Here is a 57,671-nt window from a genome sequence, read left to right on the forward strand (position 1 = left end):
ATCTAATTAATATAAAATTTTTTATGTATTTTAAAAGTTATGTTATATAATAGTAATTATACTAATTTTTGATGTTTGGTATATCAACTAAATAAAAAACTAAATTAAAAAATAAAAAAGTTAAAAAATAAAAATTTATCTAAATATTCAACACACATAATAATTATAAATATAAATAAAAAATAAAACGCTTGCAATAAATAAAATTGCTACAATATAAAACTCTACTATTTAAAATATTGACTTAAAATATAAATTTATAAATCTTATAAATTTAAGCAATTTCTTCTTCTACATCAGTACCACGTATTTTGTCAGCAGTAAGAACTTTAAAGGTACTGAATATTTTTGAGCCTACAAATCCTGCAATTACATTAAATAAAGCACATAGTCCAGCTGTTATAAGAACTTGATTAACTGGATTATAGGCAAACATTATAGCAAATCCAGCCACAGGTGTAGCTGTACCTGGTGTCATGTTTACAAGACCCATCAAAGCTACAATGATACCAGAAAAAGCTCCTCCAAAGAAATTAGTAGAATATATTGGTATTGGATTAGCTGAAATTATGTCTGATTGAGTCAGGGGTTCAATAGCAACAGATATAATATCTTTTTTAGAACCTAACTTTAATCTTGCGAATAGTGTTGAGTTCATAAAAGCTGAACCAAAAGCTCCTAATGCTCCTATTGCCATAGGAAGACCAGTAAGACCGATTATAGATGTAAGAGCCATTGAACTAAGTGGGGATGTTCCAACCACTGTTATCAGACCTCCTAATATAATTCCCATTATTATAGGGCTAATATTAGTAGCCTCTATTAGAACTTGTCCAATTTGTAATAGTGTACTATTAACTAATGGGTCTACATTTGATGCTATAAAACGAGATAGTGGAGCACATAAAAGTATTACAACTACTAAATCTACTCCAGGTGGTACTTTTTTCTCTATAAACTTAATTAAGAAAGAAACAAAGTATCCAGCAACGAATCCAGATAATATAGAGAAATCTAAACATGATAGTCCTATTAAAACTGCATAAACTGGGGATACTCCTAAAGCTAAAGGTACAAGTATAGCAGCAGCAACTCCACCAAGGCTACCATTAGCAGCACCAACACTTCTAAAAAATTCCATACCTAGAACATCACCAAGTAAAGAAAGGTTGAATGCCTCTACTAAAAAAGTAGCGCATGCAGCATTTGCTAAGGCTCCCATAGCTTTCATACCATATGGAGCTTTGTAACTAAAAATTGTGAAACAACATAGAACCAATAAAAGTAAACCTGTTCCTAATAAAATTTCTGACATAAGAAAATCCTCCTTGTATTTTTTTTAGGACATAAACCCTTGCTGTGATAACGTTATCCTAATGCATAAATGCATAAATGCCTAAATGAATTAATATCAACAAAACAAAAGTCATTTTAAATTTTAATTGGTTTTATATTGCATCTAAAAATAAAAATAACTATAAAAGAATATAAAGTAAGTTTGAGATGTAAAATGTAAATTAAACTTATACTTTATAATATAATTATATATAAATAATACAGTCTTGTATAGGAAGATTGATAAAAAATAAATTTAATATGAAAAAAACAATTATTAATACATAAAATATTAGCCTATAAAAAAGGAATAAACATTTTTTAGAAGAAGTACTTATAATGATAGAAATTTTATAGGGGGAGAGTTTTTGAAAAAGATTAAATATACCAGATTGATGATACTTGGTATTCTTATATATTTAGTATTTAATGTTTTAGTAATGATTATTAGCAAAAATATAGATACATTGGTATTAAAAGTAGAAAAATTTGATGCAAAGATTCATGTAGAAGGAAATATAGAAAAAGATGCTAATGACCAAAGCAATTATCTATCAGCATACATAAGTAAAGAAGATTCTAAGAACTTTGAAAAAAATCAAAATGTAGCAATTGAATATCGTGGGCAAAAAATAGATGCAAAAGTTTACAAAATATATAAAAATAATAATAAAATAATGCTAAAATTAAAAATAAGTAACCAAATTGTTTCAAATCAGGATACAAGTGTCGAAGAATTTGATATAATATATAATCAGATGGAGTGTTTAAAAATACCTAAAACTTCTATAAAAACAAAAGACAATAAACGTGGTGTATATGTAATTGATGAACAATCACAAAGTGTAAAATTTGTCATATTAGAAGGAATAACTTATGAAAATGAATCTTCTGTATTTGTGGATTATTATAAAAATGACATAAATGGGGTGACAAGTGTTAATCTATATGACAAAATAATTTTAAGACCTAATTGTATAAACACAAATATAAGGATAAAGTAGGTGATAGTAATGGGTTCTATTAAAGATAATTTATCTGAGATAAGAAGTAAAATTGAAAAGGCTGCAAAAAAGGTAAATCGAGATAGCGAAGAAATAACCCTTTTAGCAGTCACAAAAACTGTGGATGTGGATTTAGTTAATGAGGCAATGAATGAAGGAATTACTTCTGTTGGTGAAAATAAACCACAAGAATTGGCTAGAAAGTATGATATTATAGGTGACAAATTAAACTGGCACTTGATAGGAACTTTGCAAACGAATAAAGTTAAGTACATAATAGATAAAGTTTGTATGATACATTCTTTAGATAGAATTGCATTATGTGAAGAGATTCAAAAACGTGCAGAGCAAATAAATAGAGAGATAGATTGCTTAATACAAGTGAATATATCTAAAGAAGAATCTAAGCATGGACTTGATAAAGATGAAGTTATAGATTTTGTCAAAGAAGTGTCAGAAAAATATAAAAATATAAAGATAAAAGGTCTAATGACAATGGCACCTTTTATAGAAGATGAAAATGAAATAAGAGGTGTATTCAAAGGTCTTAAAGATTTATCAACACAAATAAAAGAGCTAAATATACCTAATGTAGAAATGGATGCTTTGTCAATGGGAATGAGTCATGATTATGAGATTGCTATAGAGGAAGGGGCTACCATTGTTAGGGTTGGAACATCAATCTTTGGAGAAAGAAACTACAATAAAAAATAATTACTCAAATCTGAATAAATTCTAAGGAGGAAGTTAATAATGTCAAATGGAATAATATCTAAATTTAAGAACTGGATAGTTGATGAAGAAGAAGATTACATTGAAGAAGAATATGAAGGTGGTATGGACGATATAGTTCAAGAAGAAGAAATAAATAGTGGATTTAGTACTGCAAAAGCAAATAAAATTGTAAATTTACATACAACAAGTCAAATGAAAGTTGTAATAGTTGAACCTAAAGTTTATGATGAAGCTGCAACTATAGCAGACCATCTAAAACAAAGAAGGGCAGTTATAGTGAATTTGGAAGGGTTGACTAATTCTGAAGTTCGTAAATCTATATTTAACTTTATGAATGGAGCAGTTTATGTTTTAGATGGAAGTATACAAAAGGTTTCTAAATCAATATTTATACTAGCTCCTAACAATGTGGATATAGATGCAAATATGAAAAAAGAATTAGAAAGTAAAGCATTCTTCCCTTGGCAAAATAAATAGTAAAAAGGCGGTTAATATATGGGAACAATAAGAATTGCACTTTATTATCTTTTGGATATAATAGCATGGATGATAGTTATAAAAAGCTTGATGACTTGGTTTCCAAATGGAAGACAAAGCAAAATTTTCGAGATTTTAGAAAATCTTACAGAGCCAATAGAAGGACCAATAAGGTCAATAATGTACAGATACACAAACGGACCTATAGATTTTTCTCCTTTAATTGCAATAGTATTATTGATGTTCCTAAGACAATTAGTATTGGTTATATTCTAAGGTGATAGAATGGATAAATTAAAATTAACAAATCACATAAAGGATATAGACTTGAAAAATAAAATGTTTAAAGTAATAGACAAGGCTAATAGTTGTATAAAAAACTATGATGTTAAGTTTACTGAGTTTCTTAATCCATATGAAGTGAAAAATGCTGTAGCGATATTAAATTCTACAAATGAAATAAAATACAGTGTGGATGGAGGTTATGAACAAGCTGAAAGAAGCACTGTATTTATTTATCCATTTTACATGGAATATGAGGATATAGAAGATACTCTTAGATTTTTACAGATAGAAGGGAATTTCAAATTTAAGAATATATCTCATAAAGATTATTTAGGTGCAATTATGAGTCTAGGTATAAAAAGAGAAAAAATTGGAGATATAATTATACATGATAGCTTTTGTCAAGTAATTGTAAGTAGTGATATTTGCGATTTTATAATCGTGAATTTGGAGAAAGTTTCGAGAAATAATGTAATTGTAAAGGAAATTTCCAGAGAAAATATTGTTAATAGTTCTTCAAAATATAAGGAAGTATCATTTACAGTATCTTCAGATAGGTTAGATTGTGTCATAAGTGGTCTTTACAATATATCTAGACAAGATAGTGCAAAATACATAAATGGAGAAAAAGTCCATGTCAATTATGAAAAGATAACTTCAACCTCTAAAATAGTTAAAAATGATGATTTGATTTCTGTTAGAGGTAAAGGAAGAGCTAATGTAACACAAATAGGAGATATTACTAAAAAAGGTAAAATAAAAGTTCAAGCAAGATTAATTGTATAAGGACTAATTTAAATTATAGCTGGGAGGAAATGTAATGCTAACTCCAATTGAGATAGAAAATAAAGAGTTTAAAAAAGGTTTAAGAGGGTATAGAGATGAAGAGGTTGATGAATTTTTAGACATCATTAAAGAAGATTATGAATCTCTATGTAGAGAAAATACAGCTCTTAAAGAAAAATTAGGATTATATCAAGACCAAGTAAACAAGTATGAAAATATTGAAGAGACATTAAAAGCTACTCTAATAACTGCTCAAAGTGCAGCAGAAGACACTTGTAGCGCGGCTAATAAAAAAGCTAAAATAATTGTTGAAGAGGCAGACTTAAAAGCTAGACAAATTATAGAGCAAGCCAATAATCGTGTTATAGAGATAAGAAAAGAGTATGATGCTTTAGTTAAAGAATTTAAGATATTTAGAAATAAATTTAAATCACTATTAGAAGATGAGATAAGAAGTGTTGATGAAATTTTTTATGATGTAGATGAAAAATGTGTAAATGCATTTGAAGGAACAACAGTGTATAATTATAGTAATGATGAAGCTGCTACAACTCTAGAATAAAGCTATGATTTATTGGATTTTTAGGTGAAATTATTGTAGAAGTTTGAGAAATCTATAACAAAAATTTAAAATAGGATAAAAATGTAAGAAAAATAGAAATTATTATATTTTTCAAAAATATATTGACTATTCAAATTATTTGTTATAGAATTTCATATAAACACAGATAAATTTTTAAAAGCGTTGATAGAGACAATTATCTTTAGATAATTTTACAGAGAATTGGGTATGCTGAGAACCAATGAATTTATAAAGGTAAAAATCACTCTTGAGCTGCAGGCTGAACGATTAAATTCTATTAAGCTGTGCCGGTTAGTACCGTTATACTATTAGAGTGTTATATGTGGATAGAATTAAATTCACATATAGAATTAGGGTGGTAACGCGATTTATAACTCGTCCCTTTGTTTAAAGGGGGCGAGTTTTTTAGTATTTAAATTTATGTGAAAGAATAAAAAATTTTGGAATTATAATATTTATAGGAAAGGGTGATTTATATGGCGAAATTTAAGCCATTAGTAGACAGTTCAGTAAAACAAGCAGAAGCACAAGTTTTTGATTATTGGAAAGATATAAATATACTTGAAAAAACTTTAGAAAAAGGGGAAAATGACCCAAGTTTTGTATTCTATGAGGGACCTCCTACAGCCAATGGAAATCCTGGAGTACACCATGTTTTATCTAGAACACTTAAAGATTCAGTTTGTAGATATAAAACAATGTCTGGTTATCAAGTAAAGAGAAAAGCTGGTTGGGATACACATGGATTACCAGTTGAAATACAAGTAGAGAAAGAATTAGGTCTTACTAGTAAACAACAAATAGAAGAGTATGGAATAGCTGAGTTCAACCAAAAATGTAGAGAATCAGTTTTCTCATTTGAAAAACAATGGAGAATAATGACTGAGAGAATGGCTTATGAAGTTGATTTAGATAATCCATATATAACTTTAGACAATAACTATATAGAGTCTGTATGGTGGATACTTAATAAATTTAACAAAGAAGGATATATCTATGAAGGGCATAAAATACTTCCTTATTGCCCAAGATGTGGAACTGGTCTTGCTAGTCATGAGGTTGCACAAGGATATAAAGAAGTAAAAACTAATACAGTTATAGCTAAATTTAAGAAAAAAGATGCTGATGAATATTTCCTAGCATGGACAACAACTCCATGGACTTTACCATCAAACGTTTCATTAACAGTAAATGCTGATGTTGATTACTTAAAAGTTAAGAAAGGTGACGAGGTATATTATGTATCTAAACCTTTAGCTAATAAAGTACTAGGTGAAGATTATGAAGTTTTAGAAGAAATGAAGGGTAAAGACCTAGAAGGATTAGAATATGAACAATTAATGCCTTTTGTAGAAGTTGACAAAAAAGCATTTTTCATTACAGTAGGAGATTATGTAACTACTGAAGATGGTACTGGAATAGTTCATACAGCACCAGCATTTGGTGAAGATGACTATAATACAGGTAAGAGATATGATTTACCAGTTGTACAACCAGTAGATGAAACTGGTAAATTTACAGCTACTCCTTGGGAAGGTAAATTTGTAATGGAAGATGGGCTAGATGTTGAAATAATAAAATGGCTGGCTTCTGAAAATAAATTATATAGTAAAGAAAAAGTAGTTCATAACTATCCACATTGTTGGAGATGTCAAACTCCACTAGTATACTATGCAAAACCAAGCTGGTATATAGAGATGACTAAACTTAAAGATAAATTAATAGAAAATAACAATGGTGTAAAATGGTTCCCAAGCTTTGTAGGTGAAAAGAGATTTGGAAACTGGTTAGAAAATCTAAATGACTGGGCAATATCAAGAACTAGATATTGGGGAACTCCACTTCCTATATGGAGATGTGAATGTGGTCATACAGATTCAGTAGGTTCAAGAGCTGAATTAGCTCAAAAAGCTATAGAAGATGTAAATCCAGAGACAGTTGAACTTCATAGACCATATGTAGATGATATACATTTAAAATGTGAAAAATGTGGAAAACCAATGACAAGAGTAACAGAAGTTATAGACTGTTGGTTTGATAGTGGGGCTATGCCATTTGCTCAACACCACTATCCATTTGAAAATAAAGAGAACTTTGACCAATTATTCCCAGCTGATTATATATCAGAAGGTATAGACCAGACTAGAGGTTGGTTCTACTCATTACTTGCAGTATCAACATTTGTATTAGGTAAAGCACCATATAAGAGTGTGTTAGTTCCAGACCTTGTACTTGATAAAGAAGGAAAGAAAATGAGTAAATCAAGAGGAAATACAGTAAACCCAATGGAGTTATTTGACCAATATGGAGCAGATGCATTAAGATGGTATCTACTATATGTTTCTCCACCATGGACTCCAACTAAGTTTGATATGGATGGATTAAAAGAAATACAAAGTAAATTTATAGGAACTATGAAGAATGTATATAACTTCTTCACTTTATATGCAAATACAGATGATATAAATCCAACTGAATTCTTTGTAGAATATAAAGATAGACCAGAACTTGATAGATGGATACTATCTAAGTTTAATAACTTAATGAAAGATGTAGAAGAAAATTTAGCTATATTTGAATTAAATAAGACTTTAAGAATGATACAAGATTTCATAAACGATGATTTATCTAACTGGTATATCAGACGTTCAAGAAGAAGATTCTGGGCAACTGAGTTAACAGAAGATAAAAAGGCAGTATATAATACAACTTATGAATTATTACATGGTCTTTGCAGAGCTATAGCTCCATTTGCACCATATATGTCAGAAGAAATGTACAGAAATCTAACAGGAGAAGTATCTGTTCACTTAGCTGAATATCCTAAGCCTAATGAAGAATTAATGGATTCTAAATTAGAAGAAAAAATGGATTTAGCTAAAAATCTAGTTACTTTAGGTAGAGCTTCAAGAGAGGTTGAAAGAATAAAAGTTCGTCAACCATTACAAAAAGTATTAGTAGATGGTAAGTTTGAAGATACAATAAGTGATGTAGTTGATTTAATAAAAGAAGAACTTAATGTTAAAGAGGTAGTATTTGCTAAGGACTTAGATGAGTACATGAACTTTAGTCTAAAACCAAACTTTAAGGCAGCAGGACCATTACTAGGTGCTAAGATGAATTTATTTGTAGGAGCATTAAATAAATTAAATGCACATGAAGCTGTTAATAAACTTGAAAATGGTGAAAGTTTAACAGTTGATTTAGATGGTGAAGCTTTTGAGTTTAATAAGGATTTAGTGCTAATAGGTATAACTGCTAAAGAAGGATTTAATGTATCTGTTGAAAACAATCTTTTCGTTATACTAGATACTAAGTTAACTGAAGAATTGGTTGATGAAGGTTATGCTAGAGAATTTATATCTAAAGTACAGCAATTAAGAAAATCTAATAACTTTGAAGTATTAGATAATATAGTGATAGATTACTGTGGTGATGATGAAATTGCTAAGGCTGTTGACCATTTCGATGAATATATCAAGTCTGAGACTTTAGCTTTAGAAATAAACAGAGTGGATGATAAATCTTTAGAAGAACAAAACTTAAATGACCATATGACAGGTATAAAAGTTACAAAAAAATAAAAATAATAGTTAGTTAATTAAAATCCCTATAGAAATTAGTTTATAAATTTCTATAGGGATTTTTTAATACAGTATAATTATCTATTCAATAAAATGTTGAAATATTCCAAAATTTACAGTAAATAAATCTATATAAATCATATAAATTATTTATAGTATGTGATAGAATATTAGTGAATAAACGTTTAAGTGAGGATGAATAATATTTTAGAGTAAACTACTTCTAATAAATTTATTTATAAATTTATTGTGTATAATGCAGGGTGGTTTATTTATTATGCAAAGGGGTGCGTTTTGATGTATGGTGAAAGTAAAAAGCTAAGTATTGATAATAACATATTTTTACAATATGGTCTTATTATATTGGGTATGATTCTATCAACCATAGGAATAAATTTATATCTAGCACCAGCCAAGTTATTAAGTGGAGGAGTAGCTGGGATTTGTGTTATATTATATAAGTTATTTGGTATAAATCAAGGAATATCCAGTTTTTTGATGAATATACCAATATTTATTATAGCTAAAAAGTATTTTGACAATAAATTTTTGTTAATAAGCTTTGTTAATATGCTGTTATTTTCTGTTGCTCTTGGATTAACACAGGATATTGCTAAATATTTTCCAATAGATGACACTATGCTACAGTGTATTTATGGTGGTGCCTTAACTGGAATAGGTATGGGGTTGACTTTTAAAGCAAGAGCTACTGCTGGAGGTCTTGACATAATAGCAGCTATAATGAAAAGAAAGTACGATATACCTATGAAAAATACATTTTTATTTATAAATTTCTTTGTAGTATGTGCAGGTGCATTTTTATTTGGAGCTAAGTTGGTAATGTATACTTTAATTGCTATGTATATAATTTCTTTTACAATGGACATAGCAAAGGATTGTTTTGATAGAAAAAAATCTATACTTCTAATATCTAATAAATATGATGAAATATCCAAAGTAATAATGAATAAGATGGGAAGAGGAGTAACTTTTCTAGAGGCAGAAGGAGCATATACACAAAATAAGAAAAAAATGATTTATTGTATAATATCTGCAAATGAGATAGGTAAATTTAAAGATTTGATTTATGATATGGATAGTGAAGCCTTTATTTCTGTTAATAATGTGGAAGAAGTAAAAGGAGGAGGTTTTAAAGATAAGTTTCTTTAAAATGGCAATGTTAAAAAATACCATATGTATTGTGATTGCACCTAGTTAGATGTATACTATAATTAATGGGGTACATGAAGTACTCAATAATATACTAGGAGGTATAAGAATATGTTAAGAGAGAGATTTGTAGTAAGAAATCACCATAATCCACACACAAGTGGATGTTGTGGAACTGGGGGAGAAGGCTGTTGTGGAGGAGATAATCATGAGCATTCACATCAACATTCTCATAGTCATGGGCATGGACATGAACACATAAATGGTGTAGGTCACGACCATAATCATGAGGATGGTTTCTCAGGGACTCATGAGCATAGTCATGAGCATGCACATACACATGGGCATGAACACTCAGATGGACATACGCATGAACATAAATAGAGATATTTAAAATTTATAAAAGATTTTTATTTTGTGATTCCATGAAGGTTTAAATAAAAATTAAATGTTTTAAATAAAATTATTAATAATAAATAAGAAAGTGAACTGTTAAATTCAAAGAATTTAATAGTTCACTTTTGTTACATATTAAGCATTAAATTTAAATCCAATGGTTAACTAAAAAAGAAGCTATATTTTCATAAGGTATTTTTTCTGTCCTTAATAAGCTTTGGACAACTAAACCATCTACTATAGACATAAGTAAGAAGGAAAATGATTCAGCATCTTGTTCATTTTCACTTCTACTGTATTTTTCTAAGGACTCAACAATTTCAGATTTAAGAGTAGTTCTCCATTCAATATATTTTAATCTCATTCTTTCTTTCAAATCATCATTTGAAGTAATTGCTTCACAAATAAGATACATATGTACTCTACCACGACTTTCTATAGTAGATATTTTCTCTAAGATTAAATTAACCATTTCTATTTGAGAATTTTTTGATTTGACGTTTTTTACACAGTTTAATATAGCACTGGTTATAACTTCTAAATGAGTGTCTGCAATATCATATATAATATCATTTTTAGATGCGTAGTGATAATACAAAGTACCTTTACTTATATTTACATCTTTTGCAATATCAGCAAGACTAGTATTTTGAACTCCATTTTTGGCTATTAAATTAGTTGCAGATGATAAAATAGCCTGTTTCATATTGTTTGTTTTCATAAAACCTACCTTTCTATGTATATTTATAACAAATTAATAACATTATAAGCTTATGGATATTTATTGTCAATAAAGCAAGAATCTATATCTATTGACTTTTTTTCATTCAAAATATAAAATAGTAATTAAATCGGTCGTACGACCGACTGAATAAATAAAAACAATATCTTATAGTGAGGTTAATATGGATAAAATAAAATTGATAGTGGATAGTGCATGTGACTTACCTAATGATATAATAGAAAAATACAACATTGAAGTTGTTGGTTTAAATGTATCTTTTGGAGAAGAAAGTTATATATCTGGAAAGGAAATAGATAATGAAACTTTCTATAGAAAAATGAGTGAAAGCAAAGTACTACCAAAGACATCATGTCCTTCACCTGATAAATTTTTAGAAGCATATCATTGTCAGGAAGAAAGTATATTGGTGATTAATATAAGTTCAAGACTGTCTGGTACTTATAATAGTGCACTTTTGGCAAAAGATATGTTTGAAAAGGAAGGGAACAATAAAAAAATTGAGGTTATAGACTCACTTAGTGGGTCAATTGGAATAGGACAACTTGTGTTAAAAGCAGCAATATTAATCAAAGAAGGAAAAGAAATCGAAGAAATTGTTTCAATAATAGATAAATACAAAGATAATCCACCATTTTTGGGGACTTTAGAGACATTAGAAAATGCTATCAAGGGTGGAAGAATAAACCCTATAGCAGGAAAAATTATAAATACATTGAATTTTAAGGCTATAATACAAGTTGCAGATGGTATTGTAACTCCAATAGATAAGGCAAGAGGTGAAGGGAATAGCTTGAAAAAGTTGATTAATTTGGTAGAATCCAAGATTAAAGACAGAGAAGAAAAGGTCTTATTTATAGGACATGCAAACTGTCCTGAGAAGGCTCAAAAAGTAAGGGAAGTTATGGAGAAAGATGTAAAATATAAAGATGTTGTAATCTGTGAAGTTGGCTCAGTTATGGGTACATATACTTCAAAAGGTGCAATTTTAATTACTGCTATATAAATCATGATGTGAAAAATTGAAGCCATATAAAAATGCTTAAAGCATTTTTATATGGCTTGTTTTAATTTTAGTAAGTTAATTTTATAATTAACCAACTACACATATTTCTTTATCATATTTATTTAATATCTCACAACCATCTTCAGTAACAAGTACTAAATCTTCTATTCTAACTCCAAATTCACCTGGTAAATATATACCTGGTTCTATAGAGAATATCATTCCTGGTTGTACAGTATCTGTATTTATAGAAGATACATCTCCCTTATCATGAACTTCAAGTCCTATAGAGTGACCTGTTCTATGAGTGAAGTATTGTCCATATCCTTTTTCAGTTATGTAATCACGAGCAGCAGCATCTATATCACAGAATCTAACTCCTGGTTTTACAATAGCTTCAGCTCTCTTATTAGCTTCAAGAACTATTTCAAATATCTCTCTACCTTTTTCTGGTATTTCTTTATAGAATACAGTTCTTGTCATATCAGCACAATAATTGTCTTTTATACAACCTATGTCTAATATTATTGCATCTCCTGGTTTTACAAGTGCGTTTCCAGGTTCACCATGTGGGTTAGCTCCATTAGGTCCAAATCCTATAATAGGGTCAAATGAAAATCCATCAGCACCTAAATCTTCATATATTTTAGATAATTTACCAACAAGTTGTTTCTCTGTAAGTTCACCAGAAACAGTAGCTTTAAGTTGCTCCATACCCTTGTCATTTAATCTTGAAGCTATTCTCATTAATTCTTTTTCTTCTTCATCTTTACACATTCTTAAAGTATCTATTATATAAGATGAATTTACAAATTTGCTTCCTCCACCTAATTCCATTAAGCTTAATAAGAATCTAGCTGGCCAGTTTTTATCAACACCCATAGTAGCATTTTTGTCTATATGTTCAGTTATTATTTCTACTGGATTTTGAGTATCATTAAACCAAATCATTTCAACACCTAAATCTTCTGTAACAGGGAATAATTCATTTATAAATAATTTATTATTTCCATTTAAATTTAGGTATAATGCTAATAATCTTTCGCCTGGGTGGATTAGTGCTCCTGTTAGATAAAATATCGAAGTAGGGTCACTTACCAACATTTGAGAAATATCATCTTTTTTCATTTGTTCAAGTACAGCATTCAATCTTTGAGTCTTCATAATAATTTCCTCCTAATCAAAATTTAATACAAATCAATTTTAGCATTATTAAACAAAAAAGAGTATACTTTTCTTTTAGAAATATAAAAAATTTTTGTTATATATTTTTTATATTAAATTTAATCATCACTTTTACATTAAATATAGAGGTAAATTATTTTTTATTGTGAAAAATTTATAAAAATAATAAATAAAAGATATAAATTTGTGATTTTAAGTTTTTTATATCATCATGAAAAATAACAAATAAAATTTTATATTAAAATAATATTGAAACAATTTTAAAAATTTAGTATGATTAGAATTAAAGTGGCAGAGCTTTTGAGATTTACCACTTTTAATAAAATTTGATTTCAAAGTATTTAGATTTTTTTAATAAAAGACCTTAATAATTTAAAAACTCTGAATGCTATTGATTTAATGACAGTGAATCTGTTTTATCAATTTTGAAATCAACTTTTAACTAATTAATAGAGAGGAGAATTTAAATTAGGATGGAAAAGAAAAAAATAGGCCTGTGGAGTTTGGTATTTATGAATGTATCAGCTTTATATGGTATCAGATGGATAGCTAAATCTACAGCATCAAGCTTTGGTTTAGGATTAGGTGCAATACCTATGTGGTTATTATTCTCATTTATATATTTTGTACCAGGAGCTTTAATTTGTGCTGAATTAGCTTCTACATATCAAAAAGGCGATGGAGGTTTATATGATTGGGTTAAGGAAGCCTTTGGAGAAAAATATGGATTTTTAGTTTCTTGGCTAAATTGGACAGCTAAAATATTTTGGTATTCTTCATTCTTAACTTTTTTAGCAGTAAATGTTTCTTATACAATAGGAAATCCAGCACTTGCAGATAATAAGATGTTTGTACTTATATTATCTTTAGTAATATTCTGGGCATTATCTCTTATAGCAACTAAAGGAATAAGTTTTACAAAGATATTTACTAATACAGGTGCATTAGGTTCAACAATACCAAGTGCTATACTTATAATATTTTCATTTGTAGCAGTATTTGTATTGAAAAAACATGATATAGCTTCAACATATACAATAGCTTCAATGACTCCAAAGCTTAACATGGATGCATTTGTCGCTATATCAGCTATAATGTTTGGTTTAGCAGGAGCAGAAACTGCAGCTAACTTTATAACAGAGATAGATAAGCCTGAAAAGAACTTCCCTAAAGCTATATTAATATCAGCTGGGATAGTAGCTTCATTATATGTATTAGGTTCAATTGCAATAACAATGATAATACCACCAGACCAAATTACTGCTTCTAAAGGTGTATTGGATGCACTTGCAGCTGTTTGTCAATCTTTAGGAATAGGCTCTTGGTTGGTTCAATTAATAGCTTTTGGTATAGCTTTCTCAATACTAGGAGCAATAGTTCTTTACATAGCATCACCAATAAAAATGTTATTTGGTAGTGTCAAAAAAGGAGTATTCCCAGATAGCTTAGTAGAAGTAAATGAACATAAAATACCTTCTAAAGCTGTTATACTTCAAGCAATAATAGTTACTATAATATTATTAGTGACTACATTAATGCCTTCTGTTGATGCTATATATAATGTTCTTGTAACTATGACAGCATTAACTGCTTTATTCCCATATGTGTTATTATATGCTTCTTATATTAAATTAAGAAAAGAGAGACCAGATGAAATTAGACCTTATACTATGGCAAAATCAACAAGTACTTGTATAGGTTTAGCGAAAATGGTTCTAGTAGTAACTGTAGTTGGTATACTATTATCTGCAGCACCAGTTATGCCTACATTCGCTGAAAATATCATATATGAGATAGAGATGATTGGTGGAGGTCTTCTAGTTATACTATCTGGTATATGGTTGTGGAATAGATATGAAAAGAAAACAGCTAAATAAAAATGTATTTTAATAATTTCTTTTGGATATTATAATATATAGTTGACAATTTATAGTGTAAGGAATATTATAAAATAAAGAAATTAATAAATTTAATCCTGTGATAAGAAATAGTAAATAAATATACTTTTGTACAGAGAGTTAAGGGTGCTGAGAACTTAATAAAAAGTGTTTATTGAATGGGTCTTTAAGGAGTAAGGTGAAATGTAGTTTAAGGCTACAGAGTATCTGATATCGTGTGTGCACGTTACAGCATATATTGAGATATATATATTCAACTTTGAGTATATATAAATTTAGGTGGTACCACGGAAAATATATCCGTCCTATTGATTTAGGACGGATTTTTTAATATAGAAAATTTAGGAGGAAAAATGAACGTAATAGGAATTATAGGTGCAATGGATGAAGAAGTAAGTATTTTAGTTAATTTAATGGATATTAAAGAAACTGTAAAAAAAGCTAGTTTAGAGTTTCATCAAGGAACATTAGAAGGAAAAAATGTAGTATTAGTAAAATGTGGTATAGGTAAAGTTAATTCTGCTCTTTGTGCACAGATACTAATAAGTGAATTTAAAGTTGATGCTATTGTTAATACAGGTGTAGCAGGTGCTTTGAACGAAAATCTTGATGTTAATGACATAGTGATATCGACTGATGCTATACAATATGATATAGATACTACAGCATTTGGAGACCCTAAGGGAGTTATACCAAGAATGAAGACTTCTGTATTTAAAGCAGATGAAAGACTTATAGATGCTGCTTACAAATCTTCTGTAGAGGAAGTAAAGACTCACAAAGTACTGAAAGGAAGAGTTGTTACAGGAGATAAATTTATAAATTCTAAAGAATTAAAAGATGAATTAGTAAATGATTTTGGTGGGTATTGTGGAGAAATGGAAGGTGGAGCTATAGCTCATGTATGTTATCTAAATAATACTCCATTCGTAATAATAAGAGCAATGTCTGATAAGGCAGATGGAAGTGCTGATGTTACGTATGATGTATTTGTACACGATGCTGCCAACAATTCTAAGGATATAGTTTTAAATATGTTAAAATCAATATAAATATAAGGAGGTACAAGTAAAATGAGTGAAAAAAAAGTTATATTTAGTGGTGCACAACCATCAGGAAAAATGACTTTAGGAAATTATATAGGAGCTATAAAAAACTGGACTGAACTTCAAGATAATTATGATTGCTATTATAGTATAGTTGATTTACATGCAATAACAGTACCTCAAGACCCTAAAGTTTTGAGAGCTAATGCTATAGAATTGCTTGCTCAATATATAGCTTGTGGATTAGACCCAGAAAAAAATACTATATTTATTCAATCTCATGTTAAAGAGCATGTTGAACTTATGTGGGTATTAAGTACAATGACTTATATGGGAGAATTAAGCAGAATGACTCAGTTTAAGGATAAATCACAAAAAAGTGAAGCAAATCTAAATGCAGGTTTGTTTACTTATCCAGTCCTTATGGCTGCTGACATATTATTATATCAAACTGATTTGGTTCCAGTTGGAGATGACCAAAAACAACATTTAGAGTTATCTCGTGATTTAGCAAATAGATTTAATAATAGATTCTCACCTACATTTGTGGTTCCAGAAGGATACTATCCAAAAGGTGGAGCAAGAGTAATGAGTTTACAAGAGCCAACTAAGAAAATGAGTAAATCTGATTCAAATGAAAATGCCTTTATATTATTAGCAGATGATTCAGATACTATAAAGAGAAAGATAAAGAGAAGTGTTACTGATTCTTTAGGTGTTGTAAAATATACTGATGAGCAACCTGGTATTAAAAATCTACTTGATATATACTCTAATTTAAGCAAAAAGAGTGTGGAAGAGATTGTAAACATGTATGAAGGTAAAGGTTATGGAGTATTTAAAGAAGATGTGGCTGAAGTAGTAGCAGAAAGTTTAAGACCTATAAGAGAAAGATATGTGGACCTTCTTAATAATAAAGATTATTTAGAAAAAATATATAGTATGGGAGCAGAAAAAGCTGAAAAACAAGCTAGAAAGACTCTTAGAAAAGTTTATAAAAAAGTTGGTTTTATAGAAAGAAGATATTAATGGTTAACTATAGATAAACATTTATCTTTTTAGTTAAATAAATTATAATAATAAATTAAAAATAATATTTATTTATGAAAAGGTTGTAAGTAGATTTGTATAAAAATACATTTACATACAACCTTTTCTTATCAAATAAGTTTAATAATTATTAGAAGATTTACTTAGATTCTTTTAATTTTCTCCATAAAGTACTTCTGCATATCCCAAGCTTATCAGCCACTATTTGTTTATTCCATTTACATTCATTTAAATAAGATAAAATAATTTCTCTTTCCATTACTTCAAGGGTATCTCTGTGTATCTTAATAATCTCCTTACTTTCTTTTTTGTCTTCTACAACATTATTTTCCATAACATCAGTTGTATTTTCTAAACAATTATAAATCAAATTATTATTATTATTTTCTTTGCCATAAAGAAGTACAAATCTATGAATAGTATTCTCTAATTCTCTAACATTACCTGGCCAATTATAATTTGTTAATATATCCAACTCATGTTTTTCTAAATATGGAATGTTTACTTTGTATTTTTTTGAATAGTAATTTAAAAAATGAATGGATAAAATCTCAATATCTCCCTTTCTATCAGAGAGAGTAGGTAAGTTCAAATTTAATATATTTAAACGATAATACAAGTCAGTTCTGAATTTATTATTGCGAGTTAATTTATTCATATCTTGATTTGTAGCTGCTATTATTCTAACATCAACTGAAATTATAGAATCTGAACCTATTCTATTAAATTCTTTTTCTTGTATTACCCTTAACAATTTACTCTGGAGAGAAATTGGTAGAGAATTAATTTCATCTAAAAAAATTGTTCCTGTATGAGCTAGTTCAAATAAGCCTTTTTTTCCATTTTTTTTTGCACCTGAGAATGCTCCTTCTTCATAACCAAAAAATTCACTTTCAAGAAGATTTTCAGGAATTGCTCCACAATTTATAGGTACAAAAGGTCCATTTTTTCTGTTACTTTCATTATGTATACTTTGTGCTAATAATTCTTTTCCAGTACCACTATTTCCAGATATTAGAATGCTTGCATCTGTTGAAGCATAGATGCGTGCAGAATTAATAACATTTTTAATAGCATTACTTTTTCCTATTATATCATCAAAATTATACTTTGCTACAAATCCTTTAGCATTCAATTTTGACCTAATTTTCTGTTCTTGCTCTTGAATTTTTTCAACGTTATGGAAACGTAATATCTTTTCTGCAAAACCACTTTCATTAAGATTGGATTTTTCTATCAGAAAATTTGACTTATCAATTTTGATTATTTCTTTGTCCTTACCTTCTTTATTTAAAAAATCAGCTATTGTGTTGTTTATGTCAACAATTTTTTTATTAAACACCTGAACATTTTTAATACCTAAGATATCTTCTAATGTTGAGTTAATCAGTACCACTTTATCACCATTAATTGCCATGACACCTTCTGATATATAGTTTACAATTAATTTTAGACTTTCTAATTGTTTTCTTTCTTTTTTTCTTACTTTAATTATAGAGAGAGCTTGTTTTATAGCTTCAATTACAGAAGTTTTACTTGATTTAACAAATACTACAGGCATTTTATTTGATGTACCACTTTCTAATGCGGCTATTCCTCCGCCCACCATTGCATCCATACCATCGGATTTTCCACAAATTACTTGGTTATGAATGTCATCTATAGTTTCAAAAGCATATATTTTAAGTTTATGTAGATTAAGGATATTTTTAATTATGTCAACTTTGTCTGTTATCAATTCTATTGTTTTTGAATGCATTATAATACCTATATTATCACCATATATCTTTGCAGAATTAACCGCATTTATAATATCAAAGTAATCAGGCTCCATTCTAATTATAACTGTATTTTTAAATATTTTACTTATGTGACTTGCCACACCACCTCTACTAATTATTACTTCAGGATATGAATACTCTGTAAAAAGATTGTTTAATTTACTTATTAAATAATCATTTATATTGTATCCCTCAATTACAGTTGGATATAAATTCATTTCATTAAGTATCTCAGATAATTGGGATTCAAATCCCTCATAAGGAGATAAAATCACCAAATCTTTTTCTAAATTGTTTGTTTCTGAATTAGTTATTTTCAATTTAATCACCTTCAAATCGTAATAATATGTCTAAATCAAGTCTTTAAAGTGTATCTATTAACAATCATTATATATATGTTTGTTTAATTATTCAACAAAATGTTTTATAAGATTATATAAATAAACATTATTGATTTATAACTATAATAAATATTAAACATAGAATACCCATTTGAATCTATTTCAAAGAGCTGGAATAGCATTGATGAGCAAGAAAACGATTTTTTAAAAAATTATTTGGCATACTTGTTGCTTATTATACTGTTGAAAGACTTAATTACATTTAGATAGGAGAAATATAATATGATTGATTTAAGAAGTGATACACTTACACAACCATCAGAAGAAATGTTAAAAATGATTCTTTTAGCACAAACTGGAGATGCGGGTAGAGAAGATGAGTATGGTAGAGGAGAAGATAAAACAGTTAATGAATTAGAAGATTTTGCAGCACAATTAACTGGAAAAGAATCTGCTGCATTTTTTCCTTCAGGAACATTGGCAAATACTACAGCAATCCTTACATATTGTAAGCCTGGAGATAAGGTACTTGTAGATGAAAAACAACATATTTTACTTAGCGAAAAAGTGGTTTTTGATTCACGTTTTGGACAGTTGTTGCCAATTAAATTTAAATTAGCAGAAGATGGTATTCCTGATAAAAGTGATATCATTAGACTAATTAAAACAAATAATATCAAATTGATAAGTATTGAAAATACACACAATTTTGCAGGTGGTAAATGTATACCTTTGGAAGATTTAAAAGAATTAAGAAAAGTATCTATAAAACATAATATTCCTATTCATATGGATGGAGCTAGACTATTTAATGCATCTATTGCAACAGGAGTTGATGTAAAAGATATTTGTAAGAATGTGGATTCAGTTATGTTTTGTATTTCTAAAGGTTTAGGTGGACCTATAGGTTCAATTTTATCTGGGAGTAAAGATTTCATAGGTGAAGCTAGAAAACTTAGAAAGCTATTAGGTGGTAATATGAGACAAGCTGGCATAATAGCTGCTACTGGAATCTATGCTCTAAAGCATAATGTAGAAAGATTAGCTATTGACCATAAAAATGCAAAATATTTAGCCGATAATTTAAAAGATATTAAGGATATAAATATAGACCATAATGTTCAAAGTAATATTGTCATTATAAATATAGGCAAATCTAGAGTAGCTCAAGAGGAGTTTTGTAATAAATTATTACAGAATGGTTTGAAGGTCACAGTATTGCCATCTGGAGAGATTAGATTAGTATTTTATAAAGGAATTACTACTGAAAATGTAAAGCAAGCTGTGAAAATCATAAAACAAGTTTTAAATGAAATATAAAAAGTTATAAAAAAGATTAGTGTTTATAAAAGTTATTAAAAAACGTATAAAGGGGTGGCAAGTTTTATGGAAAAGGTAGATAATAATAAAAAATATATTATTTTAGGTATACTATTTATTGCTTGGTTTGTAGGGTATTGTGATAAGATGGCAATTAATGTTGCTGCAATACCAATAAGTAAAGAGTATGGTCTAAATCCAACACAAGTGGGTTTTTTAATTAGTTCATTTTCTTTTGGTATGGCCATTATGTCCCTTTTTGGAGGATACTTTGCTGATAAATATGAATCTAAAAAATTGATTATAGTAATAGTATCTATATGGGCTATATTTTCTACACTTACAGGTATGTCATGGTCATTTGTTTCTCTTATGGTGATAAGGTTTATGTATGGATGTGCAGAAGGAATATTTCCACCAGCAAGTTCAGTTACAATAGCAGAGAATTTTAAAAAAGAGCAATTTGGAAGAGCAAAGTCTTTTCTTATATCAGCAGGTCAGTTAGGGACTGCTTTTGCGGGTTTAATTATAGCGTATTTGGCATTTTCTTATGGATGGAGAAAAGCATTTTTCATTTTTGCCATAGCTGACTTAATAATTGCTTTGTCTTTGTATTTATTAAATAAAAATGAAAAAAATACAGGTAAGAGTACACAAAAAACAAAATCAAAAAAAGTTCCTCTTAAAGAAGCTTTTAAAAATCCTATTGTGTGGAAGACACCAATTATTCAATTTGGCGTAGGATTTTTAATGTGGGGATTAAACTCTTGGTTGCCACAATACTGGGTGAATGTCAAACATTTAGATATTAAAACTATGGCTACTTATTCAATGATACCAGCACTTGCATCATTTGTTTTTGTAAATATATCAGGATGGATTATTGACAAATATTTTGTTGGACGTGAGAAAATAGCTATTATTGCTTCTCTAATCATAATGTGCATTTCTGTTTTCTTAATGTATAATACTGGAAGTATTGTTTTAGGATTTATATATCAAACGATTGCTAATTTGGGAGTATGTTGTCTGAGCCCAGCATTTTATACATTAGTGTTAAAATATGTTCGAAAGGATTTAGTTGGTACAGCAACTGGATTTATAGCTTTTGGGTCATCTGTTGCTGGAATTATTGCACCATTAATAATGGGTCTTTCAATTACTCTTCTTAAAGGGTCTTATATAGCAGTTTTCGGAATGATTATAGTTATACTTATATTATGTATATTTCTTGCAGCTACAATTAATACACGTGAACAAGCTGAAAAAAACATGAATGAGCAGAATTTGTAGTGAATAAGGTTTTTTAATATTTGGAATGAATAATATTTATAAAGGGAGTGTGTATTATGTATTATAATTTTGAAAGAATTGATGAAGTAGAATTTAAGAAAGAGCTTATTAAGGTTCGCAGAGACTTACATAAATATCCAGAATCAGCATGGACTGAGTATCGTACTACTGTAAAAATAATTGAAATGTTTGAAGAATTAAAAATTCCTTATATGTATGGAACTGAAATTCATTCACCTGAACATATGCTTGGAAAGCCTGATATAGATATTCAAGAAGAGTGTATTAAACGTGCTATCAAAGAAACTGGAAGAGAAGATTTAATCAATAAAATTGCTGGAGGATTTACAGGAGTAGTTGGTATTATTGAAGGAGAACAAGCTGGTCCTACTGTTGCAATTCGTTTTGATATTGATTGTAATGATTTGATAGAAAGTGACGAACCTGGACATGTTCCTGTAAAGGAAGGTTTCAATTCAGAGCATCATGGATGTATGCATGCCTGTGGTCATGATGCACATACTGCTATTGGATTTGGGACAGCAAAGATTTTATCAAAATACAAAGACAAGATTAAAGGAAAAGTTATGCTTATATTTCAACCTGCTGAAGAAGGTGGAAGAGGTGCAATTTCTTTAGTAGAAAAAGGAATTCTACATGAGGTTGATTACATATTTGGTGGTCATATTGCAAATGTAACAGGTAATTTAGGAGCAATAGCAGCTGGTAGTTATGGATATCTTGTTAGTAGTAAATTTGATGTCTGTTTTGAGGGAAAATCAGCTCATGCAGGTAATTGTCCAGAGGTTGGTCATAATGCCCTTGCTGCAGCAGCAACAGCAACACTAAATATGCTTGCTATACCTAGAACTGGAAAAGGTGCAAGTCGTATTAATATTGGAGTGTTGCAAGCAGGTACAGGGCGTAATGTTATCCCTGATAATGCTATTTTGAAAGCTGAAACAAGAGGTATTACAAATGAAATTAATGAATATATGCTTGAAAGTGCAATTAGAGTATGTGAATCTTCTGCATTAATGTATAAGTGTAAATATAGTCTAAATTTTAAAGGAAAATCTGCTGATTCTTATTGTGATAAAGATTTTGTAGAGTTTGTAGCAAAATCAGGTAAATGTATTGATGGGATTAGAGAGATAGTTGATTATGCTGATTTGGGTGCAGGAGAAGATTTTACATTTATGATGAATGATGTTCATAAGCATGGTGGAAAAGCGACATATCTTCTACTTGATGCTGAATTAACTGAAAAACATCATAATAGAAACTTTGATTATAATGAGGATATTATACCAATCTCTGCCATGTTATACTCTAAAGTTGTTTTAGATATCTCATCCAACTATTAAAGTTGTTATAAAAAATTAAGATAAATATAAAATGGGGGCATATCAAACAGAGATTAGCCCCTATTTATATGTAAATGTTGATAAACTTAATTTTACATATATAGAAATATACATAAAAAAAGATGAGCTTCTGCTCATCTCAAAGGGGTTAGATTATTCTTACTTTGGGGAAAGTAGAATAAAGGTAAAAGTTAACTAACGTTAACTTTGTCTTTTTTGCATATCACTACTGAGCATAAAAAAATCAGAAAACCATAGCCTTCTGAACTAACTTTAAATATGTACTTTATACCCAATATGTAATTTATGAGTTAATTTTAACTCTTATAATAAAAATTGTCAATAATATATCAAAAAAACATTTTTTAAATTTATATAATTAAACAGATTTATGTTTCTATATAGATGATATGATACAATAACTATGGAATTTATTTTTATGTATTTAACTTACAGTAAAAATAATAAATTTAAAGTGTATGAATAGTTACTTTTTAAGAGGGAAAATATGAAAACATCAATTTTAATAGCATTAATAGAAAAAACAAGTCTTATTGTTGTATTATTTCTTCTGATAACAAAGTCAAAAACGTTTAAGCAAATATTTCAAAAAGAAGAATACAGTTTTAATGATTTGGTATGTATAGCATTAGTTTTTACCTTTTTGGCTATATTTGGTACTTACAATGGTATAAATTATATGGGTTCAATAGTAAATACCAGAATAATATCTATAGTATCAGGAGGTGTTTTATTTGGACCAATGGTAGGTATTACAGCAGGGGTTCTTTCTGGTATTCATAGATACTTTATGGATATTGGAGGTATAACATCTGTCCCATGTCTTTTATCAAGTATCCTAGCAGGTGTATTGTCTGGATTTCTATACAAGAGGATACCAAAACAACATAGAGTAATATATGGCATACTGGTAGGTATGGTTTCTGAAAGTTTTACTATACTACTTATATATTTAATATCGCATCCACATTCTTTAGCGATTCAAATAATTGGTGGAATATATTTGCCTTTAATTGTTGGACAGATTGGAATAGGATTTGTTATATCCATAGTTGAGGGGATTGAAAAAGATAAAAAGGATATAGAAGCAAGAAATAAAGCAGAAATAAAGGCACTTCAAAGACAGATTAATCCTCATTTTTTATTTAATTCCTTAAACACAATAGCTTCATTTATAAGATTCAGTCCAGATAAAGCCAGAGAACTAATAATAAATTTATCAACTTATTTAAGATATAATCTGGAATATAGTGATAATTTAATAGATATAAATAAAGAAGTTGAGCAGGTCAAATCTTTTGTAGAGATAGAAAAGGCTAGATTTGGAGAATTATTAACTGTATCTTATGATATAGATGATGTAAATATAAAGATTCCAAGTTTGATTATACAACCATTGGTGGAAAATGCAATAATACATGGGATTTTAGAAAGTGGTAGAGCTGGTACAGTAAAAATATCTATAAAAAAATTACAATATTCATTAGAAAATACTGTAAGAATATCAATTGAAGATGATGGTATAGGTATAAGTGAGGAAATCATAAATAATGTATATCAAGATAATATGCCTGAAAATAAGATTGGGCTTTATAATGTGCATTTAAGACTCAAATTAATGTATGGAAATGGGCTTAATATGAGAAGAACTGACAATGGGACTTTGATAGTATTTTATGTAAAGGAGTAGTAGGATGAGAGCTATAATAGTGGAAGATGAGTTTCCAGCAAGAAAGGAATTGAGATATTTTATTGAAAATAAAAGTAGCATTGAGGTAGTGAGTGAATTTACTAATGGTATAGAGGTGTTAGATTTTATTCAGGAAAATAAAATAGATGTAATTTTCTTGGATATAAATATACCTCATCTTGATGGTATATTGCTTGCAAAGACATTGAATCAATTTAAATCGAGACCTAAAATTATTTTTATAACAGCGTATGAAAATTATGCAGTTGATGCTTTTTCTTTGGGTGTATTTGATTATGTGCTTAAGCCATATTCTGAAGAGCGAATAATTTCTATGCTGAATAAGTTAGAAAAAAGTGAAATGAATAGTTCTGAACTATCTAATGATAATAATAATTTATCCAATGACAGGAAAGACATAATAAATCAAAATATAGAAGAAATAACACATAAAATTAGTCTTTGGAAAGGTGACAAACTGGTTGTAATAGATATTGATGATATATATTATTGTGAAGCCAATGAAAGGCAGACATTCATATATACAGAGAAAGAAAAGTTTATATTAAAAGAAGGAATTTCAGAAGTAGAAACTATGGTAAATGATAAAGCTTTTTTTAGAACACATAGGTCTTATATCGTAAATTTAAGCAAAGTAAAAGAAATTATACCATGGTTTAATAATACATACATATTAAAATTAAAAAATAGTGATTATGAGGTAACTGTAAGTAGAAGCAAAGTAAAAGAATTTAGGTTATTGATGCATATATAAAGTCATTTCATGTACTTAAATATGCACTTAATGTAATTAACATTTATATTAGCATAAAAAAGTATTACTATTTGAACTGGAAATAGTTTTCTTAAACTTATAAAAATTTATAAAGCAATTATACAAAAAACTAAGGGGATGAATTTATGGTAAGTTTTTTAGGTTCAATAGTAGTACTTATAGCAGGGTATTTTATCTATGGTACATTTGTAGAAAAGGTTTTTGGAATCAATGATAAAAATCAAACTCCAGCTATAGCTTGTAGAGATGGAGTAGATTATGTTCCAATGAAATGGAAGAGAATCTTTTTAATTCAATTTTTAAATATCGCAGGATTAGGACCTATATTTGGTGCTATACAAGGAGCATTATTTGGACCATCAGCATTTTTATGGATTGTATTTGGAACAATCTTTGCAGGTGGAGTACATGATTTTGCTTCTGGATATTTATCAATGAAAAATAAAGGTACATCTGCATCAGAGCTGGTAGGTCTTTATTTAGGTAATGGTGCAAAAATAGCAATGAGAATATTTAGTGTTATTCTTTTAGTACTGGTTGGAGTTGTGTTTGTAACAGGTCCAGCAGGATTATTAAAAACATTGACAGGTATAAATACGCAAATATGGGTTGGGGTGATAATTCTTTATTATATTATGGCTACTGTTTTACCAATAGACAAATTAATTGGTAAAATATATCCTGTATTTGGAGCTGCTTTGTTAATTATGGCAGTAGGTGTAGCAGGAGGATTAATAATAAAGGGATATAACATACCAAATATAAATTTACAAAATATGAATCCAAATGGAACACCTTTATTTCCATACTTATTTATAACAATAGCATGTGGAGCAATATCAGGTTTCCATGCAACACAATCACCACTAATGGCAAGATGTGTTGAAAAAGAGAGTGAAGCAAGACCTGTATTTTATGGTTCAATGGTTGCAGAAGGTATAATAGCTTTAGTTTGGGCAGCAGCAGCCATGTCATATTTCCATGGTATACCTCAACTTAATGTAATATTTAATGATGGTGGAGCAGCAACAGTTGTAAATACAGTGTCTGTTGGATTGATGGGTCCTATTGGAGGGGCTTTGGCTATACTTGGAGTTGTAGCATGTCCTATAACTTCTGGAGATACAGCATTTAGAAGTGCTAGATTAACAATAGCAGATGCAATGAATTATAATCAAGATGCAGTTAAAAATAGATTTTTAATAGCTTTACCATTGTTTGCAGTTGGTGTTGCTCTTACATTTATAGATTTTAATATAATTTGGAGATATTTCTCTTGGGCAAATCAGACACTGGCTATGATAATGTTGTGGACTGGTTCTGCATATTTGGTTAAAGCAAATAAAAATCATTATATAACTACATTACCAGCACTTTTTATGACTGTAGTTACATTTAGTTACATAATGCAGGCAAAAGAAGGTTTTAGATTGCCAGTTAATATATCTAATGGAATAGGTATTGTTGTTGCAATAATCCTGGGACTTTTATTCTTTAAAAAGGCTAAAGATATCAAAGAACAAAATAGTCATAAATTGGCAAGTTAGAGAAATGTTTATTATAAAAAATTAAAAATTTATATTTAAATTATGTTCAAAAAATTGTAGGTAAATTTAAAATTTACCTACAATTTTTTTATCAAATCTTATTTTTTACTGTATGTTTAATTTAGTTTTCCACATACTATTTTTATGATATAAATATGAAAATAGAGGTGTTGAAAATGGATACTAAAAAATATAAAGATAGATTATTAAAGGAAAAAGAAAAATTAACTAATTTAGTAGTAGATATGAAAGACAATACTTTATTTGGAGATACGACTAAACATACAAGCGAAAAGTATTCATCAGGAGAGCTATCTAGTTATGATAATCATATAGGAGATATGGGAACAGATGTATATATGCAAAATATGCAAAATAGCTTAATAAATCATGAAGAAGGAAGAATGTATCAAATAGATTTAGCCTTATCTAAAATAGAAGATGGAACGTATGGGATTTGTGACTTATGTCATAAAAAAATAGATTTAGAAAGATTGGATATATTACCAGATACAAATTTATGTAATAGTTGTGCTAATAAGAATGATGATTTATTAGGAGATGCAAGTGAAAATCCTGAAGTTGAAAATACTAATTTTTATTCTGAATACTTGACTGATTTGACTGATTTAAATAAAAATGAATTATTGAAAGACTAAAAACTGACATCACATATTATTCAAGTGAATTGGAAAAGAGGTAATGACATGAAAAAGGTAATATGGGGTATATGTATATGTTTATTATCACTAGTAGGTGTGTATACATATAATCATAATCAAGATAACTTAAAAGAAACTTATAGTTTGAGTGATAGTAAAATTAGTGATTATGAAGATGTGATAATAAAAAAAGGAAATGATGATGAAAAGGTTATAGCTTTGACCTTTGATGATGGTCCAGATGAGGTCTTTACACCACAAGTACTTGATATACTAAAGAAAAATGATGTGAAGGCAACTTTTTTTGTGGTTGGAGAAAAGGTAGAATATAATAAAGAATTATTAAAAAGACAGTATGATGAGGGACACGAGATAGGGAATCATACGTTTACACATATAAATGTCGCAAAAAATAGTTATGGTAAGGTAGAAAAAGAAATAACAGACACACAAAATGCTGTAAAAAATGTAATTGGAGTAGAACCCAAAATATTTAGACCTCCATATAGAGCCATGAGTAAGAGTGTTTGCGATATTATAGTTTCTAAGCGTATGAACATAATTCTATGGTCAAACTTAGACCCTAGAGATTGGTCTAATCCTGGGGTAGGAAGTATTATAAATACTATTCTTACAAAAGTTCAAAATGGTAATATAATACTTTTACATGATTATAATAATAAAAGGAATGATAAGTCACAAACTATACAAGCCTTAGAAGTAGTAATACCTAAATTAAAAGAAAAAGGATATAAATTTGTAACAATATCAGAACTTATAGCTCACTTAGATAAAAATGAACAAGTACAAAAATAAAAAATATTTATTAAAATATTAATGATGTTTGTATTGCAAATTTACAAGCATCATTAATATTTTAAGATAGTTGCTCTTTGGAGTATTTTTTTTGTATAATAGTAATAGCGTGTTTCAAATAAAATTGATTTTTAAATAATTTATAGGGGGAAAAATAATTGCTATATGTATTAATAATAATTCTACTTATAGGATTAGACCAACTGTCTAAAATATGGGTATTGAATAATTTGGTAGATGTATCAACAATACCAATAATAAATAATGTATTTCATTTAACTTATGTAGAAAATAGAGGTGCAGCATTTGGATTACTACAAAATAACCAATGGATATTTATAATAGTTGCATTACTTGCAACAGTGTTTGGATTATATTATCTTAATACAAGAAAAGTACATATATTTGGTAAGCTGGGTATTATATTAATAATATCAGGAGCATTAGGAAATCTAGTTGATAGAGTTAGACTGGGTTTTGTAGTAGATTATTTCGACTTTAGGATTATATGGGAATATGTATTTAATATAGCAGATGTATTTGTAGTTGTAGGAACTGTATTTTTATGTATATATGTTTTATTTTTTGAAAGTAAAAGTAGGTGATTTAATGGATGAAGTAAAAGAGTTTTTGGTACTTGAAGAGGAAGAAGAGATTAGACTTGATGTTTATCTAGCAGAGCAACTAGGTGATATGTCACGAAGTTATATACAAAAAATTATAAAAGATGGTAAAGTAAAGGTTAATGATAAGGTAGAAAAGGCTAAGTATCTAGTTAAAGAAGACGATAATATTGTTATAGAGATACCAGAACCTAAAGTTTTAGAAGTTGTAGCTCAAGATATTCCAATAGATATTGTATATGAAGATGATGATGTTTTGATAATAAACAAACCTCAAGACATGGTTGTTCATCCGGCTCCTGGAAATTATGAAAATACATTGGTAAATGGGATTTTATACCATTGTAAAGATAAATTATCATCAATAAATGGTGTTATTAGACCAGGTATAGTTCATAGGATAGACAAAGATACTTCTGGTCTTCTTATGATAGCTAAGAATAATTATGCACATAATTTTTTAGCAGAACAATTAAAGGAACATACTATAACTAGAGAGTATGAATTTATATGTTATGGTGTGGTTAAAGAAGATAAAATAACTGTAGACAAGCCTATAGGAAGAAACCCTAAAGATAGGCTAAAAATGGCTATAGTAAAAGATGGTAGAAATGCAACTACGCATTTTGAAGTAGTAGAAAGATTTGATAAATTTACTCATATGAGGGCTAGACTTGAAACTGGTAGAACTCATCAAATAAGAGTTCATGCTTTATCTATAAATCACCCGCTTTTAGGTGATAGTGTATATGGTCCAAAAGAAAATAAATTTAAATTAAAAGGACAAACTTTACATGCCAAGAAGTTAGGATTTATACATCCTACTACAAAGGAGTATATTGAATTTAATTCAGAATTACCCGAGTATTTCAAGGAAGTTATTAGAAAAATTAAATAAGAGTTTGCGTGGTACTATAAATCATTTATTTGTTTTTGTATAAGTGATAAATTTAGTGAAATTTAACTAAAATATTTTATATTAAAGTATTTTGCTTAAAAAAGCTTGAAAAATTTGAAATATAAATATATAATTTGAGTTAATGGATTATAAAAATTATCTTTAAACGATACAGAGATATCGTAAGACAATTGCTAAATTAGACTGTATATTTTTATATAAGAGCTTCTTGTCTTGTGATGAGGAGTTTTTTGTTGTTTAAATTGAAATTTTAAGTAAGAATAAAATTATAAAAATTAAGAGAAAGGAGTAGACTTGTCAAAAAGATATATTATATATTTGACAATAATTATGATATGGTAGAAAAAGCTCAATTAATGGATGAAAAAGCAATAGTAAGAGCAATTACTAGGATAAGTCATGAAATAATTGAAAGAAATAAAGGTGTAGAAAATCTAGTTTTAGTTGGAATAAAAACCAGAGGTGTACCAATTGCAAATAGAATTTCTAAAAGAATAGAGCAAATAGAAGGCACAAAAGTGGATACAGGAGATATTGATATAACCTTGTATAGAGATGATTTGGAAAAAATTGATGTGGAACCTGTAGTTAAGGGAACGTATTTAGACTTTAATGTAAATGATAAGACAGTGGTTCTAGTTGATGATGTTTTGTATACAGGAAGAACTGTGAGAGCAGCGCTGGATGCTATTATTGATATAGGAAGACCTAAGTCAATACAATTGGCAGTATTAGTGGATAGAGGACATAGAGAGTTGCCTATAAGAGCAGATTATGTAGGAAAAAATGTACCTACTTCTAGACATGAAATTATATCTGTTAGTTTACTAGAAATTGATGGAGAAGATTCAGTTACAATCAAAGAATAATAATTTTAACATATTGTATAAAAGCTTAGCATTGAATAGTCAGGGAGGAGGATAAAGCTTACATAGATTGCACAAAATAAATATTATAATTTTATGTATGTGTGTCTTAATGTAGTCTTTATTCTCCTTTATTTGAGCTTTTAATGTCGTAAAATGTAAAAAAAGATAAGTTCTATGATAAGTATATAGAGATTAAAAAATAGAATCTAGGGAATGATAATTAATTAAAAGATATTAATTAAACAGAGGATTTATTTATATATAATAATTTTGGAGGTTTTTATGAAAAAAACGATAATGTCTTTACAACATCTATTAGCCATGTTTGGAGCGACGGTATTAGTTCCCATTTTGACAGGCTTCAATCCGTCAGTTGCGATTTTCTGTGCTGGTGTTGGTACATTGATATTTCATTTTTGTACAGAAGGAAAAGTACCTGCCTTTTTAGGTTCAAGTTTTGCATTTATACCAGTTATACTGGCTGCTAAGGAGGCATATGGTGGAGACTTAGCATATGCTCAAGGTGGTATAATAGTAGCAGGATTAATTTATATTATAATGTCAATTATAGTAAAAGTAGTTGGAGTAAATAAAATTAAATTGTATTTTCCAGCACAAGTTACAGGAGCTATGATAGTAGTTATAGGATTAAATTTATTGCCAACAGCTTTTAGTATGGCTTCAGCAAATTTTGTAATAGCATTTATAACTTTAGCAATAGCAATTTTAACTAATAAATTTGGTAGAGGATTTATAAAGCAATTAGGAATATTAATAGCTGTTTTTTCTGGCTATATAATATGTTTAATATTAAATTTAGTAGATGTAACTACAATTACAGAAGCAAGTTTATTTGCAATACCTAATTTTACAATACCTAAGTTTAGCTTGGGGGCAATTGTAATTATATCTCCAGTTGTATTAGCTGTATTTATGGAACATATAGGAGATATGACTACTAATGGAGCTGTAGTTGGTAAAAACTTTATAGAAAATCCAGGTCTAAACAGAACTTTACTTGGAGATGGATTTGCAACTATAGTTGCAGGTTGTTTAGGTGGACCAGCTAATACAACTTATGGAGAAAATACAGCTGTACTTGCTATAACTAAAAACTATGACCCTTCAATACTTAGACGTACAGCAGTCTTTGCTATATTACTTGCCTGTGTAGGTAAGTTTGGAGGATTTCTTCAAAGTATACCAAGTTCAGTTATGGGTGGAATTAGTATAATGCTATTTTCAATGATAACTTATGTGGGATTAAAAACTATAAGAGATAGTTCTTGTGTAGAAAGTAAAATCAATTTGTTAATAATAGCAGTTATATTACTAATAGGTCTTGGAACAACATACCTGTCTAATAAAGGTATATCCATAGGGATACCAATAACAAGTACAGTAAAGATAACAGGTCTTAGCTTAGCTGCAATTGTTGGAATTGTATTAAATAGAATTTTAAATAATAAGGATTTTAAAGTTGAAGAATAGTAAATAATAAAAAGTTGAAGAATAGTAAATAATAACTTGTGTAATTTTAAATAATTAAATTTATATAGACATTTGTAATTAATGTTGATATAATGGTTAAAAATAAATGAAAGAAAGGGCAAGGTAACTGGGACAATGAGAATATAATCTATTTTTTATAATTTAAAGTATTGTAATTTTTGAAAAGCCTATTTTGGTGGCTTTATTTATGATGCTTAAATTAAGGAGAGTAGATTATAGTCTATACGTTTGTTTGTTATGCCTATTTATGTAAATCTCTCCTTATATTTAAGTGTGTTAAGGAGGGATTTTTTTATGTTGTTAGTAAAAGTAGAAAATTTAAAGAAATATTATTCTGATAGATTAATTTTAGATATAGATAAGTTTGAAGTGTCAGAAGGTGAGAAAATAGGTCTAGTTGGTTCAAATGGTCAAGGAAAAACAACTTTATTAAAGGCAATATTAGGTGAAATAGAAATAGACGAAGGTCATATTCATCTTACAGATAGCTATTCTTATATAAGTCAAAGTGAGAATAACATTGAAATGTGTAGTAATAGTAAAGAAAAGAGTATTTTAAATGCTCCAGATAGATTTGAAGAGTACTTATCAGGAGGTGAAAAAATCAAGCTAAAGATAGCAGATGCGCTAAGTGATAAGAAAAGTATATTAATAGCTGATGAACCAACTTCAAACTTAGATAAAAAAAGTATTGGTATTTTAGAAAATATGTTTAAAAGGTATGAAGGTGCATTATTATTAATATCTCATGACAGACGTTTCTTAGATGAGTTATGTACAACTATAGTGGAGTTAGAGGATGGAAAATTAAAAGCTTACAAAGGTAATTACACTGATTATTTAATGCAAAAAGATGAAGAAGTAAAAAGAGCTGATTTTGAGTATCAGGAATATGTTAAAGAGAAAAAAAGACTTGAAAAAGCTCTTTTATACAAAAAAGCTTTAAGTGATGGTGTAAGAAAAACTCCAAAACGAATGGGCAACTCAGAGGCCAGATTACACAAAATGGGTGGGCAAACTAATAAGAAAAAATTAGACTCAAATGTGAAGGCTATAAAAAGTAGAATTGATAATCTTGAGATAAAGAATAAACCTAAGGTCTCCACTGAAATGAAGATTAAGATTCAAGATGGTATGGAGATAATTAGCAAAAACTTAGTAGAGATAAAAGATATGACTTTAAATCTAGGAAATAAATGCCTACTAGATAATGTTTCTTTTAAAATAAAAAGAGGCAAAAAAATAGCTTTATTAGGTGAGAATGGATGTGGAAAAAGTACTCTGATAAAAGAAATATTGAACAATAAAAATGACTGTATAAAAATAAATAACAAGGTAAATATAGGTTATTTCGACCAACATCAAAATATCTTAGATGAAGAAAATAGTGTTTTATACAACGTTAAGGTTAATAGTTCATTTGATGAGTCTTTTATAAGAATAAATTTAAATTTATTTGGATTTAATGGTGATGATGTCTACAAAAAGATAAAAGTACTAAGTGGTGGAGAAAAAGTAAAAGTAGCACTATGTAAAATAATATTGGAAGATAACAACTTTTTAGTGTTTGATGAACCAACAAACTACTTAGATATAAAATCTATGGAAGCACTAGAAAAGGCATTGATAAATACTGATAAAACTATACTTATAGTATCTCATGATAGAATATTTACATCACATATTTGTAACTATATTATGGAAATAAAAAATAATAAAATAAGAGAGTTTGATTGTTCTTATGATGAATATATAATCAATAGAAATAAAAAAACTCCGAGTAGAGAAAATAAAACTAAAAAAGAAAATCTTTTAGTATTAGAAAATAGACTTACAAATATTATCTCTATGTTGTCTATAGAAAAAGATAATATAAAGAAAGAACATTATGAATCAGAATATAATGAGTTGTTAAAGCAAATCAGTAAAATAAAAAATAGTTTGTTAGAAGATTAAATGTATCTTCATCATTTTAACAATGAAAAAGAGGCTATCCCTATTTTGAGATAGCCTTTTTTCATTTGACAGACAATGTATAATTATTTGATATCAAATCTTGTATTTAATTTAAAATTTATTCTGATTTAACTTTAAGCTTGGCTACCATTTCTTCTTCAGGAGTAACATAAATAGTACTATTAGTCTCATAAATAACCATACCTGGTTTAGAACCACTAGGTTTTTTTACATTTTTTCTTTTAGTATAGTCTATAGGTACCTGGGAAGAAAGCTTTGACTTACTAAAAAATGCTGCTAGCATTGCCCCTTCAAATATAGTGTTATCAGGAACTTCTTTACCAGCACATTTTATTATTACATGAGAGCCAGGAATATTCTTTGTGTGCATCCACAAGTCATCATTATCAGCAAGTCTTAGTGTAAGATAGTCATTCTGTTTATTATTTTTACCAACTAAAATCTTAAATCCATCAGAAGAAATAAACTCATGAGGTTTTGTAGAAGGAATAGTATCTTTTTTACTGTTCTTCTTTTGAGCTTTGATATAACCAACCTTAGCAAGTTCTTCTTTTATATCTTGTAATTCAGCTAAATTTTCGCAGTTTTCAATACTTAAAATTATATTTTCCAAGTAATCTATTTCTTCCTTATTTAATGAAATCTGATGAGATATTTCAACTTTAGCATGTTTCATTTTATTATACTTTTTAAAATATTTTTGAGCATTTTCAGATGGTGTCAGGTTTTTATTTAATTCTATAGTTACATTCTTACAATTTTCATCATAAAAATTAGCAACTTCAATACTCTCCATACCTTTTTCTACCATATAGATATATGAAGTAATCAACTCTCCTTTTACCTTGTAAATATCTGCATTTTCAGACTCTGATAATTCTTCCTCTTGTTTTTTTAGTTTATTATAAAGTCTATCAAGTTTAACTGATATACTCTTCTTTAAGTCAGATGAACGTTGATTAATTCTATCCTTAATATCTTTAGTTCTATAAAAATCTTCTAGAATACGAGACATACTATCTTTATTGATATATGATAAATCACTAAATAATGTAAGATTCACACAACTGAAATCTACTACTTTATCCACTTTTTTATCTATAACAATACAAGGTGAGTATTTGCTAGCATTTATAGCACTGAACAAACTACAAAATTCTTTGTATAAAGAATCAAACTGTTCACTAGTTACATCCTTTATAGAAGTACTTTGATTTATATTTGCTCGGCAACAGATTTCTTTTGCTATAGTAGGGCTTATGCCTAGAAATTTAGAATATATAGACTTAAAAATAGGTCCTTCAAATTCATTCAAGTTATTAATAAACAAATCTTTAGATATACTCTCAAGAGGGTTAAGTTTATCTTGTTTTGGTGGCAACGAATAGCTATGAGCAGGTAAAACCTGACGCACTCTACTTATGCTAAAAGGTACTCTTTTTATTGAATCTATAATTTTGTCATCTTCATCATGAGTTATTATTATGTTGCTGTGTCTTCCCATAATTTCAATCATAATATTTTTAGTTGTTTTTTCTTTTAGTTCATCCAAAGATTCAATACTTATCTTTATTATTCTTTCAAAACCTACTTGAGAAATTTCTACTATGTTACCACCTTGTATGTATTTTCTAAGTAACATACAAAACATAGGTGCTTTTAGAGGGTTTTCTTTTTGATAATTACTTGTAAGATAGACTCTAGGATTTGAAGCACTTGCACTTAAGACCAATCTAAAATTTTCTTTATTATTTCTTATATTAAAAATTACCTCATCGTCTTCAGGTTGATGTATTTTATCTATTTTACCACCTGTAAGTTTTGATGATAATTCATCTACTATTGAATGTATAACTAATCCATCTAATGCCATATATAGCACCCCTTTCTTTGACCAAAATAGTCAGTAAATTAATTATACACATAATATATGCTTTGTGACTAGGGGAAATTTAAACAAGATAGTAATATTTAAATTGAATAATTATTTATGCTTATTATGAAAGGAAATACTATATTTTAAAATTAATAATTTAAAGTTGATTAAATGTAAAATAAATATAGTATAATTATTGTGTAAAGTATAAGTTATTATATATAAGCTTTAAAAAATAAATCAATTTTAAAGTGTAATAGTATATAAATTATGAAAGAAGGTTGAAAAAATGAAATTTATTGATTTAAGAAGTGATACTGTTACTATGCCTACTGATGAAATGAGAGAAGCTATGGCAAAGGCTCCTGTTGGAGATTCAATCTTTAGGGATGACCCAACTGTAAATAAACTTGAAGAATTAGCAGCAGCTAAAGTTGGAAAAGAAGATGCTATTTTTCTTCCAAGTGGAACTTTTGGAAATCAACTAGCTTTATTTACTCACTGTCTAAGAGGACAAGAAATCATTATTGGTAAAGGTTATCATATTGTAACTCATGAAGTTGGAGCACCTGCTGTAATAGCTGGAGTTCAACTTAGAACTATAGATGAAGATGAAAATGGAGCTCTTAATCCTGAACTTGTTGAAAAGGCAATTAGAAGAGATGACATACATGAACCACAAACAGGTCTTATATGTGTAGAAAATGCGTATTCAGGCGGAACTGTTGTGAGCCTTGAAAATTTAAAAGAGATTAAAAAGATAGCTGAGAAACACAACTTACCAGTACATCTTGATGGAGCAAGATTATTTAATGCTGCCTTAACTTTAGGTATAGAAGCTAAAGAAATGGCAAAGTATTGTGATAGTGTTATGTTCTGTGTATCAAAAGGTTTAGCTGCACCAATGGGCTCTATACTTGCTGGAAGTAAAGAATTTATAGCAAAAGCTAGAAGAAAGCAAAAAGTTATGGGTGGGGGAATGAGACAAGTTGGTATAGTTGCAGCTGCTGGTATCATTGCCATTGAAAAAATGACATTAAGATTAAATGAAGACCACGAAAATGCAAAGTATTTAGCCTGTGAATTAAATAAAATAGATGGCATTGAAGTAAACAACATTAATCCAGATATAAGCATGGTATTCTTTAAAATGAGTGAAGATGTTATAAAAGAGGATGTTTTAATAAAAGAACTTTTTGACAGAAATATAAAAATTAATAAAATGGAAAATGGTGAGTATAGATTTGTAACTCATGTAGATATTACGAAAGAAGATTTAGACTATGTTTTAAAAACACTTAAAGAGTTAATAGGTGTATGTTAATATAAATCTACAAAAAGAGAATTATAGATAGTTATTAGACATTTAATTATAAAATTCATAGACAGTTTAAATAAAACATACATAAAATTCATATAGAAATATTATTATATAAACATAGAAAGAACTAGCTTAAAAACATAATATAATTACCCTAATTGTAATGGCAACTCTCCCTCACATCCTCAAATTATAGTTGTCATTACAAAACTTTTCCCATAAATTATAAGTTTATGGGAATTTTTTTATGTTATAATAGTTTAAGTGTTAATTTACAAAGGAGCGATACTTATGAAATTTTGGAAACTACATGGAATAGGTAATGATTTTATTGCAGTAGATGGAAGATTTGACAATATAGATTCATCAAATTATACTGATTTAGCAAAAAAAGTATGCCATAGAAGATTTTCTGTAGGAGCGGATGGCTTATTAGTCGTAAAAGATTCAAAAGTTGCAGATGTAGAAATGGTATATTACAATTCTGATGGCTCAAGAGCAGCCATGTGTGGAAATGGTCTTAGATGTTTTTGTAAATTTGTTTATGATAATGGAATAGTAAAAAAAGAAAATTTTACAGTAGATACATTGGATGGCATTAAAGATATAAAAATAAATCTTACAAATGGTGAAATAAATTCCATAAGAGTTAATATGGGAAAAGGAAGTTTTATAGCTAAAGATGTTCCAGTATCTACAGATAGAGAACGTTTTGTACAAGAAAGTATAAAAGTTCTAGATAGGGATTTTATGCTTACTTCTATGTTGATGGGGGTTCCCCATACAGTAGTTACAGTAGATGAGCTAGATGTGGATGATGTTTGTAAATATGGAAAAGAGATTGAAAATAATAAAATATTTCCTGAAAAAACGAATGTAAATTTTGTAAAGGTAGAAGATAAGTATAATATACATGTTTACACTTGGGAGAGAGGTTGTGGATATACTTTAGGATGTGGGACTGGTATGACTGCATCAGCAATAGTATGCAATTTACTTAACATGGTAGAAAGTAGTGTAAATGTAACTTCTCAGGGAGGAACAGTTAAAATAGATGTAGGAGAGTTCTCTTATATGACAGGTCCAGCAGTAAAAATATGTGAAGGTGTTTTGGAGGATTAAGTAATGGCTATAAGTATGACTGGTTTTGGAAGAGGGGAATACAAAGATGACAATTATTATTTTTTAGTGGAATGTAAAACGATAAATCATAAGTATTCAGATATAAATATACGTCTTCCAAGAAAAATTTCATTTTTAGAGGATAAAGTTAGAAATTTAGTAAAAAATTATGTAAAAAGAGGAAGAGTAGATTTATACATAAAATTTGACTTATTAGGCAAAGAAGATGTAAACTTAAACTTTGATGAAGGACTAGCTTCTCAATATATAGAGATACTAAAAGGAATAAAAAATAAATTCGATATTATAGATGATATTAGTGTTATGAATGTTGCAAGGTTTCCTGATATTGTAAAAATAGAAGAAAAAGAAGATGATGAAGATTTATTATGGTCAATGTTGAATCAAGCTGTTGAAGATGCATTAATAAAATTAAAAGAAATGAGAAGCGAAGAAGGTAAAAAATTGGCAGAAGATATTACTATGAGATGTGATTTATTAAAAACTCATATAGAAGAAATTGAAAAATATTCAAGTAGTGTTGTAGAAGATTATAGAGAAAAATTGAATTTGAGAATAAGTGAATTATTGGATGACCCAAGTATAATGGATGAGAATAGATTAGCACAAGAAGTTGCAATATATGCAGATAAAAGCAGTATAACAGAAGAAATAGTTAGATTTAAAAGTCATATAGGTCAACTTAAAAACACTATATTTAAAGATGATTCTATAGGTAGAAAAATAGATTTCTTAATACAAGAGATGAACAGAGAGACTAATACTATAGGCTCAAAGTCGTCTGATATAAATATAACTAATTTAGTAGTGGAAGTAAAAAGTGAATTAGAAAAAATAAGAGAACAAATACAAAATATAGAGTAAGAATACAATATTAGAAGGGGAATGCTTAAATGTTTGCGAAAAAAGGATTATTGCTAGTTGTATCAGGACCATCAGGTGCAGGAAAAGGTACTATTTGCAAAGAACTACTTAAAGAAAATGATACAATAAAACTTTCTGTATCAGCTACTACAAGAAAACCAAGGACTGGAGAAGTTGATGGAGTAAATTATTTTTTCATAAGTAAGGAAAAATTTGAAGAAATGATAAAAAAAGGTGAGTTTTTGGAGTATGCTCAAATTTATGATAACTTTTATGGAACTCCAAAAGCAGCAATAATGGAATGTTTAGAAAAAGGGCAGGATGTGCTATTAGAGATTGAAATGCAAGGAGCAAAACAAATAAAAGAAGTTTGCCCAGAGGGAGTATTTATATTTGTACTACCACCATCACTTGAAGAACTAAAAAATAGAATTGTTGGAAGAGGTACAGAAACAGAATCTGAAATAGAAAAGAGATTTAGTTGTGCATATGAAGAGATTAAAATGATTAAGGATTATGATTATTTTATATTTAATGAAGATGTAAAAACATCTGCTAAAGAAATAGAAGGTATAATATCATCTGAAAAGAATAAAGTTAGCAGATATAAAAATATTATAATAGAGAAATTCAAGGAGGAATTATAATTATGTTAAAACCATCTATCAATGAGGTACTAGAAAAAATAGACAACAGATACTATTTAGTAGGGACTGTTTCAAAGAGAGCAAGAAAATTAATTGATGGAGAAGAACCATACGTTTCAAATAAAGCCAAAGAGAAGCCTGTATGTGTAGCTACTAAGGAAGTTGCAAGTGGAAAAATAACATATAGATTGTTAACAGAAGAAGAAATCGAGATAGAAGAAGCTAGACACCACGCTGAGCAACACAAACAAATTTCAGAAGAGGAGTAAGGTCATGCTAAAAGATAAAACTGTTGTAATTGGCATAAGCGGCGGAATAGCTGCATATAAAGCTTGTGATGTTGTAAGTAAGTTAAAAAAACTAAATGCAAATATCCATGTTATAATGACAAAATCGGCAACAGAATTTGTTAAACCACTTACACTTCAATCGCTAAGTCAAAATTATGTAGTAGAAGATATGTTTGAAGAACCAAAGACTTGGGAAGTTGAGCATATATCATTAGCAAAAAAGGCAGATTTATTCTTAATAGTGCCAGCAAGTGCAAATATTATAGGAAAAATTGCAAATGGTATAGCTGATGATATGTTGACAACTACTGTTATGGCAACTAAAGCACAAGTTTTGATAGCGCCAGCTATGAATACTAATATGTATGAAAATCCAATTGTCCAAAAAAATATTCAAACTTTAAAGGACTTTGGGTATAAATTTATTGAACCAGAAAGTGGAAGACTTGCATGTGGAGATATTGGAGCAGGTAAATTGGCTAATCCAGATGTAATAGTGGAAGAAGTCTTAGCTAATATGACTAAAGAACAAGATTTAAAAGGTCAAAGTATTATAGTTACAGCTGGTCCAACTGTAGAAAGTATAGACCCAGTAAGATATTTAACTAATAGGTCTTCTGGGAAAATGGGATATTCTATAGCAAGAGAAGCTATATATAGAGGCGCTGATGTAACATTAATATCAGGTCCTACAAATCTTTCTATCCCACAAAACCTTAAAAAATTTGTAAAAATAGAGTCAGCACAGGATTTGTATGAAGCAGTAGTATCAAATCTAAGTGAAAATAAAATAGTAATTCAAAGTGCAGCAGTTGCAGATTACAAACCAAAGACATATTCTGACAAAAAGATTAAAAAGAAGAATGATGATTTATCAATAGAACTAAGTAGGAATTATGATATTGCTTATGAAATAGGAAAAATAAAAGAAGACAGGATATTAGTAGGATTTGCAGCTGAAACTAACGACCTTATAGAACATGCCAAAGGAAAAATAAAAAAGAAAAATCTAGATTTTATTGTGGCAAATGATTTAACTAAAGAAGGTGCTGGTTTTAGAACTGACACTAATATTGTAAAAATAATAGATGTAGAAGGAAATATTACTGAGTATCCTAAAATGAAAAAAGAAGAAGTAGCTAATGTTATTTTAAATAAAATTAAAGTGTTACTTGAGAAATAAGAACTTTTTTAAATATGATATTTGTGTATTTTATCACAGCTAAAGTAGCTGAAAGCTGCAATTTAATTTTAGCGAGTAAAAACTCGCAAATGTCAGTTAAATTGTAGTTTTCAGCATTTATTTTGCCATAAAGTATAAAATATAATTAATAGTTAACTATTAAGATATAGTTAATATTATTAATGACTTGAAATTTTTTATAAATACTGAGATTTTTGACATTTTGTAAAATATATTAGAATATGAACAGTAGATTAAATTTAAGTAGAGGTTTTACAATGAAAAAATATGCAAAGGTAATAGTGAGAAGTAATACTATATACACAGATAATTTATTTACATATCAAATTCCTGTATTTTTATCGGAATCTATAAGAATTGGACATAGAATATTAGTGCCATTTGGAAGGGGTAATAAACCAACAGAAGCCTTTATATTTCAATTTACAGATAATTTAGAAGAAAAAATAAAGACAAAAGAAATAATTGATGTATTAGATGAGAATCCAATATTTAGAGAAGAAGACTTGGAATTGGTTTATTGGATGAAAAATAGATATTTGTGCACTTATATAGAATGTATAAATTTAATATATCCAAAAGGATACAAATTAAATAATTATAAGGTAATATTATTAGGTGAAAATTTAATTGAGTTAAACGAAGCTCAATTAAAGGAAAAGATATTGACCTTAAGTGATAAAAATAGAGAAATAGTAGAAAAAGTAATTGATAGTAAAGGAAAAATTAAGGTTGATAAGTTAAAATATATACCAAATCTAAATAGTTCTTTGTACACGATGAATAAAAATGGAATTATAAAGTTATGTTGGGAATACAAAAACCACAAAAATGAAAAGAAAGTATGTTATATATCTTTGAGCTTGGAAAGTGACAAAATTGATGATTATATAGAACAAAATAAAATAAATGTGGGAAGCAAGCAAAAAGAGATATTAAGTTTTCTTAAAAATAATGAAAATGTAGAGATAAATGATTTATTAGACTTATTAAATGCTTCAAGACAAAGTATAACTTCTTTAAATAAAAAAAAGTTAATAACATTAGAGTTTAAGGATTATTATAGAGAACCAAAAAGTATTTACAAATCTACATCAAAAAGTATAAAATTAAACAATGAGCAACAACAAGCGGTTGATGAGATAAAGTCGAATATGTTTGTGGATGATAAAAAACCATACTTAATTCATGGTGTAACAGGAAGTGGAAAAACTGAAGTTTATATGGAAATAATAGAATTTGCATTAAATCAAGGTCTAGATAGTATATTTTTAGTTCCTGAAATAGCATTAACTCCTCAAACAATAGATAGGTTGAAGAGTAGATTTGGTGATTTAGTAGGAGTGTTTCACAGTAAACTATCTGAAGGAGAAAAGCACGATGTCTATAAAGCTGTAAAAGCAGGTAGAATAAGAATTTTAATTGGAGCTAGGTCAGCTATATTTGCACCTTTTAATTCTTTAGGACTTATAATAATTGATGAATTTCATGAGTCATCATATAAGTCTGAGAAGAATCCAAAATTTAATGCTATAGAGGTAGCTAGATTTATGGCATTAAAAAATAATTTAACTCTTATTTTAGGTTCAGCTACTCCTTCAATTGAAGAATATTATAAAGCGAAATCTGGAGAATACAAACTCATAAATATAAAAAATAGAGCAAATGATAAACCTCTCCCTAATATTGAAGTTGTAGACATGAAAGAAGAACTGAATAAGGGAAATAGGAGTATATTCAGTTTTAAACTACAAAAAGAAATAAGTTGTGCAATTGAAGAGCATAGTCAAGTCATACTATTCTTAAATAGAAGAGGTTATGCAAATTTTGTATCTTGTAGAAAGTGTGGGTATGTGTTCCAATGTGAAAATTGTGATATATCTTTAACTTATCATAAGAAAAGTAACACTGGAAGATGTCACTATTGTGGTTATGAGAAAGAAATCCCAAAGGAGTGTCCTGAGTGTAAAAGTCATTATGTTAAACCTTTTGGAGTTGGTACTCAAAAGATTGAGGAAGAATTAAAAAGCATTTTTCCAGATGTAAGAACATTACGAATGGATAAGGATACAACTTCAAAAAAAGGTGCTTTAGATGAAATACTAAATAAATTTAAAGATAAAGAAGCAGATGTACTTATTGGGACGCAGATGTTAAGTAAAGGGCTAGATTTTGATAATGTAACTTTAGTGGGTATTTTATCTGCAGATATGATATTGAATTTTCCAGACTTTAAAAGTTTTGAAACTACATTTCAGTTGATAACTCAAGTCTCTGGAAGAGCGGGGAGAGCTGATAAAGAGGGAAAAGTAGTACTTCAGACCTATGACACTGAACACTATGCTATTAAGCATGCTATTGAATATGATTATGAGGGTTTTTATGAAGATGAGATAAAAATAAGAAAAGCGTTTGGATATTCTCCTTTTAATAACATGTTGAGTGTAGTTGTTAGTGGGGAAGATGAAAGGTTAGTAATAAAAAATATAAAAAATATGCATGCATCATTGATTTATTTATTAGAAAAAAGGGGTATAAATGATTTAGGATTTATATTAGGTCCAAACCCATGTTCAATATCAAAAATAAATCAAAATTATCGATGGCAGATACTCTTTAAAGATGAAAATATTGAAATTAATCTGTTAAAGGGTATAATAAAATATATATGTATAACAAAACGAGATTTGATATTTGATAAAAATATCAATGTATCTATAGATATTAATCCAAACAGTGTATTATAAATTTAGGAGGAAATATAATGGCTTTAAGACAAATAGTTCAAATAGGAGAACCAGTATTAAGAAAGAAATCAAAAAAGGTTGAAAAAATTGATGAAAAAATAATACAATTATTAGATGATATGGCAGAAACTATGTATGATGCTGATGGCGTTGGATTAGCTGCACCTCAAGTTGGAATTTTAAAAAGAGTAGTAGTAATAGATATTGGAGAAGAACTTATAGAACTTATAAATCCTGAAATAATAGAAACATCTGGAGAGCAAATAGATGAGGAAGGATGTTTAAGTGTTGTTGGAGAAGCTGGAGATGTTCGAAGACCAAATTATGTAAAAGTTAGAGCTTTAAATAGAAATGGTGAAACTATAGAGTTAGAAGGAGAAGAACTTTTAGCTAGAGCATTTTGTCATGAGATAGACCATTTAGATGGAATTTTATTTGTTGACAGAATAGAAAAGTAGTAGGAGTTGATTTAATGAAAATAGTATTTATGGGGACACCTGATATAGCTGTTCCTTGTTTACAAAAAATAATAGATGAAAAGTATGATATATTAGGTGTTGTAACTCAGCCAGACAAACCAAAAGGAAGAGGTAAAAAACTGGGAATGAGTCCAGTAAAAGAGCTTGCAATTGAAAATAATATACCTGTATATCAACCAATCAAAGCTAGAGATGAAGAATTTATAGATACAATGAAATCTTTAAATCCAGATGTAGTAGTAGTTGTAGCTTTTGGACAGATACTTCCAAAAGAGATACTAGAAATTCCTAAACTTGGATGTATAAATGTTCATGTGTCTTTACTTCCAAAATATAGAGGTGCGGCACCTATAAATTGGGTAATAATAAATGGTGAGGAAAAGACTGGTGTTACAACTATGTACATGGATGAAGGTTTAGATACTGGAGACATGATATTAAAAACAGAAGTAAATCTTGATGAAAATATAACAGCAGGAGAACTTCATGATAAAATGATGAATATAGGTGCAGAAACTTTAAAGGAAACATTAAAGTTAATTGAAGAAGGCACTGCACCAAGAGAGGTGCAAAACCATGAAGAATTTTCTTATGCCCCAATAATGAATAAATCATTAGGAAATATAGATTTTTCAAAAAATGCTATGGAAATACACAATTTAGTTAGAGGTGTAAATCCATGGCCAAGTGCTTATACTACTTATAATGGTGTTACAATGAAAATTTGGAAAACTAAAGTATTAGATGAAAAAAGTACAAAAAATGCAGGTACAATAATTGATGTAAATAAAGATGGTATAAAAGTTAGTACTAAAGATAAGGTACTTTTAATTGAAGAAATTCAGATGCCAAATAAAAAGAGAATGTTGGTTGGTGAATATATAAAAGGGAATACTATAGAAACTGGTTTAGTATTGGGTTAGGTGAAAACTATGACAGATATAAGGAAGTATTTAACAAGTGTTGGGATTTTAATTTTAATATTAGGGATTTTAATAGGAGTTGTAAACTTTTTTATAATGAGTTTAACTCAAATATTTTCTTTAGCAATAAATATTATAATAATATCACTAATACTTATAATACTATGTTCAACAATAATTACTTATAGCGTAATTAAAGGTAAGAATGTTAACTCAAATATAATGAAAATAAACTTTAAGATTGCCAGTTGCTTATTTCCTATTGTATCTTTCATTGCATCATCATTTGGTATGTCAAAAAGTGAGATTAGAAGGATATATATAAAGTTAAATAATGAATATATATACAGTAATAAATATAATTTTAATCCAGAGGATATAATAATTTTAATACCTCATTGTATTCAAGAGAATAGTTGTAAATTAAAAGTTACTAATGATATAGATAATTGTAAAGAATGTGGAAGATGCAACATAGGAGAATTAACTAAGTTAAAGAAGAAAAGTAAAGTGAAAATCTTTGTAGCTACAGGTGGAACTTTAGCTAGAAAGATTATAATAGACAATAAACCTAAAGCTGTTATAGCTGTTGCATGTGAAAGAGATTTAACATCTGGAATACAAGATATAAAAAAAATTCCTGTTTTAGGTGTATTTAACAAAAGACCTAATGGACCTTGTGTAAATACTAATGTAGATATGATAGATATTGAAAAAGCTATAGATTTTTTAACAGGAAAATAAACTAACTTGTAATTAAACTGTTTTTAAGCTATATGAATATTAAGAGGATGTGTAAAAATATATTTTAGGAGAGTGTTATTTATGTACCCTGTATATGGCGGGTTTTGGGGATTTGACCCTACAATGATTATATTAATTCCAGCTATACTATTCACTGCATATGCGCAATTTAAAGTGAGTTCAACAACAAATAAGTATTTGAGAGTAAAAACACGTCGAGGATATACTGGAGAACAAACAGCAAGAAGAGTACTTGATTCAAACGGTCTATATGATGTAAGTATAGAAATGGTTAGAGGTCATTTAAGTGACCACTATGACCCAAGAAGAAAGGTAGTAAGGTTATCAGAAGATGTATATTATGGTTCTTCTATAACTTCTGTTGCAGTAGCTGCACATGAGTGTGGTCATGCAATGCAACATGCTAAAGGTTATGCTCCTCTTCAAATAAGAAGTAGCTTAGTGCCAGTAGTAAATTTTGCATCAAGTATATCTTGGTTTCTAATATTTATAGGATTTATTATGGCTGGTCCATTTTTAAAAATTGGGATACTATTGTTTTCAGCTTCAGTATTATTTCAGATAATAACATTACCTGTAGAATTTAATGCTTCAAGTAGAGCAATTGTTCAACTTGGAAATTTAGGGATTATAGATGAAAGTGAGTCAAGACAAAGTAGAAAGGTACTTTCAGCAGCTGCTTTAACATATGTTGCAGCAGCATTGGTTTCAATACTTCAATTACTTAGATTGTTACTAATAGCTCAAAGAAGAGATGACTAAAAGTAAAGTGGGTTGTTTAGAAACAACCCTTTTTTATGTTTAATAAAAGGGAGAAATTTATATGGACGCAAGAGAAATTGGATTTAAAGTATTATGCGATATAGAGAAAAACAATAACTATTCAAATATTGCAATAAACAAACATTTTAAAAACTTAGAAATAAGTGATATGGATAGAGGACTTGCAACAGAATTAATCTATGGAGTAATAGAAAATAAGTATTATTTAGATTACATAATCAATAAACTTTCAAAAATAAAAGTAAAAAAAATGTCAACTTATGTTAAAATCTTTTTAAGAATGGGAACATATCAAATTTTATTTTTGGATAGTATATCAGATTATGCAGCAGTTAATGAAACTGTAAAATTAGCTAAGAAATACGATAAAAAATCTTCTGGTTTCATAAATGCTATTCTTAGAAATGAAATAAGAAGTAAAGATACTATAATGGACATAACTGAGGAAGATAGTGTAAAATACCTATCTATAAAGTATTCTTATAATTCTTGGATTATAAAAAATTGGATGGATAATTTTGGACAAGAATTTACTGAAGATTTATTGGAAGCAAACAATGAAAAGCCGAGTATCTATATAAGAACAAATACACTTAAAACAAGTAGAGAAGAACTTATTGAAAAATTAAATGCAATGGGTATTGTATGTTTTAAAGTTCCTATGGTAGAAGAAGCTATTAAAGTCGAAAAAATGAAGAATATAGAAAAAAATGAATTATTTAAGGCTGGTTTATTTACAATTCAAGATATAAGTTCTATGATAGTAGGGAAAGTAATTAATCCAAAAGAAGATTCATCTGTTTTGGATGTATGTAGTGCTCCTGGTGGAAAATCTACTCACTTAGCTACTTTGATGAATAATACTGGTAAAGTAATAGCTAGAGACATTTTTGACCACAAATTAAAGCTTATAAAAGCTACTGTAAATAGGCTAGGTATTAAAAATGTATGTGTAGAAAAGTTTGATGCTTCTGAAATTGATGAAAATAGTATAAGTAAATTCGATTATGTTTTGGCAGATGTTCCTTGTTCTGGCCTTGGCATAATAAGACGTAAGCCAGAAATTAAGTACAAGAAAGAAGAAGAATTAAAAGATATTACTTCTATACAAAAGCAAATTTTAGAAAATGCATCAAAGTATGTTAAGATTGGTGGAAATTTAGTATATAGTACATGTACAATTCAAGATGTGGAAAATATAAATATAATTACTTCTTTTATTGAAGACAATAATAATTTTGAATTAACTCCAATTGATACAATAAATGTAGACTTGGATAATCAAGATAAAGGATATTTAAAGATATATCCTAATATTCATGGAATAGATGGTTTTTTCATAGCAAAATTAAAGAGAATAAGGTAGTGAAGATAATGGAAAAGAAAAAGGTAGTATTAAAAAATTTTACTGAAGATGAACTTAAAGAATTTATGAAAACTATAGATGAAAAGCCTTTTAGAGGAAGTCAAATATTTGCCTGGATATATAAGGGTGCAAAAACTTTTGATGATATGAATAATATACCAAAAAGTTTGAGAAATAAATTAGAGGAAGTCTCATGTATAGGACATATAGATATAGAATTAAAATTAGAGTCTAAAGTAGATGGTACAAAAAAATATTTGTTTTTATTAGATGATGGAAATATAATAGAAACTGTGATGATGGATTATGATAGTAGGGTTACTGTCTGTGTTTCTAATCAAGTGGGTTGTAGAATGGGATGTAATTTCTGTGCATCTACAATGGATGGATTGATTAGAAATTTAGAACCTTGGGAGATTTTGGACCAAGTTATTAAAATTCAAGAAGATACTGGAAAGAGAGTATCAAATCTTGTATTGATGGGAAGTGGCGAGCCACTTGATAATTTTGAAAACACAAAACAATTTTTAAAGATAATTAATGAAAAAAATGGACTTAATATAGGGTATAGACACATAACTCTTTCAACTTGTGGGATAGTACCTAAAATGTATGAATTGGCAGACTTAAAAATAGCTATAAATTTAGCTTTATCGCTTCATTCACCATATGACGAGGAAAGGCGAAAAATTATGCCTGTAGCCAATGCTTACTCTATTAAAGAAATATTGGATGCATGTAGATATTATATAAAAAAGACGAATAGAAGGGTCACATTTGAATATTCTCTTATAAAAGGAGTAAATGACTCAGAACAAGAAGCAAGGGCATTAGCTAAGCTCCTAAAAGGTATGCTTTGCCATGTGAATTTAATTCCAATAAATAAAGTTGAAGAAAGAGAATATGAAAAGCCTGATAAAGCATTTATTTATAAGTTTAGGGATAGTTTAGAGAAAAATAATATACCTGCCACAGTTAGAATGTCTATGGGTTCTGATATTAGTGGAGCTTGTGGGCAATTGAGAAGAAAATACAAGTAATTTGTAAGGAGGAAGTCGTATGGTTTATAGTTGTGCCTCCCATATAGGTAAAATAAGAAAAAACAATGAAGACTATTGTGAGGGAGAAGTTATAGATACAGAACATGGTCCAATAGGAATATTTGCCATAGCTGATGGAATGGGCGGACATAAAAAAGGAGAGGTCGCCAGTAAATTAGCAGTAGAAAATATAATTGATTTTCTAAAAGAAAACTTATTACAACATGATAATGTAAAAATAGACTATATAGATGATATATTAAAACAGGCTTATAATAATGTAAACTCAATTGTGCACAAAAAATCTATGGAAGATATAGAGTTTGAAGGAATGGGAACTACATTAGTTACAGCTATAGTGTATAATAATGTCTTATATGTGGCAAATGTTGGAGATAGCAGATGTTATTTGTTAACAGGTGAAAAATTTGATAAAATAACTATAGACCATTCCGTGGTTGAAGAACTTATGATGGCTCATGTTATTACAGAAGAGGAGGCAAGAAGACATCCACAAAGAAATAGAATAACTAGAGCAATTGGAACAGATGATATGGTTGTTGTAGATATTTTTAAGAAAGAAATTAAAAAAAGTGATATAATACTTCTTGCAACAGATGGATTAACTGGGTTTATTGACGATGAAGATATAAGAGATTTAATATTAGATTATGAATATGAGAGAATTAGTAATATAAGTGAAGAATTGATAAGTATGGCCAATGATGTTTCTGGTAAAGATAATGTTTCGGTTATAGTGATAAAAGTATAATTAGGACGGTGATATTGTGGGAGATACAATTTTAGGAAATCGATATGAAATCATCAGAAAGATTGGTGATGGAGGTATGGCCTTTGTATATGAGGCTAAAGACAGGTTATTAAATAGGACCGTTGCGCTCAAGGTACTTAGACCTGAATTTGTTGATGATGATGAATTTTTAACAAAATTTAAAAGAGAGGCAGAGGCAGTAGCGAGTCTTTCTCATCCAAATATAGTAAATGTTTATGATGTTGGTGAAGATGGAAAAGTTCACTACATTGTAATGGAGTTTGTTGATGGCAAGAACTTAAAAGAGATTATACAAGATGAAGGTACATTAGATGAATATACTGCATTAGATATAACAAAACAAATAGCTATGGCACTTAGTGCTGCGCATAAAAAGGGGATTATACATAGAGATATAAAACCTCATAATATTCTCATATCCAATGAAGGAAGAGTAGTAAAAGTAGCTGATTTTGGTATAGCTAAAGCTGTCTCAAACTCAACAATGACCAATATTGGGAGTATAATTGGTTCAGTACATTATTTTTCACCAGAACAAGCCAAAGGTAAATTTGTAACTAATAATGCTGACTTGTATTCTTTAGGTATAGTTTTATATGAAATGTTGATAGGAAAAGTTCCATTTAGAGGAGATAGTCCAATTTCTATAGCTCTTCAACATATTAATGATGATATAGATTTTACATCAGAAGAAAAGGTTAGGATTCCACAAAGTGTAAGAACTACAATAAAAAAGCTTACAGAAAAATCTAGTGCAGATAGATACCAATCTGCTGAGGAATTGATAGAAGACATTGAGTATATAGAAAAAAATATCGATTTAGATTTTATAAAAGAATATGATGATTTTGCAACTAAGAAAATTGATGAAAAGGAAATTAATAAAGTTGTAAATCCAATACTTGCAAAGCCAGCTCCCGAAAAAGTAGTCAAGCCTGTTGAAGTTGCTGATTTGGATGAAGATGATGATTACTACGATGATTTTTATGAAGACGATGATGATGAAGATGAAGATGAGGAAGAGATAATGAGAGCTAAGAAGAATCAGAAACCGAAGAATACTCCAAGTAAGAGGGCTAAGAAAAAGAAGAAAAAACAGGAAAGTCCAAAGTCTAGAAAAAGATTAAAAGTAATAGCTGCTATTTTAATAGTGATATTATGTGCTCAAGTATTCTTAGCATATAAATTTTTATTTGCAGGAGGATTTGGGAATAAGTCTTTAAGTGTTCCTAATCTTGTAAATATGACTTTAGAAGAAGCTCAAAGTACTGTTGAAAAAGAAGGATTATCCTTAAGTGTAAAAAGTGAAGAATATAGTAGTGAAGTAGATGAAAACTGTATAATATCACAAACACCTGAAGGAGGAAGTACAAATGTTAAGAAGGGTGATACTATAAATGTTGTTGTAAGTAAAGGTGCAAATCAAGCTTCTGTTCCTAATGTAGTAGGACTCACTTTGAGTAATGCAAAACAACTTATTGAAGAAAATAATTTAAAAGTGGGAACAGTTAAGTATGAGTATAGTTCAATATATAAAGAAGGTACAGTTTTAAATCAAAGTCCAGGAGCTAGTTCATCAAGAGCTCAAGAGGGTGATGAGATAAACCTATATGTGAGTAAAGGCTCAGAAAAATCAAATACACAGACACCAACAACACCAGACAAAACACCAACAACACCTGATGATGATACAAAAACACCTGGTTCAAACTCAGGAAATAATGGTAGTAACTCAGGAGGCTCAAACTCAGGAAACAGTGGAGGAAATTCAGGAAATAATGGTAGTAACTCAGGAGGCTCAAACTCAGGAAATAGTGGCGGAAACTCAGGAAATAATGGCAGTAACTCAGGAGATAATGGAGATAACTCAGGAGGTTCAAATTCGGGCGGAAATGGAGATAACTCAGGAGGCTCAAACTCAGGAAATAGTGGAGATAATTCAGGAGGTTCAAGTTCAGGAGGAAATGGAGAAACTCCATCTGGAACTGGCGGAAATATCGGTAAAACAGAATAAACATTAGCAAAATAAGAGCTGTCTTTTTATGGAAACTATTTTCTTTAAAGAGGCAGTTTGTTTTGTATAAAATATGAAATTGGTTATAATAAAGGAGAAAAGTATTTATGATAAATAAAACAGTTTTAATTACAGGAGGAGCTAGAGGTATTGGTAAAGCTATGTCTGAAGCTTTTGCAAAAGAAGGATATAATGTATTAATAAATTTTAATAAGTCAGAAGATGAAGCTAATGAGTTATATACTAAATTAAGTGAAAAAAATTTCTATGTAAAACTTTTTAAAGCAGATGTTTCAAATAGAGTAGAAGTAGAGAATATGATAGATTACTGTGTAAAAGAATTTGGTGGATTGGATGTACTTGTAAATAATGCTGGTATAAGTCAAGACAAGTTATTTACAGATATAACTGATGAAGACTGGGATAGGATGATGAATATTAACTTAAAAGGATGTTTTTATTGTTCACAAGTGGCTTTAAAATACATGATATCAGAAAAAAAAGGGAATATAATTAATATATCTTCGATTTGGGGAATATCAGGTGCTTCTTGTGAAGTGCATTATTCTATAACAAAAGCAGGTATAATAGGTATGACAAAGGCATTAGCTAAAGAAGTTGGACCATCAAATATTAGGATAAATAGTATAGCTCCAGGAGTCATTAATACTGACATGCTATCTGAATATAATAGTGAAGATATAAATGTTCTTGTAGAAGAAACTCCATTAATGAGGCTAGGTACTCCAGACGATATAGCAAATTGTGCTATTTTCTTAGCATCAGATAAATCAAATTTTATCACTGGTCAGGTAATTAGCCCAAATGGAGGATTTGTTATTTAAAAAAAATGTGGTATTATATAAAAATAGGAAATAATAACACGATATACTGCTAATGAACAGTATGTGTTTATATAAATTTTATAAAGGGAGGCATTTGATGCTAGAAGGAAAAATTATAAAGGGGATTAGTGGATTTTATTATGTAGATACATATAATGGTATTTATGAATGCAAGGCTAGAGGAATCTTTAGAAAGAAGAAAATAACACCTTTAGTTGGTGATAGAGTAAAAATAAGTATTGTTGATGAAGAAGAAAAAAAAGGTATTTTAGAAGAAATAGATAGTAGAGATACAGAACTTATAAGACCTCCTATAGCAAACGTGGATAAGGCATTAATAGTATTTGCAATAAAAAATCCTAAACCAAACTTGTCTCTTTTAGATAGATTTATAGTTTTGGCAGAAAAAGAAAATTTAGAAACTGTAATAATCCTTACAAAAGCAGATTTAGATGATAATGATACGTTAGAAACTGTTAAAAATATATATGAACTTAGTGGATATAAGGTTATTCCAGTAAGTAATATTACTAAGTTAAATATAGAGAAAGTAAAAGAAGAATTAAAGGAAAATGTTGTAGTATTTGCAGGCCCATCTGGAGTTGGAAAATCAAGCTTATTAAATGAAATAGATGCGAACTTTAAACTACAAACTGGAGTAGTAAGTGATAAAATAAAAAGAGGAAAGCATACTACTCGCCATGCAGAACTCTTAAAGTTGGAATTTGGTGGAATGGTTGCAGATACACCAGGTTTTAGTTCGCTTGCACTTGAAGACATAGAAGAAGTTGAGCTTAAAGATTATTTTATAGAATTTGATAAATTTAATGATTGTAAGTTTGGTTCAAAATGTATTCACGAAAATGAACCTAATTGTGCTATAAAAGAAGCTGTTGCAAATGGAGAAATATCTAAAGAAAGATATGATAGTTATATACAGCTACTAAATGAAATAAGACAAAATAACAGTAGGAGGTATTAGAAGTATGATTAAATTAGCACCATCAATATTATCAGCAGATTTTGCGAAATTATTGGAAGATGTAAGAAAGGTAGAGAGTGCAGGATGTGAGTATCTTCATATCGATGTAATGGATGGACACTTTGTACCAAACATTACATTAGGTCCACTTGTAGTTAAAAGCTTAAAAAAAGAAAATATAAATATGGTATTTGATGCTCATCTTATGATAGAAAATCCAGACCAATATATTGAAGAGTTTGTAAAAGCAGGATGTGACATAATAACTGTTCATCAGGAAGCTTGTGTGCATCTACATAGAACTATACAAAATATAAAATCACATGGAATAAAAGCTGGTGTTGTACTTAATCCAGCTACACCAATAGATACTATTAAGCATGTTTTACCTGATTTGGATATGGTATTATTAATGTCTGTTAATCCTGGATTTGGAGGTCAATCATTTATACCTTGTGTTCTAGATAAAATTAAGGAGTTAAAAGCTATTATAGATAATCAAGGCTTAAACATCGATATAGAAGTTGATGGTGGTATAAGCCCTAAAAATGTGGCTGAAGTTGTAAAAGCAGGGGCTAATGTAATAGTAGCAGGTTCTGCAATATTTGGAAGTGATGACATTCAAGAAACAGTTAATTTATTTAGAAAGAATGCTTCTCTTGAAGAATTGGTTTAAATTTAATAATGAAAATATGTATTATTTTAAATGGAAAAATTGAAGATTACGAAATTACAAGAGATATTATAACTAAAGAATGTTATGACTATATAATATGTGCAGATGGAGGGGCAAATCATGCCTACAAAATGGAAATCATGCCAGATTATATATTAGGCGATTTAGATTCAGTGGAAGAAGAAAAGGTAGATTTCTATAGAAACAAAGGTGTTAAATTTGAAAAATTTCCATCTAAGAAAGATGAGACTGATACAGAGCTTTGTCTTTTCTTAGCTAAGACTCTTAAAGCAAATCATATTGATTTTTTTGGAGCTTTAGGTGGAAGGATTGACCATACAATTACCAATGTAAATCTATTATACTATCTAAAAGAAGATGGTATATATTCTAGAATACTATCAGATAAAGAAGAAATGTATATAGTTATGAATGAGGAAATTACCTTATATGGCAATGCAGGTGACACTATTTCTGTAATAGCTATAAAAGGAGATGCTAAAGGGGTAACACTTACTGGTTTAGAATATCCTCTAGATAACTATTATATGAAATACTCTGTGCCTATTGGAATGTCAAATGTTATGCTAAGTGATTCTTGCAGAATTAAAGTAGAGCAAGGGTGTGCACTTGTAGTTAGAAATTTATAAAAATCGATTTTGACAATTGATTTTATATTACAAAGCAGATACAATCAAGTAAAATATATTTATGATTGTATCTGTTTTTTAGTATATAATTATAAATATATGATAAATTTTGGACATAAGGGGGATTTTTTTGTGGTAGATAGTATTATTTTTGATTTAGATGGAACATTATGGGATTCAACTGAAGAAGTATGCAAGGTCTGGCAAGATGTTTTAAATAAACATGAAGATATAGACTTAAATGTCACAAGAGAGTTGTTTAGAAGTGTTATGGGTCTTTCTTTTGATGAAATAGCTAATCGTTTATTTCCAAATCTAAATGAAGAAGAAAGAAAGAATTTATTGAATGAATGTTCTTTAAAAGAATGTGACTATTTATCTGAAAATGGAGCTAAATTATTTGACGATATAGAAGATACTCTGAAATTGTTATCCCAAAAATATAAATTATTCATAGTAAGTAATTGTCAGGCTGGATATATAGAATCTTTTTTAAAAGCACATAAATTAGAACAGTATTTTATAGATTTTGAATGTCCTGGAAATACTGGTTTGCATAAAGGTGAGAATAATAAGCTTATAATAGATAGAAATAAATTAAGTAATCCAATTTATATTGGAGACACTCAAGGTGATGCAAATAGTGCTAAGTTCGTGAATATACCTTTTATATATGCAAAATATGGATTTGGCAATGTGGATGGATATGAATATTCTATAGACTCATTTAAAGATTTATTAGAACATGATATATTAAAATAAGGTGAGTTTAAAGATTATATTAATATAATAAAAAAGTTATGGGGGGATTTAAAAATGGAATTACAAGATACTATTTTTAAAAGACAAAGTGTAAGAAAATTTAAAAATGAAGATGTTTCAGATGAAGATATTTTAAAAATGATAAAAGCAGCTGGAGCAGCTCCATCAGGGAAAAATATTCAAAACTGGCATTTTGTAGTTATAAAGAGACGTGATTTAATGGAAAAAATCGCAGATGTAATAACTAAAAAACAACAAGAAATACTTGTAGAAATGGATAAAGTATCAGTAGAAAAAGCTAATAGATTTAGAAAGTTTGTACCAAACTTTACATTATTCTACTTAAAAGCTCCAGTTTTAGTATTAGTTTTTACAAAAGTATATAATCCATCAGGATATTATGAATTAGAGCTTATAGATGCACCTAAAGAGACTATAGATAAGTTATTTATAAGAAATCCAGGTATGCAAAGTTTAGGTGCTGCAATTGAAAACTTTACATTATCAGCAATTGAATTAGGGTATGGCTCTTGTTGGTTGACAAGTCAAAACTATGCAGCAGATGAGATAGAAGCCATTTTAGAAGCAGAAACTGGATTTGAAAAGGGAGAGTATTTTTTAGGCGCAATGTTAGCTCTTGGAGTACCAGAAGACAACCTAAAGAGCCCATCTAAAAAGCCAGTAG

The 57,671-nt window shown here is 28.7% G+C and carries 52 protein-coding genes and 2 other annotated features (1 of these 54 running past the window's edge); of the genes, 47 read left to right on the forward strand and 5 right to left on the reverse strand.

Annotation, left to right across the window (positions count from 1 at the left end):
* Positions 1-274 precede the first annotated feature (274 nt).
* On the reverse strand, positions 275-1,315 hold the full coding sequence (locus tag Q3287_RS10460; RefSeq protein ID WP_054271198.1) for a PTS sugar transporter subunit IIC: 1,041 nt from the start codon (positions 1,313-1,315) through the stop codon (positions 275-277).
* A gap of 388 nt (positions 1,316-1,703) precedes the next feature.
* Between Q3287_RS10460 and Q3287_RS10465 the strand changes: the two genes are divergently transcribed.
* The 9 genes from Q3287_RS10465 (at position 1,704) to Q3287_RS10505 (ending at position 10,343) form a co-directional block, all read left to right on the forward strand.
* Entirely contained in the window at positions 1,704-2,339 is a 636-nt protein-coding gene (locus Q3287_RS10465) for an HlyD family efflux transporter periplasmic adaptor subunit (protein WP_407964047.1), read from the forward strand.
* Between the two features lie 9 nt (positions 2,340-2,348).
* Positions 2,349-3,053 carry a YggS family pyridoxal phosphate-dependent enzyme gene (locus tag Q3287_RS10470; RefSeq protein ID WP_054271196.1) on the forward strand — a complete coding sequence of 235 codons (705 nt, stop codon included), beginning with the start codon at positions 2,349-2,351 and terminating at the stop codon, positions 3,051-3,053.
* A 39-nt stretch (positions 3,054-3,092) separates the two neighbouring features.
* Positions 3,093-3,551: a cell division protein SepF gene (locus Q3287_RS10475; protein WP_021385412.1), complete on the forward strand. Its 459-nt coding sequence runs from the start codon at positions 3,093-3,095 to the stop codon at positions 3,549-3,551.
* 18 nt (positions 3,552-3,569) lie between these two features.
* Positions 3,570-3,827, forward strand: a complete 258-nt coding sequence (locus tag Q3287_RS10480; protein ID WP_021385428.1) for a YggT family protein — start codon at positions 3,570-3,572, stop codon at positions 3,825-3,827.
* A gap of 9 nt (positions 3,828-3,836) precedes the next feature.
* Entirely contained in the window at positions 3,837-4,622 is a 786-nt protein-coding gene (locus Q3287_RS10485) for an RNA-binding protein (protein WP_054271195.1), read from the forward strand.
* 34 nt (positions 4,623-4,656) lie between these two features.
* Positions 4,657-5,184, forward strand: a complete 528-nt coding sequence (locus Q3287_RS10490) for a DivIVA domain-containing protein (RefSeq protein WP_003426928.1) — start codon at positions 4,657-4,659, stop codon at positions 5,182-5,184.
* Positions 5,185-5,358: 174 nt separating this feature from the next.
* Positions 5,359-5,591: a binding site (T-box leader), on the forward strand.
* Positions 5,592-5,681: 90 nt separating this feature from the next.
* Entirely contained in the window at positions 5,682-8,789 is a 3,108-nt protein-coding gene (gene ileS, locus Q3287_RS10495) for an isoleucine--tRNA ligase (protein ID WP_407964048.1), read from the forward strand.
* 297 nt (positions 8,790-9,086) lie between these two features.
* Complete coding sequence (locus tag Q3287_RS10500) at positions 9,087-9,959, forward strand: YitT family protein (RefSeq protein WP_074178493.1); 873 nt, start codon at positions 9,087-9,089, stop codon at positions 9,957-9,959.
* Positions 9,960-10,070: 111 nt separating this feature from the next.
* Positions 10,071-10,343 carry a hypothetical protein gene (locus Q3287_RS10505; RefSeq protein WP_407964049.1) on the forward strand — a complete coding sequence of 91 codons (273 nt, stop codon included), beginning with the start codon at positions 10,071-10,073 and terminating at the stop codon, positions 10,341-10,343.
* 160 nt (positions 10,344-10,503) lie between these two features.
* On the opposite strand, the gene Q3287_RS10510 is transcribed toward Q3287_RS10505, so the two are convergent.
* Positions 10,504-11,076: a TetR/AcrR family transcriptional regulator gene (locus Q3287_RS10510; RefSeq protein WP_054271191.1), complete on the reverse strand. Its 573-nt coding sequence runs from the start codon at positions 11,074-11,076 to the stop codon at positions 10,504-10,506.
* Positions 11,077-11,260: 184 nt separating this feature from the next.
* Here Q3287_RS10510 and Q3287_RS10515 point away from each other — a divergent pair, with 184 nt between their 5' ends.
* Positions 11,261-12,103, forward strand: coding sequence for a DegV family protein (locus tag Q3287_RS10515; RefSeq protein ID WP_054271190.1), 843 nt, complete (start codon positions 11,261-11,263; stop codon positions 12,101-12,103).
* An 87-nt stretch (positions 12,104-12,190) separates the two neighbouring features.
* Here the strand turns inward: Q3287_RS10515 and Q3287_RS10520 are convergent, their stop codons facing one another.
* Complete coding sequence (locus Q3287_RS10520) at positions 12,191-13,267, reverse strand: Xaa-Pro peptidase family protein (protein WP_054271189.1); 1,077 nt, start codon at positions 13,265-13,267, stop codon at positions 12,191-12,193.
* Positions 13,268-13,761: 494 nt separating this feature from the next.
* Here Q3287_RS10520 and Q3287_RS10525 point away from each other — a divergent pair, with 494 nt between their 5' ends.
* The 3 genes from Q3287_RS10525 to trpS all read left to right on the forward strand — a co-directional run bounded on the left by Q3287_RS10525 (position 13,762) and on the right by trpS (position 17,261).
* Positions 13,762-15,165, forward strand: a complete 1,404-nt coding sequence (locus tag Q3287_RS10525; protein WP_054271188.1) for an APC family permease — start codon at positions 13,762-13,764, stop codon at positions 15,163-15,165.
* Positions 15,166-15,256: 91 nt separating this feature from the next.
* Positions 15,257-15,497: a binding site (T-box leader), on the forward strand.
* Positions 15,498-15,539: 42 nt separating this feature from the next.
* Entirely contained in the window at positions 15,540-16,238 is a 699-nt protein-coding gene (locus tag Q3287_RS10530; RefSeq protein ID WP_054277265.1) for a 5'-methylthioadenosine/adenosylhomocysteine nucleosidase, read from the forward strand.
* Between the two features lie 21 nt (positions 16,239-16,259).
* Positions 16,260-17,261: a tryptophan--tRNA ligase gene (trpS, locus tag Q3287_RS10535; protein WP_054271186.1), complete on the forward strand. Its 1,002-nt coding sequence runs from the start codon at positions 16,260-16,262 to the stop codon at positions 17,259-17,261.
* 160 nt (positions 17,262-17,421) lie between these two features.
* Here the strand turns inward: trpS and Q3287_RS10540 are convergent, their stop codons facing one another.
* On the reverse strand, positions 17,422-19,383 hold the full coding sequence (locus Q3287_RS10540; protein ID WP_407964050.1) for a sigma 54-interacting transcriptional regulator: 1,962 nt from the start codon (positions 19,381-19,383) through the stop codon (positions 17,422-17,424).
* A gap of 303 nt (positions 19,384-19,686) precedes the next feature.
* On the opposite strand from Q3287_RS10540, the gene Q3287_RS10545 reads away from it, so the two are divergent.
* From Q3287_RS10545 to cplR, 13 genes are all read left to right on the forward strand, one after another.
* On the forward strand, positions 19,687-20,724 hold the full coding sequence (locus Q3287_RS10545; RefSeq protein WP_054271184.1) for a low specificity L-threonine aldolase: 1,038 nt from the start codon (positions 19,687-19,689) through the stop codon (positions 20,722-20,724).
* 66 nt (positions 20,725-20,790) lie between these two features.
* Entirely contained in the window at positions 20,791-22,017 is a 1,227-nt protein-coding gene (locus tag Q3287_RS10550; protein ID WP_054271183.1) for an MFS transporter, read from the forward strand.
* Between the two features lie 56 nt (positions 22,018-22,073).
* Positions 22,074-23,384 carry an amidohydrolase gene (locus Q3287_RS10555; protein WP_167639616.1) on the forward strand — a complete coding sequence of 437 codons (1,311 nt, stop codon included), beginning with the start codon at positions 22,074-22,076 and terminating at the stop codon, positions 23,382-23,384.
* A 508-nt stretch (positions 23,385-23,892) separates the two neighbouring features.
* Entirely contained in the window at positions 23,893-25,095 is a 1,203-nt protein-coding gene (locus Q3287_RS10560) for a sensor histidine kinase (protein ID WP_054277260.1), read from the forward strand.
* 4 nt (positions 25,096-25,099) lie between these two features.
* A complete protein-coding gene (locus tag Q3287_RS10565) occupies positions 25,100-25,870 on the forward strand; it encodes a LytTR family DNA-binding domain-containing protein (protein ID WP_074178487.1) in 771 nt (256 codons plus the stop codon).
* Positions 25,871-26,016: 146 nt separating this feature from the next.
* Positions 26,017-27,438: a carbon starvation protein A gene (locus Q3287_RS10570; RefSeq protein WP_054271179.1), complete on the forward strand. Its 1,422-nt coding sequence runs from the start codon at positions 26,017-26,019 to the stop codon at positions 27,436-27,438.
* A 176-nt stretch (positions 27,439-27,614) separates the two neighbouring features.
* Positions 27,615-28,097, forward strand: a complete 483-nt coding sequence (locus Q3287_RS10575; protein ID WP_054271178.1) for a TraR/DksA C4-type zinc finger protein — start codon at positions 27,615-27,617, stop codon at positions 28,095-28,097.
* A 48-nt stretch (positions 28,098-28,145) separates the two neighbouring features.
* Entirely contained in the window at positions 28,146-28,916 is a 771-nt protein-coding gene (locus Q3287_RS10580) for a polysaccharide deacetylase family protein (RefSeq protein WP_054271177.1), read from the forward strand.
* A 158-nt stretch (positions 28,917-29,074) separates the two neighbouring features.
* Entirely contained in the window at positions 29,075-29,521 is a 447-nt protein-coding gene (gene lspA / locus Q3287_RS10585; RefSeq protein ID WP_054271176.1) for a signal peptidase II, read from the forward strand.
* Positions 29,490-30,437: an RluA family pseudouridine synthase gene (locus Q3287_RS10590; protein ID WP_054271175.1), complete on the forward strand. Its 948-nt coding sequence runs from the start codon at positions 29,490-29,492 to the stop codon at positions 30,435-30,437. Before lspA ends, Q3287_RS10590 begins: the two co-directional genes overlap by 32 nt.
* A 356-nt stretch (positions 30,438-30,793) precedes the next feature.
* Positions 30,794-31,327: a bifunctional pyr operon transcriptional regulator/uracil phosphoribosyltransferase PyrR gene (gene pyrR / locus Q3287_RS10595; protein ID WP_054277257.1), complete on the forward strand. Its 534-nt coding sequence runs from the start codon at positions 30,794-30,796 to the stop codon at positions 31,325-31,327.
* Positions 31,328-31,609: 282 nt separating this feature from the next.
* Positions 31,610-32,818: a uracil-xanthine permease family protein gene (locus Q3287_RS10600; protein WP_054271173.1), complete on the forward strand. Its 1,209-nt coding sequence runs from the start codon at positions 31,610-31,612 to the stop codon at positions 32,816-32,818.
* A gap of 315 nt (positions 32,819-33,133) precedes the next feature.
* Complete coding sequence (gene cplR, locus Q3287_RS10605; RefSeq protein WP_407964051.1) at positions 33,134-34,795, forward strand: ABC-F type ribosomal protection protein CplR; 1,662 nt, start codon at positions 33,134-33,136, stop codon at positions 34,793-34,795.
* A gap of 118 nt (positions 34,796-34,913) precedes the next feature.
* Here the strand turns inward: cplR and Q3287_RS10610 are convergent, their stop codons facing one another.
* Complete coding sequence (locus Q3287_RS10610; protein ID WP_407964052.1) at positions 34,914-36,689, reverse strand: NFACT family protein; 1,776 nt, start codon at positions 36,687-36,689, stop codon at positions 34,914-34,916.
* A gap of 292 nt (positions 36,690-36,981) precedes the next feature.
* Here Q3287_RS10610 and ltaE point away from each other — a divergent pair, with 292 nt between their 5' ends.
* From ltaE to Q3287_RS10715, 21 genes are all read left to right on the forward strand, one after another.
* On the forward strand, positions 36,982-38,016 hold the full coding sequence (gene ltaE, locus Q3287_RS10615; protein WP_054277255.1) for a low-specificity L-threonine aldolase: 1,035 nt from the start codon (positions 36,982-36,984) through the stop codon (positions 38,014-38,016).
* Positions 38,017-38,304: 288 nt separating this feature from the next.
* Positions 38,305-39,135, forward strand: a complete 831-nt coding sequence (dapF, locus tag Q3287_RS10620; RefSeq protein ID WP_407964053.1) for a diaminopimelate epimerase — start codon at positions 38,305-38,307, stop codon at positions 39,133-39,135.
* A gap of 3 nt (positions 39,136-39,138) precedes the next feature.
* Positions 39,139-40,020 carry a YicC/YloC family endoribonuclease gene (locus tag Q3287_RS10625; protein ID WP_054277253.1) on the forward strand — a complete coding sequence of 294 codons (882 nt, stop codon included), beginning with the start codon at positions 39,139-39,141 and terminating at the stop codon, positions 40,018-40,020.
* A gap of 29 nt (positions 40,021-40,049) precedes the next feature.
* Positions 40,050-40,667 carry a guanylate kinase gene (gene gmk, locus Q3287_RS10630; protein WP_054271167.1) on the forward strand — a complete coding sequence of 206 codons (618 nt, stop codon included), beginning with the start codon at positions 40,050-40,052 and terminating at the stop codon, positions 40,665-40,667.
* 2 nt (positions 40,668-40,669) lie between these two features.
* The gene (gene rpoZ, locus Q3287_RS10635; protein ID WP_021385513.1) at positions 40,670-40,936 is read left to right on the forward strand and encodes a DNA-directed RNA polymerase subunit omega; all 267 of its coding nucleotides are present in this window, start codon (positions 40,670-40,672) and stop codon (positions 40,934-40,936) included.
* A 4-nt stretch (positions 40,937-40,940) separates the two neighbouring features.
* Positions 40,941-42,140 carry a bifunctional phosphopantothenoylcysteine decarboxylase/phosphopantothenate--cysteine ligase CoaBC gene (coaBC, locus tag Q3287_RS10640; protein ID WP_231300942.1) on the forward strand — a complete coding sequence of 400 codons (1,200 nt, stop codon included), beginning with the start codon at positions 40,941-40,943 and terminating at the stop codon, positions 42,138-42,140.
* A 242-nt stretch (positions 42,141-42,382) separates the two neighbouring features.
* Entirely contained in the window at positions 42,383-44,908 is a 2,526-nt protein-coding gene (priA, locus tag Q3287_RS10645) for a primosomal protein N' (RefSeq protein ID WP_407964054.1), read from the forward strand.
* Positions 44,909-44,925: 17 nt separating this feature from the next.
* A complete protein-coding gene (gene def, locus Q3287_RS10650) occupies positions 44,926-45,366 on the forward strand; it encodes a peptide deformylase (RefSeq protein WP_054271164.1) in 441 nt (146 codons plus the stop codon).
* A gap of 14 nt (positions 45,367-45,380) precedes the next feature.
* A complete protein-coding gene (gene fmt / locus Q3287_RS10655; RefSeq protein ID WP_054277251.1) occupies positions 45,381-46,310 on the forward strand; it encodes a methionyl-tRNA formyltransferase in 930 nt (309 codons plus the stop codon).
* Positions 46,311-46,319: 9 nt separating this feature from the next.
* Positions 46,320-47,054: a DUF116 domain-containing protein gene (locus tag Q3287_RS10660; RefSeq protein ID WP_407964055.1), complete on the forward strand. Its 735-nt coding sequence runs from the start codon at positions 46,320-46,322 to the stop codon at positions 47,052-47,054.
* Between the two features lie 81 nt (positions 47,055-47,135).
* On the forward strand, positions 47,136-47,837 hold the full coding sequence (locus Q3287_RS10665) for a zinc metallopeptidase (RefSeq protein WP_054271161.1): 702 nt from the start codon (positions 47,136-47,138) through the stop codon (positions 47,835-47,837).
* Between the two features lie 61 nt (positions 47,838-47,898).
* Complete coding sequence (rsmB, locus tag Q3287_RS10670) at positions 47,899-49,224, forward strand: 16S rRNA (cytosine(967)-C(5))-methyltransferase RsmB (RefSeq protein WP_054277250.1); 1,326 nt, start codon at positions 47,899-47,901, stop codon at positions 49,222-49,224.
* 8 nt (positions 49,225-49,232) lie between these two features.
* Entirely contained in the window at positions 49,233-50,264 is a 1,032-nt protein-coding gene (gene rlmN, locus Q3287_RS10675) for a 23S rRNA (adenine(2503)-C(2))-methyltransferase RlmN (protein ID WP_054271289.1), read from the forward strand.
* A gap of 19 nt (positions 50,265-50,283) precedes the next feature.
* Positions 50,284-51,036, forward strand: a complete 753-nt coding sequence (locus tag Q3287_RS10680; protein WP_054271159.1) for a Stp1/IreP family PP2C-type Ser/Thr phosphatase — start codon at positions 50,284-50,286, stop codon at positions 51,034-51,036.
* A 16-nt stretch (positions 51,037-51,052) separates the two neighbouring features.
* Positions 51,053-53,071 (forward strand): PASTA domain-containing Ser/Thr kinase PrkC, encoded by a 2,019-nt coding sequence (gene prkC, locus Q3287_RS10685; protein WP_054271158.1) that lies wholly within the window; start codon positions 51,053-51,055, stop codon positions 53,069-53,071.
* A 107-nt stretch (positions 53,072-53,178) separates the two neighbouring features.
* Positions 53,179-53,916: an elongation factor P 5-aminopentanone reductase gene (gene ymfI / locus Q3287_RS10690; protein WP_407964056.1), complete on the forward strand. Its 738-nt coding sequence runs from the start codon at positions 53,179-53,181 to the stop codon at positions 53,914-53,916.
* A 97-nt stretch (positions 53,917-54,013) separates the two neighbouring features.
* Positions 54,014-54,898 carry a ribosome small subunit-dependent GTPase A gene (rsgA, locus tag Q3287_RS10695; protein WP_407964057.1) on the forward strand — a complete coding sequence of 295 codons (885 nt, stop codon included), beginning with the start codon at positions 54,014-54,016 and terminating at the stop codon, positions 54,896-54,898.
* 4 nt (positions 54,899-54,902) lie between these two features.
* Positions 54,903-55,574: a ribulose-phosphate 3-epimerase gene (gene rpe / locus Q3287_RS10700; protein ID WP_054271155.1), complete on the forward strand. Its 672-nt coding sequence runs from the start codon at positions 54,903-54,905 to the stop codon at positions 55,572-55,574.
* 8 nt (positions 55,575-55,582) lie between these two features.
* Positions 55,583-56,224 (forward strand): thiamine diphosphokinase, encoded by a 642-nt coding sequence (locus Q3287_RS10705; RefSeq protein WP_407964058.1) that lies wholly within the window; start codon positions 55,583-55,585, stop codon positions 56,222-56,224.
* Between the two features lie 132 nt (positions 56,225-56,356).
* A complete protein-coding gene (locus Q3287_RS10710) occupies positions 56,357-56,986 on the forward strand; it encodes an HAD family hydrolase (protein WP_074178477.1) in 630 nt (209 codons plus the stop codon).
* A gap of 54 nt (positions 56,987-57,040) precedes the next feature.
* Positions 57,041-57,671 carry the 5' portion of a nitroreductase family protein gene (locus tag Q3287_RS10715; RefSeq protein WP_054271153.1) on the forward strand. It continues 26 nt past the right edge of the window, so the window shows 631 of its 657 coding nt (coding positions 1-631); the start codon lies at positions 57,041-57,043; its stop codon lies beyond the right edge, outside the window.

Source organism: Clostridioides sp. GD02404, from assembly GCF_045898275.1.
Classification (GTDB): domain Bacteria; phylum Bacillota; class Clostridia; order Peptostreptococcales; family Peptostreptococcaceae; genus Clostridioides; species Clostridioides difficile_A.

Excerpts from the sequence above, each read along its gene's own strand:
- Q3287_RS10510 (WP_054271191.1), bottom strand. The coding sequence starts at position 11,076 with ATGAAAACAAACAATATGAAACAGGCTATTTTATCATCTGCAACTAAT.
- trpS (WP_054271186.1), top strand. The coding sequence starts at position 16,260 with ATGAGTGAAAAAAAAGTTATATTTAGTGGTGCACAACCATCAGGAAAA.
- rlmN (WP_054271289.1), top strand. The coding sequence starts at position 49,233 with ATGGAAAAGAAAAAGGTAGTATTAAAAAATTTTACTGAAGATGAACTT.
- rsmB (WP_054277250.1), top strand. The coding sequence starts at position 47,899 with ATGGACGCAAGAGAAATTGGATTTAAAGTATTATGCGATATAGAGAAA.
- rpoZ (WP_021385513.1), top strand. The coding sequence starts at position 40,670 with ATGTTAAAACCATCTATCAATGAGGTACTAGAAAAAATAGACAACAGA.
- Q3287_RS10665 (WP_054271161.1), top strand. The coding sequence starts at position 47,136 with ATGTACCCTGTATATGGCGGGTTTTGGGGATTTGACCCTACAATGATT.
- priA (WP_407964054.1), top strand. The coding sequence starts at position 42,383 with ATGAACAGTAGATTAAATTTAAGTAGAGGTTTTACAATGAAAAAATAT.
- Q3287_RS10520 (WP_054271189.1), bottom strand. The coding sequence starts at position 13,267 with ATGAAGACTCAAAGATTGAATGCTGTACTTGAACAAATGAAAAAAGAT.
- Q3287_RS10470 (WP_054271196.1), top strand. The coding sequence starts at position 2,349 with ATGGGTTCTATTAAAGATAATTTATCTGAGATAAGAAGTAAAATTGAA.
- dapF (WP_407964053.1), top strand. The coding sequence starts at position 38,305 with ATGAAATTTTGGAAACTACATGGAATAGGTAATGATTTTATTGCAGTA.
- Q3287_RS10625 (WP_054277253.1), top strand. The coding sequence starts at position 39,139 with ATGGCTATAAGTATGACTGGTTTTGGAAGAGGGGAATACAAAGATGAC.
- Q3287_RS10460 (WP_054271198.1), bottom strand. The coding sequence starts at position 1,315 with ATGTCAGAAATTTTATTAGGAACAGGTTTACTTTTATTGGTTCTATGT.
- def (WP_054271164.1), top strand. The coding sequence starts at position 44,926 with ATGGCTTTAAGACAAATAGTTCAAATAGGAGAACCAGTATTAAGAAAG.
- Q3287_RS10545 (WP_054271184.1), top strand. The coding sequence starts at position 19,687 with ATGATTGATTTAAGAAGTGATACACTTACACAACCATCAGAAGAAATG.
- Q3287_RS10680 (WP_054271159.1), top strand. The coding sequence starts at position 50,284 with ATGGTTTATAGTTGTGCCTCCCATATAGGTAAAATAAGAAAAAACAAT.
- ltaE (WP_054277255.1), top strand. The coding sequence starts at position 36,982 with ATGAAATTTATTGATTTAAGAAGTGATACTGTTACTATGCCTACTGAT.
- Q3287_RS10565 (WP_074178487.1), top strand. The coding sequence starts at position 25,100 with ATGAGAGCTATAATAGTGGAAGATGAGTTTCCAGCAAGAAAGGAATTG.
- gmk (WP_054271167.1), top strand. The coding sequence starts at position 40,050 with ATGTTTGCGAAAAAAGGATTATTGCTAGTTGTATCAGGACCATCAGGT.
- cplR (WP_407964051.1), top strand. The coding sequence starts at position 33,134 with ATGTTGTTAGTAAAAGTAGAAAATTTAAAGAAATATTATTCTGATAGA.
- Q3287_RS10705 (WP_407964058.1), top strand. The coding sequence starts at position 55,583 with ATGAAAATATGTATTATTTTAAATGGAAAAATTGAAGATTACGAAATT.
- Q3287_RS10550 (WP_054271183.1), top strand. The coding sequence starts at position 20,791 with ATGGAAAAGGTAGATAATAATAAAAAATATATTATTTTAGGTATACTA.
- pyrR (WP_054277257.1), top strand. The coding sequence starts at position 30,794 with ATGGTAGAAAAAGCTCAATTAATGGATGAAAAAGCAATAGTAAGAGCA.
- Q3287_RS10515 (WP_054271190.1), top strand. The coding sequence starts at position 11,261 with ATGGATAAAATAAAATTGATAGTGGATAGTGCATGTGACTTACCTAAT.
- Q3287_RS10570 (WP_054271179.1), top strand. The coding sequence starts at position 26,017 with ATGGTAAGTTTTTTAGGTTCAATAGTAGTACTTATAGCAGGGTATTTT.
- ymfI (WP_407964056.1), top strand. The coding sequence starts at position 53,179 with ATGATAAATAAAACAGTTTTAATTACAGGAGGAGCTAGAGGTATTGGT.
- coaBC (WP_231300942.1), top strand. The coding sequence starts at position 40,941 with ATGCTAAAAGATAAAACTGTTGTAATTGGCATAAGCGGCGGAATAGCT.
- Q3287_RS10590 (WP_054271175.1), top strand. The coding sequence starts at position 29,490 with ATGTTTTATTTTTTGAAAGTAAAAGTAGGTGATTTAATGGATGAAGTA.
- Q3287_RS10475 (WP_021385412.1), top strand. The coding sequence starts at position 3,093 with ATGTCAAATGGAATAATATCTAAATTTAAGAACTGGATAGTTGATGAA.
- Q3287_RS10575 (WP_054271178.1), top strand. The coding sequence starts at position 27,615 with ATGGATACTAAAAAATATAAAGATAGATTATTAAAGGAAAAAGAAAAA.
- Q3287_RS10505 (WP_407964049.1), top strand. The coding sequence starts at position 10,071 with ATGTTAAGAGAGAGATTTGTAGTAAGAAATCACCATAATCCACACACA.
- ileS (WP_407964048.1), top strand. The coding sequence starts at position 5,682 with ATGGCGAAATTTAAGCCATTAGTAGACAGTTCAGTAAAACAAGCAGAA.
- Q3287_RS10500 (WP_074178493.1), top strand. The coding sequence starts at position 9,087 with ATGTATGGTGAAAGTAAAAAGCTAAGTATTGATAATAACATATTTTTA.
- Q3287_RS10580 (WP_054271177.1), top strand. The coding sequence starts at position 28,146 with ATGAAAAAGGTAATATGGGGTATATGTATATGTTTATTATCACTAGTA.
- Q3287_RS10560 (WP_054277260.1), top strand. The coding sequence starts at position 23,893 with ATGAAAACATCAATTTTAATAGCATTAATAGAAAAAACAAGTCTTATT.
- rpe (WP_054271155.1), top strand. The coding sequence starts at position 54,903 with ATGATTAAATTAGCACCATCAATATTATCAGCAGATTTTGCGAAATTA.
- rsgA (WP_407964057.1), top strand. The coding sequence starts at position 54,014 with ATGCTAGAAGGAAAAATTATAAAGGGGATTAGTGGATTTTATTATGTA.
- Q3287_RS10530 (WP_054277265.1), top strand. The coding sequence starts at position 15,540 with ATGAACGTAATAGGAATTATAGGTGCAATGGATGAAGAAGTAAGTATT.
- Q3287_RS10525 (WP_054271188.1), top strand. The coding sequence starts at position 13,762 with ATGGAAAAGAAAAAAATAGGCCTGTGGAGTTTGGTATTTATGAATGTA.
- Q3287_RS10555 (WP_167639616.1), top strand. The coding sequence starts at position 22,074 with ATGTATTATAATTTTGAAAGAATTGATGAAGTAGAATTTAAGAAAGAG.
- Q3287_RS10610 (WP_407964052.1), bottom strand. The coding sequence starts at position 36,689 with ATGGCATTAGATGGATTAGTTATACATTCAATAGTAGATGAATTATCA.
- fmt (WP_054277251.1), top strand. The coding sequence starts at position 45,381 with ATGAAAATAGTATTTATGGGGACACCTGATATAGCTGTTCCTTGTTTA.
- Q3287_RS10485 (WP_054271195.1), top strand. The coding sequence starts at position 3,837 with ATGGATAAATTAAAATTAACAAATCACATAAAGGATATAGACTTGAAA.
- Q3287_RS10490 (WP_003426928.1), top strand. The coding sequence starts at position 4,657 with ATGCTAACTCCAATTGAGATAGAAAATAAAGAGTTTAAAAAAGGTTTA.
- Q3287_RS10600 (WP_054271173.1), top strand. The coding sequence starts at position 31,610 with ATGAAAAAAACGATAATGTCTTTACAACATCTATTAGCCATGTTTGGA.
- Q3287_RS10480 (WP_021385428.1), top strand. The coding sequence starts at position 3,570 with ATGGGAACAATAAGAATTGCACTTTATTATCTTTTGGATATAATAGCA.
- Q3287_RS10660 (WP_407964055.1), top strand. The coding sequence starts at position 46,320 with ATGACAGATATAAGGAAGTATTTAACAAGTGTTGGGATTTTAATTTTA.